At 62.8% G+C, this 55,822-nt stretch carries 61 protein-coding genes and 1 tRNA gene (1 of these 62 cut by a window edge); 32 read left to right on the top strand and 30 right to left on the bottom strand.

What is annotated here, in order from left to right; all coding sequences use genetic code 11:
* From ppk1 to P1T08_01630, 3 genes are all read right to left on the bottom strand, one after another.
* Positions 1–494 carry the beginning of a polyphosphate kinase 1 gene (gene ppk1 / locus P1T08_01640; GenBank protein ID MDF1594788.1) on the bottom strand. The gene continues 1,543 nt to the left of window position 1, outside the view, so only the first 494 of its 2,037 coding nucleotides appear in the window; its start codon is at positions 492–494; the stop codon falls past the left edge of the window.
* Between the two features lie 91 nt (positions 495–585).
* Positions 586–1,785 carry an amidohydrolase family protein gene (locus P1T08_01635; protein MDF1594787.1) on the bottom strand — a complete coding sequence of 400 codons (1,200 nt, stop codon included), beginning with the start codon at positions 1,783–1,785 and terminating at the stop codon, positions 586–588.
* The gene (locus P1T08_01630) at positions 1,782–2,390 is read right to left on the bottom strand and encodes a TetR/AcrR family transcriptional regulator (protein ID MDF1594786.1); all 609 of its coding nucleotides are present in this window, start codon (positions 2,388–2,390) and stop codon (positions 1,782–1,784) included. The genes P1T08_01635 and P1T08_01630 overlap by 4 nt, the downstream gene beginning before the upstream one ends.
* A 95-nt stretch (positions 2,391–2,485) precedes the next feature.
* Here P1T08_01630 and P1T08_01625 point away from each other — a divergent pair, with 95 nt between their 5' ends.
* The 3 genes from P1T08_01625 (at position 2,486) to purE (ending at position 5,539) form a co-directional block, all read left to right on the top strand.
* On the top strand, positions 2,486–3,760 hold the full coding sequence (locus P1T08_01625; protein ID MDF1594785.1) for an adenylosuccinate synthase: 1,275 nt from the start codon (positions 2,486–2,488) through the stop codon (positions 3,758–3,760).
* On the top strand, positions 3,757–5,019 hold the full coding sequence (gene purD / locus P1T08_01620) for a phosphoribosylamine--glycine ligase (GenBank protein ID MDF1594784.1): 1,263 nt from the start codon (positions 3,757–3,759) through the stop codon (positions 5,017–5,019). The genes P1T08_01625 and purD overlap by 4 nt, the downstream gene beginning before the upstream one ends.
* Before the next feature lie 61 nt (positions 5,020–5,080).
* On the top strand, positions 5,081–5,539 hold the full coding sequence (purE, locus tag P1T08_01615) for a 5-(carboxyamino)imidazole ribonucleotide mutase (protein ID MDF1594783.1): 459 nt from the start codon (positions 5,081–5,083) through the stop codon (positions 5,537–5,539).
* Positions 5,540–5,579: 40 nt separating this feature from the next.
* On the opposite strand, the gene P1T08_01610 is transcribed toward purE, so the two are convergent.
* A complete protein-coding gene (locus tag P1T08_01610) occupies positions 5,580–6,746 on the bottom strand; it encodes a crosslink repair DNA glycosylase YcaQ family protein (GenBank protein MDF1594782.1) in 1,167 nt (388 codons plus the stop codon).
* Positions 6,747–6,921: 175 nt separating this feature from the next.
* Between P1T08_01610 and purB the strand changes: the two genes are divergently transcribed.
* Both purB and P1T08_01600 read left to right on the top strand, forming a co-directional pair.
* On the top strand, positions 6,922–8,247 hold the full coding sequence (gene purB, locus P1T08_01605; protein ID MDF1594781.1) for an adenylosuccinate lyase: 1,326 nt from the start codon (positions 6,922–6,924) through the stop codon (positions 8,245–8,247).
* Positions 8,248–8,315: 68 nt separating this feature from the next.
* A complete protein-coding gene (locus P1T08_01600; GenBank protein ID MDF1594780.1) occupies positions 8,316–8,579 on the top strand; it encodes a PLD nuclease N-terminal domain-containing protein in 264 nt (87 codons plus the stop codon).
* Positions 8,580–8,630: 51 nt separating this feature from the next.
* Here the strand turns inward: P1T08_01600 and P1T08_01595 are convergent, their stop codons facing one another.
* Positions 8,631–9,551 carry an ROK family protein gene (locus P1T08_01595; GenBank protein MDF1594779.1) on the bottom strand — a complete coding sequence of 307 codons (921 nt, stop codon included), beginning with the start codon at positions 9,549–9,551 and terminating at the stop codon, positions 8,631–8,633.
* 49 nt (positions 9,552–9,600) lie between these two features.
* On the opposite strand from P1T08_01595, the gene P1T08_01590 reads away from it, so the two are divergent.
* Complete coding sequence (locus P1T08_01590; protein MDF1594778.1) at positions 9,601–10,260, top strand: DUF3159 domain-containing protein; 660 nt, start codon at positions 9,601–9,603, stop codon at positions 10,258–10,260.
* Positions 10,261–10,263: 3 nt separating this feature from the next.
* Here the strand turns inward: P1T08_01590 and P1T08_01585 are convergent, their stop codons facing one another.
* The 3 genes from P1T08_01585 to P1T08_01575 form a co-directional block, all read right to left on the bottom strand.
* Positions 10,264–11,379 carry an LCP family protein gene (locus P1T08_01585; protein MDF1594777.1) on the bottom strand — a complete coding sequence of 372 codons (1,116 nt, stop codon included), beginning with the start codon at positions 11,377–11,379 and terminating at the stop codon, positions 10,264–10,266.
* 65 nt (positions 11,380–11,444) lie between these two features.
* A complete protein-coding gene (gene aztB, locus P1T08_01580) occupies positions 11,445–12,275 on the bottom strand; it encodes a zinc ABC transporter permease AztB (protein ID MDF1594776.1) in 831 nt (276 codons plus the stop codon).
* Positions 12,272–13,177, bottom strand: a complete 906-nt coding sequence (locus P1T08_01575) for a metal ABC transporter substrate-binding protein (protein ID MDF1594775.1) — start codon at positions 13,175–13,177, stop codon at positions 12,272–12,274. The genes aztB and P1T08_01575 overlap by 4 nt, the downstream gene beginning before the upstream one ends.
* A gap of 26 nt (positions 13,178–13,203) precedes the next feature.
* Between P1T08_01575 and P1T08_01570 the strand changes: the two genes are divergently transcribed.
* The 3 genes from P1T08_01570 to P1T08_01560 all read left to right on the top strand — a co-directional run bounded on the left by P1T08_01570 (position 13,204) and on the right by P1T08_01560 (position 15,153).
* Positions 13,204–13,650, top strand: a complete 447-nt coding sequence (locus P1T08_01570; protein ID MDF1594774.1) for a Fur family transcriptional regulator — start codon at positions 13,204–13,206, stop codon at positions 13,648–13,650.
* Positions 13,632–14,450 carry a metal ABC transporter ATP-binding protein gene (locus tag P1T08_01565; GenBank protein MDF1594773.1) on the top strand — a complete coding sequence of 273 codons (819 nt, stop codon included), beginning with the start codon at positions 13,632–13,634 and terminating at the stop codon, positions 14,448–14,450. Before P1T08_01570 ends, P1T08_01565 begins: the two co-directional genes overlap by 19 nt.
* Before the next feature lie 70 nt (positions 14,451–14,520).
* Positions 14,521–15,153 (top strand): hypothetical protein, encoded by a 633-nt coding sequence (locus P1T08_01560; protein ID MDF1594772.1) that lies wholly within the window; start codon positions 14,521–14,523, stop codon positions 15,151–15,153.
* Here P1T08_01560 and P1T08_01555 read toward each other — a convergent pair.
* The gene (locus tag P1T08_01555) at positions 15,120–15,893 is read right to left on the bottom strand and encodes a DUF547 domain-containing protein (GenBank protein ID MDF1594771.1); all 774 of its coding nucleotides are present in this window, start codon (positions 15,891–15,893) and stop codon (positions 15,120–15,122) included. The genes P1T08_01560 and P1T08_01555 overlap by 34 nt on opposite strands.
* Before the next feature lie 184 nt (positions 15,894–16,077).
* On the opposite strand from P1T08_01555, the gene P1T08_01550 reads away from it, so the two are divergent.
* The 8 genes from P1T08_01550 to P1T08_01515 all read left to right on the top strand — a co-directional run bounded on the left by P1T08_01550 (position 16,078) and on the right by P1T08_01515 (position 24,142).
* Positions 16,078–16,962 (top strand): phosphoribosylaminoimidazolesuccinocarboxamide synthase, encoded by an 885-nt coding sequence (locus P1T08_01550; GenBank protein ID MDF1594770.1) that lies wholly within the window; start codon positions 16,078–16,080, stop codon positions 16,960–16,962.
* Complete coding sequence (purS, locus tag P1T08_01545; GenBank protein MDF1594769.1) at positions 16,959–17,219, top strand: phosphoribosylformylglycinamidine synthase subunit PurS; 261 nt, start codon at positions 16,959–16,961, stop codon at positions 17,217–17,219. Before P1T08_01550 ends, purS begins: the two co-directional genes overlap by 4 nt.
* Positions 17,216–17,917, top strand: a complete 702-nt coding sequence (gene purQ / locus P1T08_01540; protein MDF1594768.1) for a phosphoribosylformylglycinamidine synthase I — start codon at positions 17,216–17,218, stop codon at positions 17,915–17,917. The genes purS and purQ overlap by 4 nt, the downstream gene beginning before the upstream one ends.
* On the top strand, positions 17,910–20,135 hold the full coding sequence (gene purL, locus P1T08_01535; GenBank protein ID MDF1594767.1) for a phosphoribosylformylglycinamidine synthase subunit PurL: 2,226 nt from the start codon (positions 17,910–17,912) through the stop codon (positions 20,133–20,135). Before purQ ends, purL begins: the two co-directional genes overlap by 8 nt.
* Positions 20,136–20,173: 38 nt before the next feature.
* The gene (purF, locus tag P1T08_01530; protein ID MDF1594766.1) at positions 20,174–21,592 is read left to right on the top strand and encodes an amidophosphoribosyltransferase; all 1,419 of its coding nucleotides are present in this window, start codon (positions 20,174–20,176) and stop codon (positions 21,590–21,592) included.
* Positions 21,592–22,608: a phosphoribosylformylglycinamidine cyclo-ligase gene (gene purM / locus P1T08_01525; protein MDF1594765.1), complete on the top strand. Its 1,017-nt coding sequence runs from the start codon at positions 21,592–21,594 to the stop codon at positions 22,606–22,608. Before purF ends, purM begins: the two co-directional genes overlap by 1 nt.
* Positions 22,609–22,694: 86 nt before the next feature.
* Positions 22,695–23,639, top strand: coding sequence for a hypothetical protein (locus tag P1T08_01520; GenBank protein MDF1594764.1), 945 nt, complete (start codon positions 22,695–22,697; stop codon positions 23,637–23,639).
* The gene (locus P1T08_01515; GenBank protein MDF1594763.1) at positions 23,636–24,142 is read left to right on the top strand and encodes a PaaI family thioesterase; all 507 of its coding nucleotides are present in this window, start codon (positions 23,636–23,638) and stop codon (positions 24,140–24,142) included. The genes P1T08_01520 and P1T08_01515 overlap by 4 nt, the downstream gene beginning before the upstream one ends.
* A gap of 92 nt (positions 24,143–24,234) precedes the next feature.
* Here the strand turns inward: P1T08_01515 and P1T08_01510 are convergent, their stop codons facing one another.
* Both P1T08_01510 and P1T08_01505 read right to left on the bottom strand, forming a co-directional pair.
* Entirely contained in the window at positions 24,235–24,447 is a 213-nt protein-coding gene (locus P1T08_01510) for a YdeI/OmpD-associated family protein (GenBank protein MDF1594762.1), read from the bottom strand.
* 185 nt (positions 24,448–24,632) lie between these two features.
* Positions 24,633–24,974, bottom strand: a complete 342-nt coding sequence (locus tag P1T08_01505; GenBank protein ID MDF1594761.1) for an SH3 domain-containing protein — start codon at positions 24,972–24,974, stop codon at positions 24,633–24,635.
* A 149-nt stretch (positions 24,975–25,123) separates the two neighbouring features.
* On the opposite strand from P1T08_01505, the gene P1T08_01500 reads away from it, so the two are divergent.
* Positions 25,124–26,410 carry an aminotransferase class III-fold pyridoxal phosphate-dependent enzyme gene (locus tag P1T08_01500; protein ID MDF1594760.1) on the top strand — a complete coding sequence of 429 codons (1,287 nt, stop codon included), beginning with the start codon at positions 25,124–25,126 and terminating at the stop codon, positions 26,408–26,410.
* Between the two features lie 162 nt (positions 26,411–26,572).
* Here the strand turns inward: P1T08_01500 and lnt are convergent, their stop codons facing one another.
* Positions 26,573–28,048, bottom strand: coding sequence for an apolipoprotein N-acyltransferase (gene lnt, locus P1T08_01495; protein MDF1594759.1), 1,476 nt, complete (start codon positions 28,046–28,048; stop codon positions 26,573–26,575).
* 71 nt (positions 28,049–28,119) lie between these two features.
* Between lnt and P1T08_01490 the strand changes: the two genes are divergently transcribed.
* Together P1T08_01490 and P1T08_01485 are read left to right on the top strand one after the other, a co-directional pair.
* On the top strand, positions 28,120–28,920 hold the full coding sequence (locus P1T08_01490; protein ID MDF1594758.1) for an inositol monophosphatase family protein: 801 nt from the start codon (positions 28,120–28,122) through the stop codon (positions 28,918–28,920).
* Positions 28,921–28,948: 28 nt separating this feature from the next.
* Entirely contained in the window at positions 28,949–30,529 is a 1,581-nt protein-coding gene (locus P1T08_01485; GenBank protein ID MDF1594757.1) for an amidohydrolase, read from the top strand.
* On the opposite strand, the gene P1T08_01480 is transcribed toward P1T08_01485, so the two are convergent.
* Both P1T08_01480 and P1T08_01475 read right to left on the bottom strand, forming a co-directional pair.
* Positions 30,515–31,615, bottom strand: coding sequence for a CapA family protein (locus tag P1T08_01480; GenBank protein ID MDF1594756.1), 1,101 nt, complete (start codon positions 31,613–31,615; stop codon positions 30,515–30,517). The two genes, P1T08_01485 and P1T08_01480, sit on opposite strands and share 15 nt — an antisense overlap.
* A gap of 207 nt (positions 31,616–31,822) precedes the next feature.
* A complete protein-coding gene (locus tag P1T08_01475; GenBank protein MDF1594755.1) occupies positions 31,823–32,188 on the bottom strand; it encodes a VOC family protein in 366 nt (121 codons plus the stop codon).
* 104 nt (positions 32,189–32,292) lie between these two features.
* On the opposite strand from P1T08_01475, the gene P1T08_01470 reads away from it, so the two are divergent.
* Complete coding sequence (locus P1T08_01470) at positions 32,293–33,033, top strand: sulfite exporter TauE/SafE family protein (GenBank protein ID MDF1594754.1); 741 nt, start codon at positions 32,293–32,295, stop codon at positions 33,031–33,033.
* A gap of 113 nt (positions 33,034–33,146) precedes the next feature.
* On the opposite strand, the gene P1T08_01465 is transcribed toward P1T08_01470, so the two are convergent.
* Complete coding sequence (locus P1T08_01465; GenBank protein ID MDF1594753.1) at positions 33,147–33,914, bottom strand: SDR family oxidoreductase; 768 nt, start codon at positions 33,912–33,914, stop codon at positions 33,147–33,149.
* 36 nt (positions 33,915–33,950) lie between these two features.
* Between P1T08_01465 and P1T08_01460 the strand changes: the two genes are divergently transcribed.
* The 6 genes from P1T08_01460 to P1T08_01435 all read left to right on the top strand — a co-directional run bounded on the left by P1T08_01460 (position 33,951) and on the right by P1T08_01435 (position 40,878).
* Positions 33,951–35,909, top strand: a complete 1,959-nt coding sequence (locus P1T08_01460; GenBank protein ID MDF1594752.1) for a Zn-dependent oligopeptidase — start codon at positions 33,951–33,953, stop codon at positions 35,907–35,909.
* 691 nt (positions 35,910–36,600) lie between these two features.
* Positions 36,601–36,900 (top strand): metal-sensitive transcriptional regulator, encoded by a 300-nt coding sequence (locus P1T08_01455; protein ID MDF1594751.1) that lies wholly within the window; start codon positions 36,601–36,603, stop codon positions 36,898–36,900.
* Complete coding sequence (locus tag P1T08_01450; protein MDF1594750.1) at positions 36,897–37,106, top strand: cation transporter; 210 nt, start codon at positions 36,897–36,899, stop codon at positions 37,104–37,106. Before P1T08_01455 ends, P1T08_01450 begins: the two co-directional genes overlap by 4 nt.
* A gap of 44 nt (positions 37,107–37,150) precedes the next feature.
* Entirely contained in the window at positions 37,151–39,316 is a 2,166-nt protein-coding gene (locus tag P1T08_01445; GenBank protein ID MDF1594749.1) for a heavy metal translocating P-type ATPase, read from the top strand.
* Positions 39,317–39,361: 45 nt separating this feature from the next.
* A complete protein-coding gene (locus P1T08_01440; protein ID MDF1594748.1) occupies positions 39,362–40,210 on the top strand; it encodes a PAC2 family protein in 849 nt (282 codons plus the stop codon).
* Positions 40,207–40,878 (top strand): hypothetical protein, encoded by a 672-nt coding sequence (locus P1T08_01435; protein MDF1594747.1) that lies wholly within the window; start codon positions 40,207–40,209, stop codon positions 40,876–40,878. The genes P1T08_01440 and P1T08_01435 overlap by 4 nt, the downstream gene beginning before the upstream one ends.
* Before the next feature lie 95 nt (positions 40,879–40,973).
* On the opposite strand, the gene P1T08_01430 is transcribed toward P1T08_01435, so the two are convergent.
* The 4 genes from P1T08_01430 to P1T08_01415 form a co-directional block, all read right to left on the bottom strand.
* Positions 40,974–41,066 carry an aurora kinase A-interacting protein gene (locus P1T08_01430; protein MDF1594746.1) on the bottom strand — a complete coding sequence of 31 codons (93 nt, stop codon included), beginning with the start codon at positions 41,064–41,066 and terminating at the stop codon, positions 40,974–40,976.
* A 78-nt stretch (positions 41,067–41,144) separates the two neighbouring features.
* Positions 41,145–41,993, bottom strand: coding sequence for a homoserine kinase (locus P1T08_01425; GenBank protein ID MDF1594745.1), 849 nt, complete (start codon positions 41,991–41,993; stop codon positions 41,145–41,147).
* Positions 41,986–42,900, bottom strand: a complete 915-nt coding sequence (locus P1T08_01420) for a cation diffusion facilitator family transporter (GenBank protein MDF1594744.1) — start codon at positions 42,898–42,900, stop codon at positions 41,986–41,988. The genes P1T08_01425 and P1T08_01420 overlap by 8 nt, the downstream gene beginning before the upstream one ends.
* 172 nt (positions 42,901–43,072) lie before the next feature.
* Complete coding sequence (locus P1T08_01415; GenBank protein MDF1594743.1) at positions 43,073–43,903, bottom strand: PhzF family phenazine biosynthesis protein; 831 nt, start codon at positions 43,901–43,903, stop codon at positions 43,073–43,075.
* Between the two features lie 57 nt (positions 43,904–43,960).
* On the opposite strand from P1T08_01415, the gene P1T08_01410 reads away from it, so the two are divergent.
* The 3 genes from P1T08_01410 to dcd all read left to right on the top strand — a co-directional run bounded on the left by P1T08_01410 (position 43,961) and on the right by dcd (position 45,002).
* Positions 43,961–44,176 carry a hypothetical protein gene (locus tag P1T08_01410; protein MDF1594742.1) on the top strand — a complete coding sequence of 72 codons (216 nt, stop codon included), beginning with the start codon at positions 43,961–43,963 and terminating at the stop codon, positions 44,174–44,176.
* Positions 44,177–44,257: 81 nt separating this feature from the next.
* Positions 44,258–44,328, top strand: a tRNA-Gly gene (locus P1T08_01405).
* A 107-nt stretch (positions 44,329–44,435) separates the two neighbouring features.
* A complete protein-coding gene (gene dcd, locus P1T08_01400) occupies positions 44,436–45,002 on the top strand; it encodes a dCTP deaminase (GenBank protein MDF1594741.1) in 567 nt (188 codons plus the stop codon).
* Between the two features lie 42 nt (positions 45,003–45,044).
* Here the strand turns inward: dcd and P1T08_01395 are convergent, their stop codons facing one another.
* From P1T08_01395 to panB, 11 genes are all read right to left on the bottom strand, one after another.
* Positions 45,045–45,842, bottom strand: coding sequence for an MBL fold metallo-hydrolase (locus P1T08_01395; GenBank protein MDF1594740.1), 798 nt, complete (start codon positions 45,840–45,842; stop codon positions 45,045–45,047).
* Between the two features lie 52 nt (positions 45,843–45,894).
* Positions 45,895–46,800, bottom strand: a complete 906-nt coding sequence (locus P1T08_01390; GenBank protein MDF1594739.1) for a DMT family transporter — start codon at positions 46,798–46,800, stop codon at positions 45,895–45,897.
* Between the two features lie 216 nt (positions 46,801–47,016).
* Positions 47,017–49,743 carry a replicative DNA helicase gene (gene dnaB, locus P1T08_01385; protein MDF1594738.1) on the bottom strand — a complete coding sequence of 909 codons (2,727 nt, stop codon included), beginning with the start codon at positions 49,741–49,743 and terminating at the stop codon, positions 47,017–47,019.
* Between the two features lie 71 nt (positions 49,744–49,814).
* A complete protein-coding gene (gene rplI / locus P1T08_01380) occupies positions 49,815–50,264 on the bottom strand; it encodes a 50S ribosomal protein L9 (protein ID MDF1594737.1) in 450 nt (149 codons plus the stop codon).
* Positions 50,261–50,521 (bottom strand): 30S ribosomal protein S18, encoded by a 261-nt coding sequence (gene rpsR, locus P1T08_01375; protein MDF1594736.1) that lies wholly within the window; start codon positions 50,519–50,521, stop codon positions 50,261–50,263. The genes rplI and rpsR overlap by 4 nt, the downstream gene beginning before the upstream one ends.
* An 8-nt stretch (positions 50,522–50,529) precedes the next feature.
* Positions 50,530–50,982 (bottom strand): single-stranded DNA-binding protein, encoded by a 453-nt coding sequence (gene ssb, locus P1T08_01370; protein MDF1594735.1) that lies wholly within the window; start codon positions 50,980–50,982, stop codon positions 50,530–50,532.
* Between the two features lie 62 nt (positions 50,983–51,044).
* The gene (gene rpsF, locus P1T08_01365) at positions 51,045–51,341 is read right to left on the bottom strand and encodes a 30S ribosomal protein S6 (protein MDF1594734.1); all 297 of its coding nucleotides are present in this window, start codon (positions 51,339–51,341) and stop codon (positions 51,045–51,047) included.
* Positions 51,342–51,546: 205 nt separating this feature from the next.
* Positions 51,547–52,947 (bottom strand): MBL fold metallo-hydrolase, encoded by a 1,401-nt coding sequence (locus tag P1T08_01360; GenBank protein ID MDF1594733.1) that lies wholly within the window; start codon positions 52,945–52,947, stop codon positions 51,547–51,549.
* A 57-nt stretch (positions 52,948–53,004) separates the two neighbouring features.
* Positions 53,005–53,328, bottom strand: a complete 324-nt coding sequence (locus P1T08_01355) for a hypothetical protein (protein MDF1594732.1) — start codon at positions 53,326–53,328, stop codon at positions 53,005–53,007.
* Positions 53,329–53,471: 143 nt separating this feature from the next.
* On the bottom strand, positions 53,472–53,936 hold the full coding sequence (locus P1T08_01350) for a DUF192 domain-containing protein (protein MDF1594731.1): 465 nt from the start codon (positions 53,934–53,936) through the stop codon (positions 53,472–53,474).
* Positions 53,937–53,995: 59 nt separating this feature from the next.
* Positions 53,996–54,865 carry a 3-methyl-2-oxobutanoate hydroxymethyltransferase gene (gene panB / locus P1T08_01345; protein MDF1594730.1) on the bottom strand — a complete coding sequence of 290 codons (870 nt, stop codon included), beginning with the start codon at positions 54,863–54,865 and terminating at the stop codon, positions 53,996–53,998.
* 105 nt (positions 54,866–54,970) lie between these two features.
* Between panB and P1T08_01340 the strand changes: the two genes are divergently transcribed.
* Together P1T08_01340 and P1T08_01335 are read left to right on the top strand one after the other, a co-directional pair.
* Entirely contained in the window at positions 54,971–55,438 is a 468-nt protein-coding gene (locus P1T08_01340; GenBank protein ID MDF1594729.1) for a pyridoxamine 5'-phosphate oxidase family protein, read from the top strand.
* A gap of 97 nt (positions 55,439–55,535) precedes the next feature.
* Positions 55,536–55,822 (top strand): transposase (locus P1T08_01335; GenBank protein ID MDF1594728.1); only part of this gene is annotated, 287 nt, incomplete at its 3' end.

Raw genomic sequence — 55,822 nt, 5'->3', positions numbered from 1 at the left:
TCCCGCACCGTGACCGCCAGGTTGAGCGACATGTTGGAGAGGTACGGAAACGGATGACCAGGGTCGACAGACAAGGGAGTTACCACCGGGAAAACCCTGGTGTGGAACTGGACGGTCAAGAACGCTTTGTCGGCGTCGCTCAGCTCCTCCCACGAACGGAAATGGACACCCTCCTTTGCGAGTCCGGGGATGATCTCCTCGCGCAACACGGTGTCGACACGCACATACATCTCCTCGACCCGCGCACGAATCGCCCGGAGCTGCGATATCGGATACATGCCACCCTGGGCGGGCCGTCGAACGCCGGCCGCAACCTGCTCGAGGATCCCGGCCACGCGGATCTCGAAGAATTCGTCGAGGTTCGTTGTGAAGATGGCAAGGAACTTGATCCGCTCGAGGAGAGGCGTGTCCGGATCCTCGGCAATATGAAGGACTCTGGAGTTGAAGTCGAGCCAGGAAAGCTCACGATCGATATATCTGGTGCTCGGTTTCATAGGTCGCTGCCTACGCTAGCCGAGCCGGAATCCCCTCCCGTTCTGGCGTCAGGAACCCGCCACAATTGCGCGCTTTTTGACGCCAGAAGGGTCAGATCACCTGGGATCCGGCCATCCAGACCTGCTCGACTCGTCGTCCGAGGGTGTCGAACTCGAACGGATCGCCGCCGACCACTACTAGATCGGCGACCTTGCCGGCTTCGACCGTCCCCAACTGGTCGGCCATCCCCATGAGTTCGGCGGCGGTCCTGGTCGTGGCCGTGAGCGCCGCGAGCGGCGTCATCCCGCCTTCTACCATCAGCGTCAGCTCTTCGAGGTTGTCGCCGTGCGGTGTGACGCCGCTGTCGGTTCCCATTGCGATCTTCACACCGGCCTGCACGGCCCGCCTGAATGAATCTCGGTGCGCTTCGACCACCTCCTCAGCCTTGCGGATCGACGCCTCCGGAATCTGAGCGCCGGCCTCGACAGCCTTGGTAACACCTCGCGGAGCGACAAGAGTCGGAACCAGGAACGTGCCGCGTTCGAGCATCATCCCGATCGCTTCATCATCGAGATAGATCCCATGATCGATCGAGCGGATCCCGGCCCGGATAGCGTTCTTGATGCCGTCCGTCGCCTGGGCGTGGGCCATCACCCAGAGGCCGGCCGCCGACGCCTCGGCGACCAGCATCTCGAGTTCTTCGAGACTGAAATGTGCATGGGTCGGCTCGTCGCGCGGTGACAGCACTCCCCCGGACGTCGCCACCTTGATGACGTCTGCCCCTGCTCGCACGAGTTCGCGCACTTTCTTGCGCATCTCCTCGGCTCCATCGACGATCGTCGACGGCATACCAGGGTAGGACGGCAGAAAATCGGCGCTGGCGCCGGACGGTAGCCATCCGTCGCCGTGGCCACCCGTCTGGCTGAGCATCGACAAGGCGATGTGCATACGCGGTCCGACGATGAGACCGTTCTCGACTGCCTCCTTCATGCCCAGGTCGGCGCCGCCGGCGTCACGAACCGTCGTGATCCCGGCCCGAACGGTCGCCGCCATGTTGTGCATCGCTTCGTAGTAGCGATAGGAGAAAGGTGTCTGGAGAATCTGCCAGACGTTGATGTGTGAGAGGACGAGGTGAACGTGCGTGTCGAACAAGCCGGGCAGGATCGTCTTGCCGGCGCAATCGACGGAGGAATCCGCATCGAGGCCGGGTCCCACATCGACGATCCGATCGCCTTCGACAACAACGTCCGCAAGGCCGAGCGACTCACCGTCGAAAAGGTGCCCTCCACGAAACAGCGTTCGCACGCTCAGGCTCCGATACCGTTCTTGAGGAAGTCGACCATCGCATCACACACTTCGCGCATGCGCTTCTTAGGATCCTCCGAGTCAAGGAGTACTTTCGATGCCGACATCACGAGGTCCTGGACGAAACGCCCGGCGAGATCCCATGGAAGGGCTCGCATCTCGCCACCCATCACCCCTCCTCGGTAGATCCTGGCATATTCCTTCGAGAGGTCGGCATGCGCGGAGAGGATCCGCTGCTGCGTCTCGTCGGACAGGCGGGGTACCTCTCGATGCAGCAGGAGACCCAGCGTCGGGTCCGTCACGACCCACTCCGTCAAACTAACGGCCAGACCGGCCAGCTGATCGAGAAAAGAGGCGGAGGCGTCGACCTGTTCGGCCATTTCACGGAACACCTGCGGGAGAGTTTCGTCCACAAGCGATGCCAGCAAGTCCTCCTTGTCTTTGAAATACTCATAGAGCGTCGTGCGCCCGATGCCCACGGAAGCAGCAATGTCGCCGAGCGCAGTTTCCCGGTAACCGTGCTCACTGAATAGCTCCTGTGCAGCCTCGAGGATCTGACCGCGGGTCAGTTCCTTGTGCTGTTCGATATTGCCCGCACGAATCCTTGGCATCGTTCCTCCGGCGACTCAGTGTACGACCCCTCCACGCGTCTGCCCACCGACACACCGGGGCTACGATGTCGCATGGCGGCTCGCGAGGAGGATCCATGCCCGCCACGGCAGTTCTAGGAGTTCAGTGGGGAGACGAGGGAAAGGGTCGGGCAACCGACTACTTCTCGGAGACGGCGGACTACGTCGTTCGGTACCAGGGTGGCAACAACGCCGGTCATACGATCATCGTCGGAGATCAGCGGCTGGCTCTCTCGCTCATCCCCAGCGGAGTCCTGTACCCCCAGGTGATTCCCGTGATCGCCTCCGGCATGGTCATCGACCCGAAAGTGCTTCTAGCCGAGATCGACATGCTCGCCGACAAGGGGATCGATACGAGCCGCCTCAGGATCTCGTCGAACGCTCATCTGATCATGCCCTATCACCGCAAGCTCGATGCGATGATGGAACGCTACCTCGGGCGAAGCCAGATCGGCACCACCAAGAAAGGCATCGGACCCGCCTACACGGACAAGTACGCCCGCCACGGCATCCGGGTCCAGGATCTGTTCGACCCGAAGATCTTCCGCAAGAAGCTCGAGGTAGCCCTCGAAGAGAAGAACAAGATCTTGACCAGGATCTACAACCAGCTCCCGATGGATCCGGGTCCCATCGCCGACGAGTACCTCGCCTACGCCGAGCGGCTCCTGCCGCTCGTCAGTGACACCTCCCTGCTGCTGTGGGAAGCGATCCGGGACGGCAAGGAAGTCATCTTCGAGGGGGCCCAGGGGACGTTGCTCGACATCGATCACGGAACGTACCCGTTCGTCACATCGTCCAGCCCAACGGCCGGGGGTGTGCTGACGGGCGTTGGCATCGGACCAAAGGACGTCCATCGAGTAGTCGGGATTGCCAAAGCCTATATATCCCGCGTTGGAACGGGCCCGTTCCCCACCGAGCTCGAAGATGAGGTCGGCGATCGAATGGTGGAGATCGGCGGCGAGTTTGGAACGGTCACCGGCCGCCGCCGCCGATGCGGGTGGCTGGACCTCGTCGCCCTCCGCTATGCGGTTCGAATCAACGGCCTTACCGATTTGTTCCTCACCAAACTCGACGTGCTCTCCCACTTCGACACCCTCAAGGTGGGCTTGGCCTACACCTCCGCAGGAGAGCGGCATGACGAGTTCCCGCGCCAGCAGCGGGTCCTCTACGACTGCGTCCCCGTCTATCAGGAGTTTGCGGGCTGGGGCACCGACATCACCGGGGTCCGCCACTACCACGAGTTGCCGCAGGAGGCCCGCAACTACATCGAGTTCATTGAATCGAACATCGGAGTTCCGATCCGGTGGATTTCAGTGGGCCCTGAACGCCAGCAGTTGGTGGAGAAGACGTGAAGGTCCTGCTCGTCGGAGGTGGGGGCCGGGAACACGCACTCGGTTGGAAGATCACGCAAAGCCCGCTCGTTCATGAGCTGATTTCGCTGCCCGGCAATCCGGGGCTGGCCGGCCTCGGCAGCACCGTCGAGGGAATCGACGCCACCGACGTTGGTGCAGTAGCCCACATGGCAGAGGCACAGCAGGTCGACCTCGTGGTAGTCGGCCCGGAAGATCCGCTGGCAGCCGGGTTGGTCGATGCCCTGGCCGGAAGAGGGATTGCGGCCTTCGGCCCGTCGAAGGCGGCCGCCCGCTTGGAGGGTTCGAAACAGTTCGCCAAAGCGATCATGGATCGCGCCGGCGTTGCAACCGCCGCCTGGCAGGCTTTCTCCGAACGCGACTCAGCCCTCACCTACCTGGCCGGGATGCCCGGTCCCTTCGTCGTGAAAGCAGATGGTCTGGCGGCGGGCAAGGGCGTGCTCGTAACGGAAGACCGGAGTGCGGCCGGCGCCTGGGTGGACCGCTGCCTCAACGGGGATTTCGGGGCGGCGGGTCACACGGTTGTCATCGAGGAGTTCCTCGACGGCCCCGAGTTGAGTGTCTTCGCCATCTGCGATGGGACCAACGCTCTGCCATTGGTACCGGCCCGGGATTACAAGCGCCTCGCAGATGGAGATGCCGGTCCCAATACCGGCGGCATGGGCTGCTACTCGCCCGTCGATGGGCTTCCAGACGGGATCGTCGAGCATACGATGACGCAGGTCATCGACCCGGTCCTCCAGACCATGGCCGCCGACGGAAATCCGTACGTGGGTTTCATCTACGCAGGACTCGTTCTGACTGCCGACGGACCCAAGGTGCTCGAGTTCAACTGCCGGCTCGGCGATCCTGAGACGCAGGTCGTGCTGCCCCTGATGGAGGACGATCTGATGGAGTTGCTCCTTGCTTCGCTCGATGGGAGCTTGAGCATCCGAACGGTCACCTGGTTCGAGGGAGCAGCAGTCAACGTTGTTCTGGCCGCCGACGGCTACCCGGAGGCGCCACGAAAGGGCGATCCAATCTCGGGCATCAACGCCGCGGCCGCAGACGAAGGTGTGCTCGTTTTCCACGCGGGCACGGCGATCGACGACGGTCGGATAATCACCGCTGGCGGCCGGGTGCTGAATATCGTCGGAACCGGGCCGAACACCGAGACCGCCCGCCAACGGGCATATGCGGCAGCCGCCAAGGTCACGTGGGCCGGCCGGCAGTTCCGCCGGGACATCGCAAGCGCCAAATGAGTACCGGGCATTTAGGACTGGCACGAGATGAATCCGTCAAGCGGGGAGAGGTGAGACGATCATGAGTCGCGTGGCAATCGTGATGGGGTCGGGCAAGGACCGGCCCATCATGGAAAAGGCAGGCACCACACTCGACCAGTTCGACGTCGGATGGGACATGCGGGTGCTATCTGCTCACAAAACACCGGACGACGCCATCGAATTCGCCTCGAATGCCTCCAACACCTATTCCGTGATCATCGCCGGAGCCGGCAAAGCTGCCCACCTGGCCGGCGTGATGGCCGCCAAGACGACGCTGCCGGTGATAGGGGTCCCGCTCTCTGCCTCCCTCGACGGCATGGACGCACTCCTCGCCACGGTGCAGATGCCAACGGGAATCCCGGTTGCCACGGTGGCGATCGATGGCGCTACCAACGCGGCGTTGCTGGCCATCGCCATCCTGGCGCTCGGCAATCCACGGCTGGACGCCAAGCTGAAGGAGTACCGGGAAGACCTGAGACGAGCGACGTTGCGCGGCTAGAGCTCCGCTTGATTCGCCCGGGTTATTGACTACGTGTGGCTCACACTCGCTTGACAAGCTCCGTCGCCAGGTCGCCCCTTCTCTCCACGACAACATCGTCGAGGTCCAGCCAACCGGCCATGAGGTGAAGTTCTTCGGCAAGGGCCGAGGCAATGCGGTCATGATCTCGACCATCCTCGGCGAACGATCCGCGAACCAGCAATTTCCCGGCCGTCCGATCGGCCTTCAAGTCAACGCGACCTACCAGTTCGTCTCCTAGCAGGAAGGGATAGACGTAGTAGCCGAATATGCGTTGCGGCTCTGGCACATAGATCTCGATCCGGTAATGGAAGCCAAAGAGCCGTTCTGTGCGCTCCCTGAACCAGATGAGCGAATCGAACGGACTGATCAAGGCGGCGGCGTCGATGGCCCGCGGCACCGGCGTACCCGGCACCTTGTAGGCGGGCTTGTCCCACCCTTCGACCGTAACTTCTTCCAAGGCCCCCGATTCTGCCAGCTCTGCGATACGAGGGCGGGCAGCCGGCATGCGAATGCGGTAGTAGTCGGCCAGGTCTGCTGCAGTCGCAATCCCGGTCGAGGCGGCGGCCATCAAGAGCAGTTGCCGTTGCGCCTCCTCCGTACCCGGCGACTCCAGCGCCAGGATCTCCGCCGGAAGAACACGTTCGGGTAAGTCGTAGTAGCGGGTGAAGTTGCGCCGCTCGGCAATCGCCAACTTGCCCGTGGCGAAGAGGAACTCGAGAGCGATCTTTCCCTTGCCGTAGCCCCACCACGGACCGGTCCGCTTCCCGGGGTCTTCGAGATCAGAGACCGTGATCGGACCGTACTCGAGCACCTCCTGGTAAACCTGGTCCAGGTATTCCGGGTGTTCCTCCTTCAAGGCACGCACCCGGTGCCACGGCCGGATTGCCTCCATCCGGTGTCGCAGCAGGGGATAGTGGACACTCGGTAGAAACGATGCTTCGTGCCCCCAGTACTCGAATAGCTCGCGCCGCCCATAGGCGCCCTCATCGATCAGAGGGTGACCGTATGGGCCGAATCGGGAGAACATCGGCATGTAGTGCGCCCTGACGGCCACATTGACCGAGTCGATCTGCAGCACACCCACATCGGCAAAGAAGCGACGAACATGCCGAACGTCAACCCGGTCGAGCGGGCGCCGTCCTCCGAACCCTTGCGCGGCGAGGGCGACCCGCCGGGCCTGTGCCATGCTGAGAGACCTCACAACGCCAACCCGGTGATCTCATCACCTGGATTCGTTTCGGTGTTGACGACGATCATCAAGCCGGCCCCTGTCCCGAGTAGGCCGCACTCTATTCGCGAGTCGCGAGTCGCGACTCGCGAGTCCCGAGTCGCGACTCGCGCTCGTATGGGATCATGTGGCCATGATTCCTCGATACTCGCTACCAGAGATGTCCGTCATCTGGTCGGAAGATCACAAGTTCGAGATCTGGCAGGAGGTCGAGACGCTGGTCGTCGAGGCGTGGGTAGAGCTTGGAGTGGCACCGGCGGCCGCGGCGAGAGCCCTTCGGGCAGCCCCACCGGTGGATTCGGCGGCGGTGACGGAGCGCGAGAAGATAACGAACCACGACGTCGCAGCCTTCGTCGACATCCTTGCCGAGTCGGTATCCACCGGCGGCGAGTGGATTCACTACGGGCTCACATCGTCCGATGTGCTCGATACCGCCAACGGGGCAAGGATGGTCGAGGCAGCCGACCTCCTGGTCAAACGAATTGGGGGGCTCTTTGACGTCACCAAAGCTCTGGCGACAGAGCATCGCCATACGGTCATGCTCGGGCGGACCCACGGGATCTGGGCGGAGCCGACCACGTTCGGCCTGAAACTCGCCACCTGGGCCTTCGAGCTGGCGCGGGACCATGAACGGATGTTGCGCGCCCGATCGGCAATAGCGGTCGGCAAGATAAGCGGGGCGGTCGGTACATATGCGCATACACCTCCGGCAGTCGAGAAGTCCGTGTGTAACCGGCTCGGATTGCGGGTGGAACCGGCCTCTTCACAGATCACTCACCGCGACCGGCACGCCGAGTTCCTCCAGACAATCGCGCTGACCGGCGCCTCGATCGAGCGCTTCGCAACAGAGATCCGGCACCTCCAGCGAAGCGAGGTCGCCGAAGCACGCGAGTCGTTTGGAAGGGGCCAGAAGGGCTCCTCTGCCATGCCGCACAAGCGCAACCCGATCCTATCCGAACGGATGACCGGCATGGCCAGGCTCCTGCGTGGATATGCGCAAGTAGGCCTCGAAAATGTGGCGTTGTGGCACGAACGCGACATCAGCCATTCCTCGGCCGAGCGGGTCATACTCGCCGACGCTTGCCTGGCCCTCGACTACATGCTGGCCAAGTTCACAGATCTCATCGCCAATCTCGTGGTTGATACCGACCGGATGCTGGTCAATCTGGGTGGAACACATGGCCTTGTTTTCAGTCAGGCAGTTCTGCTCGCCCTCATCGAAACAGGGATGACACGAGACGACGCCTACAGAATCGTGCAGCGCAGCGCCATGCGGAGCTGGGACGAAGGAGCCGAACTCGAGGAAACCCTCGCCGCCGATCCCGAGGTGCCACTGACAGATGCTGCTCTGGCCGTCTGCTTCTCAACCGACCGGTTCCTGCGCAATGCAAGCGTCGTTTTCGAGCGTCTCGAGGCATTGGATCTGGCCGGCCAACCGCTCGAAGCCGGCGGCTCATAGCGAGTGGCGATTGGGTGCCCGTGCCACCGACCGACGGACGGACGGGGGCTGCGACTAGCCTCGGCCCTGTGAAGAAATACAGACATGCTCTCACGCTGGCCGCCACCTCTTTGACGTTGGCGGCGTGCAGCGCGGTCCCCAAGGCACTGCGCCCCAACACGTTCACCGGCTTCTTCGGCCTCATTCACCTCCTTGTGATCATCTGGGCCGTCGTCGACATCGTCGGTTCCACGAAGAAGTCCTCTGGAACGAAGGTCCTCTGGATCCTCGTGGTTGCCTTCGCTCCACTCCTCGGGCTCATCTTCTACATCGTGGCGGGCCGCGAGAAGTAGATCGGGAATCAGAGCTCTGCGGTTTGGTTCTGGCGCAGAGCCGCAAGAGGCCTACTGCCCGGAATCCAGAACGTTTCGGTCCCAGAGCCAGGCGGCACCTCGAACGCCGCTGGAATCGCCGTGCTGGTTCCGCAGCAGCTCGGTGTCGACGACGTCGCTGAAGACGTAGCTCCTCCATCGCTCGGCGACACGTTCGTAGAGCATGTCCACGTTGGAAAGGCCGCCGCCGAGCACCACGACGTCGGGGTCCAGCACATTGATGACCACAGCCAGACCGGCGGCGAGGCGCTCGACATACCGGTGCATCGTGGCCACAGCTCCCGAGTCACCGAGGCCGGCAGCCTCCACTATTGCCTCCGGTACCAATTCGGCTCCAGTTGCTCGAGCGTGGTCGGCCGCCAGTCCCGGCCCGGATAAGTACTTCTCGATGCAGCCGGACCTGCCGCAGTAGCAGTCGATCGGCTCGACGGGATCAGCCTCACTGGGAGGAAGCGGATTATGACCCCATTCGCCTGCGATGGCGTTGGGGCCATGCAGCAGGTGCCCGTTGATCACCACCCCTCCTCCGACTCCGGTGCCGAGGATCGCTCCAAAGACGGACGCCCGGCCCGACCCTGCTCCATCGGTAGCCTCAGAGAGAGCGAAGCAGTCTGCATCGTTGGCAAGGCGAACAGGCCGACCCAGCGCATCTTGCAGATCCTGGTCCAGAGCCTTGCCGAGCAGCACCGTCGAGTTGGAGTTCTTAATCAAACCAGAGGCAGGCGAAATGGTGCCGGGATGGCCAACGCCGACTGTTCCCTCAGCGCCGACTTCATGTTCGACTTCGTCAACGAGGTCGGCGATGGCTGCGACGATCGCTCTGTAGTCCGACCGGGGCGACCACCTTCTACGACGTACCAACTCCTCACCGGTGCTGCCCAGCGCGATTGCTTCGATCTTCGTTCCACCGAGGTCGATTCCGATGCGCACCATGACCCCCTCGACTCTACCGGTAGACGTCCGACGCCCGTATGCTCAGTGAATGCCATCCGAGCTCACCAGCGAGTTGCGCACCGTCGTGTTCGGACGGGCTTCCATCCTCGACGGCATCGTTCCTCCCATCATCTTCGGAGTCGTGAACGCGCTGACGGGTGTTCGGATGGCGGCGCTCGCCGCCCTCACAACATCAATTCTCATCGTCCTGGCCCGCCTGCTGCGAGGGCGCTCCGTCAAGTTCGCGCTGGCAGGCTTCGTCGGGGTCCTCATCGCGTCTCTCGCGTCTATCTGGAAGGGCCCAGACGGTTTCTTCCTACCGTCGATCATCTCGGGCGCAGCTACCGCCGTACTGATCGTCATCAGCATCATCGCCCGGCGCCCCTTCGTTGCCTGGACCAGCTGGCTGGCGAGAGACTGGCCGATCGACTGGTACTGGCATCCACAGGTCCGGCCGGCTTATACAACGGTTTCGTGGATGTGGGCCGCCTTCTTCGCAACGCGGTCGGTCGGACAGTGGCTCACGCTCGAGAACACGGGCACGGCCACGACGTTTCGAGTGGTGGCCGGGTGGCCTGCGCTGCTCGTCTTGCTCGTGGCGACATACATCTGGGGACGTCGCCTCCTCACCCGGTTGGCCGGACCTTCGGTGGAGGAGTTCGCCGCCGCCGCTCCACAACCGTGGACCGGGCAGAAGTCGGGGTTCTGAGCCCTAGCCGGCAATGGGCGGATACACATCCGCCAGGGCGTCGGTGAATGAGCTGGTGGGAAGCAGCACTGCCGCCCCGGCCGGCGTTCGGTAGTTGTCGTAGATGATGGAGACGCGGCTGAGCGACTCAGGATCGATGTTCCTGTACCTCCACGCCAGCGAAACGGCGTCTCCGATCGAGAACCGCTTGTCGAGCCGAACGAAGTCGGCCAGTTGATTGGCGATCTCACCGACCGCAGACAGCGACTTGTACCCGCTCAGCTTGCCGAGCAGTTGGATGAGCACCGCTTGCTGATGGTCCTGCCGGGTGAAATCACTAGCCCCGATCGACTGCCATGAGCCATCGATCAACTGCTGGGTTCGGCGGGACCGGACCCAGGCCAGCGCCTGTGTTCCATCGGCCTGCGTGCAGCCGGCGTTGAGGTAGAGCTCCGCTTTGAAGTCGCGGGTCGGGTTTTCAACACAGACTTCGATACCCCCGAGGGCATCGATCACTTGCCGGAACCCGGAGAAGTTCACCTGTACGAAGTGATCCACCGCGATGCCGGTGAAATCCTCCACGGTGAGCGAGAGAAGCTCGGGCCCGGTGGCAACCCCCCGGCATCCCCCCAGGGCGGCATTGATTCGCGAGTAGCTGTCCGTGCACAGGCTCGGCAGATAAAGGTCGCGGGGAAGGCTGGCCAGAATCGGCGGCGACCCGTCCGACGGCAACAACACCAGAATGATGACATCGGCCAGTTGACCACTCAGATCGACGCCCGCCAGCAAGAACGATGTGAACAGCTCATCCGGCAGCGCAGGGCTGCGCATGAAGGGAAACCTGGGGTCATCTTCGACCGGTTCGAGTACGAACCCATTGCTCGATTCCACGCCGGCATCTGGCAATGCGACCGGCTCATCGTCCTCGCTCAGCTGCGATTCGAGGACCGCCAGATCCTGCTGGGCCTGGGCCGTGTCGGCCTCCGTCATGGCACCGAGCCGATCGCGCGCCGCGCCGGGATCGAACTCGTCTCGCTCGATCGACCAGTAGGCCAGACCAACGCGCATACCGGCCACCGCCACAACGAAGACGGTGCCGAGGACAATCGAAAGAAATAGGCGAACGGTTCGGGAGTGCATCCTCGGTCTCAATGGTCGGCGACGCCGAATCCTAGACGCAACCGCCATCTCCCACACATCCCCGATCAGGCGCGGCGGATGGCGGACACCAGCTGGCGCACGACGAGAACGAGGAAGAACAGACCAACGGATGCTCCAGCGATGCTCGCTCCTGCCGCGGTATCGGCGTACCAGGTGAGCAGGAGCCCACCGGTGACCGATGCAACTCCAATCGCAACGGCGGTGACCATCATCGTCGGGACTCTGCGTACGAGCAGCGACGCGGTAGCCGCCGGGGCGACCAGCAACCCGAATACGAGCAGGTTGCCGACCACCCGGAACGACGTCACGATGGCGAGAGTGAGCAACGCCAGCATCACGGAATGGGCCACCCGGGGCCGCATGCCCAGCACTTCGGCCTTGTCTTCGTTGAACGACAACACTAGGAACGGGCGGTAGAAGACGAGGACGGCGAGCGCGGTGGCGCAGGCAGCCAGGGCCTGGATGACGAGTTCCGCCCGCCCAACCGCCAGGATGTTGCCGAACAGGAATCCGGTGAGACTTCCGGCGAACGAGGGGGCCCTGGACATGATGATGACACCGAGGGCCAGCATGCCGACGAAGAGCAGTCCGATGGCGGTGTCCTCACTGAGGCGGGCGCGGCGATGCACATACTCGATGCCGGCGATCATGACCAGGGCGCTCAGCACAGCACCGATGGTGAGATTGAAGTCCCAGATGAATGCCAGTGCGATACCCGGCAAGACCCCGTGTGCCATGGCGTCGCCCATGAAACTCAGCCCGCGCAGTACGACCCAGGTCCCGATCAGCGACGTGGTGACAACGGCCAGAATCCCGGCCAGCAGTGCCTGGACCATAAACTCGTTGGAGAACGGATCGGTGAACCACCCAATCATTCGAATGCCCTCGCGATCGCTTCAACATCCCAGCGCATCATCTCTAGATATGTCCCGGCACCCGATCCCTGCTCGCCGAGTGCACCTGTGTATAGGGGGACGACGAGGACGGGCCGGTCAACCTGGACGCTCAACTGATCTGCCAGAGCCTGGTTTTCACCCAGGTCCGTAAACACGGCCGGTGTATCCGACGCCTCAAGGATCGTCACGATGTCGGCGAAACCCGCCGCGCTCGGCTCGACCATCGTCGTCGCTCCGGGAAGAATCGTGGCGATGATCTCGAAGTCGTATCGATCGGCAAAATACCCGAAGGCCTGGTGGCCGGTGACGAGAACTCGATCCTCCTGAGGTATTGCTGCGAGGCGAGCATCAATCCACACATCGAGATCTAGCAGTTCCTGCCGGTAGGGGGCGGCGATCTGAGCCCAATCGACGGAGGGGTCCAGACCGCGGAGCGCCCCGACCACCACGTCGACGGCCGCGGCCATTCTGGTGGGATCGAGCCACACGTGGGGATCGAGATCGCCGGACGAGCCAAGGGTCAACGGGTTGATTGCCGGTCCGACTTCCAGCACCAGCCCACCGTCCTCTGCCGCGGAAGCCAAAACGTCCTCCAGCCCCTCCTCGAGCCCAAGGCCGTTGGCAATCACAAGGTCGGCCGAGCGAATCGACGCCACCTGGCGAGCGGACGGTTCGAACTCGTGCGGATCCGCCCCGACCGGCATGATCACCTCGACGTTCGCTCCAAGTTCGGTCGCGTTCGTGACGATATCTCCCAGAATCGATGTGGTAACGACGACGGTGAAAGAAGAGCCATCGGAGGCATCAGAGGCACACGCTGAGGAGGCCAAAGCAAGCGCAAGGACGGCGCCGGTCATTCTGAGAATGAGAGTTGTTCTCATAATCATTCTACGCTACCATTTCCTCCATGAGCGCGCAACGACGACCGATTGCGGATCTTGCAGAAGAGCACCTCCGACGCTCCGGGGTACGGACAACGCGGGCTCGCCGGCTGGTCCTCGAGAAGCTCAGCCGAGAAGGCGGACCGCACACCGCCGACGAGATCAACATCCTCCTTGGTTCCGCAGTTCCCGTCTCGTCTCTCTATCGGACGCTCAGCGTGCTGTCCACGAACGGAGCCCTAGAGCGCTTCCACGACGGTGCCGGGAATGCCAGGTACGAGTTGGCAGAATGGCTCACCGGGCACCACCATCACATCACCTGCACCCAGTGCGGTACGACCCGCGATATCGACTTCGCCCAGGAGACAGAAACGACCATCCGCCGGTTCGCCGACGAGGCGGGCGCATCTGCTGGTTTCCGGGTCTCAGGGCACCGCCTTGATCTGGAGGGGCTATGCAGTCAATGCCAGTAGCCGTGCGCGGCTCCGATGTCACGCTGATTTATGGTGATCGGGTGGCGTTTCGCTCATCCGATGTGTCGATTCCGGCCGGAGCAGTGACGGCCGTGATTGGACCAAACGGATCAGGTAAGTCGACACTGCTCAATGCCATCGCCGGACTCGTTACTCTCGCGGACGGCGTCCTGGAAGTGCTCGACACCGATCCGCTCAGTGCCAGGACGCGAACCTCATATGTACTGCAGGCCACGAAGGTCAACGACCGTCTGCCCGTGACCGTGCGCGAGGTCGTCACGATGAGCCGGTACGTCGACCGGGGTGTGTTTGGGTTCATCCGCAGGCCCGATCGGGAAATCGTCGATGAAGCCCTTGAGCGACTGGACGTCGCACGCCTCTCCAGCCGGCACCTTGGTGAGTTGTCTGGTGGGGAACGCCAGCGAGTGTTCGTTGCCCAGGGACTGGCGCAGCTCGCCGACCTGCTGTTGCTCGATGAGCCGCTGAACGCCCTCGACCTCGTGTCGAGAAATCTCATTATTGAGGCGATCTTCGAGGAGCGCCGTCGGGGCCGGACCGTCGTCGCCACAACTCATGATTTGAGCGAGGCGGCCAAAGCCGATCATGTGCTCCTCTTGTCGGGTGGGGTCGTTGCAGAAGGCGCTCCGGGAGAAGTCCTGACCTCGGAGCATCTGGCCAGGGCTTACGGGATTGAGATCATCGAAGACGAGAGCGGAGCACCACTACTGGACGACTCCGCCCACAACCCGGTTGACGGGCGGCACCAGCACTTCGACCGCACCGGCCACGGGGAGCATTAGCGGCGAGCGGTTTGTTGCATGTCGTCCGTAACGAGCACGCCGACTATCCGTTACCCGGTACCCTCTGCTGGTGGCCCTCGAACAAGCCCTTCTGCGCTCCCTCCGCTGGCTGATGCTGGGGCTGGCGATCTCACCTTTCCTGCTCCTCCTTCCACAGCCGGAATCCGGGTCCCTGCTCACCTGGTCCACGCTCCATGTGGCAATGATCGTGCTGCTCGGATTCGCGACGATGATCGACCTGTCCCGCTATGTGGATCAGCCAATGTTCACGTCGATTCGCGGCGATCGCCTCCGCCGTTTCACGACTGCCGGATCGCTCGTGGCTCTGGACACCGGTGTCGTGGCGCTCGTCACGCTCGCAACGTCGGCGGCGCTTCGACTCGATCCATCGCTGCAGTTCCTTCAGCTTCTGTCGACTCTCGACATCGCCTGGTCGGTGGCGGCACTGTACTTCGGGGTTCGGTGGTTGACGGGTGAGTGGCCGGCGCGCCTGAGCGCGGGAGTTCTCTCAGTCATCTGCATCTGGTCGATCTGGAACTACCTCCGCATCGTCGGATTCTCCGACGAGGGGGGATGGCTCATCGACGGCAGCGCTCTCGTGCGGTGGGTGCTCCCTTTCGACGCGATGGCCGCGCTACTCGCTCTCGGTTCACTGGGCGCCGCGGTCCGTCAGCCGATCGCGCAGCGCAGTCCCCAGTCATAGGGTTGGAAATCGATCCGGGGCGACGTCACGGTGAAGACGCTCGCAGTTTCCTCGTTGAGCCACGGCCGGAGAGCCACCGCCACTCGCTTTGGCGAAGCTGGGAGCCAGGTGGGCATCCGGCCGGGGCGAACGAAGTCGGCTCCGTACCAGAGAAACACGCGGGACAGCAGGAGCACACCTTCGGAAGCGGATGCACCTCCCGACGAGAGGAAATGCCGCATCTGATCTTCGAGTTGCCGATCGAGGTGATCACCGTCGTAGGGTTCGCCCCGGAGGGTCGGGCAGGACACCGATCCGCAGACGATCGCCGAGTGAATTCGGGGGTCTCCGAAACGCCGGATCTTGGCATGTTCGATGGCGTCGAGGGAAAGGTGTTCGCCGGCGACGGCAACGAACGGTCCGTCAAAGGCGCCGGGCACCCGCAGTACCGATTCCTCACCTGATGTAACCGCGTCGGCCGCCAGCCGGAGTGCCCCTGCGTTGTAGAGGTTCAGCCAGAAGGCCAGTGCTTCATTGCTCGAGAGCTCATTTGGATCGACGGCGGCGAGGCCATCTATGTAGTGATCGAGTGCAGGCCGCAATCCTCCGAGGGCAGCCATCTTGCCCCGCGCCAGCGCCTCGAGCGGTGGCGACAAGGCTGAGTGATCGAAACGGCCGGTTCCGGCAGGGCGTGGTCGTGCGACGGTCAGCTGGTTGCGAAGCATCGACCAGGCGACTCGGATGGGGTTGGGGCCGTTCACAGCCCTCAACAACCGGCCGACCGGACCGATTGTTCCGTTTCTCGGCAATACAATGAATCACCACGGTCCACAGCATTGCCGAGAAAGTGCATAGAGGTTTCTGCGCAATGCACTGAATCGCCACAATCCACAGCATTGCGGAGAAAATACTGTGATGCCCGTGCGGCCGCTACCATCCCGCCGCGTGCCGGCATTGAAACACCTTGCCTCAGGCAAGGTCCGTGAAATCTACGAGATCGATGGGGAGCGGTTGCTGTTTGTGGCGACCGACCGAATCTCCGCCTACGACGTGATTCTCCCGGATCCGATTCCAGACAAGGGCCGCGTCCTCACCGGGCTCTCGCTGCACTGGTTCGGACTCCTCGAGACCCCCAACCACCTGCTGACGACGGACCTATCAGACATCGGGCCATTGACAGACCTCGAACGCAACGATCTCGCCGGTCGGGCCATGGTGGTCAGGCGGGCGGACGTCATCCCGGTCGAGTGTGTCGTACGCGGCTACCTCTACGGGTCGTCTTGGCGGGAGTACCGAGACGGCGGCGGACCGACGACCGAGCATCTGCCGGCCGGACTGGACATGGCCGACGAACTCTCCGAACCGATCTTCACGCCAGCCACCAAAGCCGCCTCGGGCCACGACGAAAACCTCACGGAAGCCGGCGCACGGCAACTGCTCGGTGACGACCTCTATGAGCGACTCAAGCGAACTTCGATCGACGTGTACCTGACGGCCGCCCGCTACGCGGCCGAACGCGGCGTGATCCTTGCAGATACAAAGTTCGAATTCGGATGGTCTAACGGCGAGTTGTTGCTCATCGATGAGGTCCTCACCCCCGACTCCTCCCGCTATTGGCCCCGGGACCGGTGGAACCCCGGCACCGTGGTGCCCTCCTATGACAAGCAGTTCGTTCGCGATTGGCTCGATTCGGTCGGATGGGACCATACGCCACCGGCACCGCGCCTCCCGGCGGACGTCATCACAGAAACAAGAGCCAAGTACACCGACGCATTCGAGAGAATCACCGGCCGTCCATTCGATACCTACCTGCTGGAGATGGGGAGATGAAAGCGACCGTCCATGTGACAAGGCGCTCCGATATCGCCGACCCCCAGGGGGCGGCGGTGCTGCGCGGCCTTCGTGATCTGGGGTTTTCTGAGGTTGCTTCCGTGCGAATCGACAAAGTGATCACCCTCGTGGTCGAAACGGCCGACGCCGATCGGGCCACGGCCGATATCGAGTCCATGTGTGAACAGCTCCTCGCCAACCCGGTAATGGAGGACTACGAGATCCGACTTCTCGGGGAGGACGGCAACGGGGCATGACGGTCGCCGTGACTGTGTTCCCGGGTAGCAACTGCGAGCAGGACGTCGTATTCGCACTCAACGATCTCGGAGTTGAAGCCGAACTGGTGTGGCACCGGGAGAAGGACCTCTCCGGGTTCAGTGGAGTTGTTCTCCCCGGTGGATTCGCCCACGGTGACTACCTTCGCACAGGAGCCATCGCACGTTTCTCACCGGTGATGGCCGAGGTCCGCCGATTGGCCGGCGACGGAGCACCGGTGCTGGGCATCTGCAACGGGTTCCAGATTCTGACCGAAGCCGGCCTTCTTCCCGGCGTACTCCTCGCCAATCGCGACCTCCGGTTCATCTGCAGGCCGGTGCACATTCGAGTCGAGTCGACTACGTCGATCTTGACCCGCTCCGCCCGGGTCGGAGACGTCCTCGAGATCCCCCTGAACTCATACGAGGGCAACTACACGATGGATCCGGCCAACCCCAGCGGCCGGGTCGTTCTGACCTATTCGGACGCGAACGGGACGGTATCCGAAGCGGCCAATCCCAACGGTTCGGCCGACAACGTCGCCGGCATCGCCGACCGCGCCGGAAACGTGGCAGGACTGATGCCCCACCCGGAACGGGCCATCGAGACGCTGCTCGGCTCAACAGACGGCCGGGTACTGCTCGAGTCATTTGGCGCCTCGGTTTGGGAGTTCGCAGCAGGAAAACCGGCGCATGTCTGACGCACGTCCCCTCCATCGGGATTTGGGAATGACCGACTCCGAATTCTCGAGCGTCGTCGGCCTGCTCGGAAGAGACCCGCGCCTCGCAGAACTGGCCATGTACTCGGTGATGTGGTCGGAGCATTGTTCCTATAAGTCGTCGCGACCCCATCTGAGCCGTTTCCCAACGGAAGCCCCGTGGGTTGTGGTCGGCCCCGGTGAGAATGCCGGCGTGGTCGATCTAGGAGATGGCTGGCTGGCTGCCCTCCGGATCGAAAGCCACAACCACCCCTCATTCGTCGAGCCCTACCAGGGGGCGGCCACCGGTGTCGGAGGCATCCTGCGCGACGTTTTCACGATGGGAGCCAGGCCAATCGCTCTGTGGGACCAGATCCGGTTCGGCCACATCGACGAACCCCGCAACCGGTACCTCTTCTCGGGTGTCGTGGCGGGCATCGCCGGATACGGCAACGCAGTCGGTGTTCCAACGGTAGGCGGGGAAGTTGCCTTCGAGGATTGCTACGACGGCAACCCTCTCGTGAACGTCATGTGCCTCGGAATCCTCCGGAGGGAACAACTCGTACTCGGAACGGCCGGCGAGGCCGGGACGATCGCCGTGTTGCTGGGCGCCTCGACCGGTCGGGACGGCATCGGCGGCGCCTCCGTGTTGGCGTCGGCGAGCTTCGCGGAAGACAGCAGTGGCAAGCGCCCATCGGTTCAGGTCGGAGATCCCTTTCAAGAGAAGAAACTGATCGAGGCATGTCTGGAGCTATACAAAGACAACCTCGTAGTGGGAATCCAGGACCTCGGAGCGGCCGGTCTGTCGTGCTCGACCTCGGAACCAGCCGCCCGGGCAGGCATGGGGATGGAAGTCGACCTGAATCGAGTCCATGTCCGCGAGCACGACATGACGCCGGCCGAGTTGCTCATGTCCGAGTCGCAAGAGCGAATGATGGCTTTCGTGCACCCAGACCAACTCGACGATGTGATGGCGGTTGCCGGAAAGTGGGAGATCGACGCTTCCATCGTCGGAGAGGTGAAGTCTGGTGGCATGTTGCGCGTATTCAAGGACGGAGATCTCGTCGCCGAGGTTCCGGCCGCCTCACTCAGCGAGGATGCCCCCACCTACGATCGCCCGTTTGGTGAACCCGGCTGGCAAGCCGATCTGTGGAGCGACACCATCGAGTTCGTTCAGTCCCCCGACATCAGAGAGAGCCTCCTGACCATCCTCGATGATCCCTCGATCGGCGATCCCTCCTGGGTATATGAGCAGTACGACCACATGCTGTTTCTCAACACCGTCGTGGGACCAGGCGACAACGGAACCCTGCTACGTATCAAGGGAACGTCCAAGGGCCTGGCGGTCTCAACAGACGGAAACGGCCGCCTGTGCTATCTCGATCCGCGCCGCGGTGCTGCCCGACTCGTGTACGAATCGGCCCTCAACGTGGCGATGGTTGGCGCCCGGCCACTAGCCGTGGTCGACAACCTCAACTTCGGAAACCCGGAGAAGCCCGACGTCATGTGGCAATTCGTCGAAACGGTCGAAGGAATCTCACAGGCCTGTGAAGCGCTCGGTATTCCGGTCATCGGCGGCAACGTTTCGTTCTACAACGAGACCAACGGCGTGGACATCTTCCCGACTCCGGTAGTGGGCATGCTCGGCCTGGCCGACCCGATGCCCGCCGAGCCTCCCAGACTCGAAGCCGGCCGGGAGGGCATGGAAGTCTGGTTGATGGGATCGAATGCGGCGGTCAACCTCGCCGGCAGCGCCTTCGAGAGGATCATGCGACGTCATGTGGGTGGCCGTCCCGGCGAGCCCGATTCGCTCGAGGCAAACGCGATCATCAATCTCGCCCGCCATCTCGCCACAGAGGGAACGGCACCCGTGCTCCACGACCTCTCGGACGGTGGATTGGCCGTTGCGATTGCGGAGATCTGCATACGGTCCGGCCTCGGCGCCCGGATCCAATATGCGGATTGGCGAGCCCTGTTTTCCGAGGACCCCCACCGGTTCCTTGCCGTTGCCGACCCCGAAGCAGCCGGTTCCATCCGCGCGGCAGCCGCAGATTCCGGGGTAGTCGCACAAAGAATCGGATCATTGGGTGGGAAGACAATTGAGTTCTTTGGCGATGGGGACGTCGAGACCTCGATCGGCCTCGGCGAGGCGACGGAGGCGTGGCGGAACGCCATCCGCGGTCGAATGGAGCCCCAAACGGCAACGAGTACCGGGTCCTGAGTACCAAGCAACGAATGGGTCCTACACTCGGCGATAGCGTGGAATCGACCTTCGAAAGCACTCCCGGTGAAGAATGCGGTGTATTCGGCGTATACGCGCCCGGACAGGACGCCGCTCACATCATCTCCTTCGGGCTCTTTGCTCTGCAGCATCGCGGGCAGGAGAGCGCAGGCATTGCGGCCTCGGATGGTCAAACTACGACGGTGTTCAAAGACATGGGGCTCGTGTCACAGGTCTTCGATGAGACCAACCTCGCCGGCCTCCCCGGACACCTCGGAATCGGCCACACCCGGTATTCGACGAGCGGTTCTACGGTCTGGGAGAACGCTCAGCCGGCCTATCGCCAGGTCGAACACACGGGTATCGCCCTCGGTCACAACGGCAACCTGACCAACACCGTGGAGTTGGCGGCCAAACTCGGAGACGATTCCAGCACCACCGACTCGATGTTGATGCTGGACGCTATTGCAAGGGCAATCCAGGACGGAAGATCCGATGGGCGCCAGCTCGAACGAGCGCTCATGAGCGTCCTCCACCAACTCGAAGGTGCATTCTCGCTCGTGATCATGGATCAGGGGCATCTCGTCGGCGTTCGCGATCCGCACGGATACCGGCCGCTCTGCTTGGGTTCGCTCCCGGAGGGCGGCTGGGTCCTCGCCTCGGAGACTGCGGCCCTCGATCTGGTCGGCTCCACGTTCGTACGAGATATCGAAGCCGGTGAGATGGTCGTTATCGACGCCGGTGGCGTCCGCAGCTTCCAACCCTTCGACTCGGTCGACCCCCGTCTCTGCATATTCGAGTTCGTCTACTTCGCAAGACCGGACAGCAATCTCTACGGCCAGAGCGTCCACGGCGCTCGCCAACGGATGGGAAGGAAACTGGCAATCGAGTCACCAGTCGAGGCGGACGTTGTCGTCCCCGTGCCCGAGTCCGGCATTCCGGCCGCCCAGGGCTTTTCCGCCGGGAGCGGAATCCCCTATGCCGACGGTCTGGTTAAGAACCGTTATGTCGGCCGGACGTTCATTGAACCGACGCAGATGTTGCGGGACCGCGGCATCAGACTCAAGCTCAACCCGATCCCTGAGAACCTGGCCGGCAAGCGAATCGTGCTGGTCGACGACTCGATCGTTCGCGGGAGCACCACCCGCCAGCTTGTGAAGATGGTTCGGGAAGCGGGGGCGACGGAGGTCCACCTTCGCGTCTCTTCCCCACCATATCGGTGGCCGTGCTTCTACGGCATGGACACGTCCGATCGATCGCGACTGCTGGCCGCCCAGCTATCCGTTGATGAGATCAGGGAGTTCCTCGATGCCGATTCGCTCGCCTACCTCTCACTTGGCGGGTTGGAGGAATCGGCCGGTGGAACTGGTTTGGGTTTCTGCAACGCCTGCCTGAGTGGCAACTATCCCACTCCGGTTGCCGGCCTGAACGACAAGTTCGCACTGGAGCAACGCTGATGGCGACGTATCGGGAGGCGGGGGTCGACCTCGAGCAAGCCGAACGGTTTGTGGCCGGAATCTCCGAGTCCGTCACGGCGACCTGGGGACCAAACGTCGTGGGAGGTTTCGGCGGATTCGCGGCCGGAGTGACGATTCCGGCCGGATACACCAATCCGGTGTTGATGATGAGTACGGATGGGGTCGGGACCAAGCTCGAGGTCGCCCGCCGCACCCGCCGGTACGAAGGTGTAGGCCATGATCTGGTCGCCATGTGCGTCGATGATCTTGCCGCCGTCGGAGCCCGCCCCATTGCGTTCACCGACTACCTGGCGGTAGGGCGTATCGATTCGGACCGGGATCGCCTCATCGTGAGTTCGGTTGCGCACGCTTGTGTCCTGGCCGGCTGCGCACTCGTGGGCGGCGAAACCGCCGAACACCCGGGTATCGTCGATTCCGACCATGTCGATCTGGCCGGGGCGGCTCTTGGGGTCGTCGAGAGCGGAAAAGAGATCACCGGTACATCGGTCGCGGCCGGCGACACAATTATCGGGGTGGAGAGCCCGAACCTTCGCTCGAACGGATACTCACTGGTACGCAAGATCCTGGGGTCCCGGTCACTCGATGATCCGTTCCCGGGGGAAGACGGCTCGATCGGCGAGGTTCTCCTGTCGCCATCCGTCATCTATGCGCCGGCTGTTCTCGAGGCGGCAACCACCGGATTTGTGCGCGCCTTCGTTCATGTAACCGGAGGAGGGATCTCCGGCAATCTCCTCCGCGTCCTTCCGGAAGGTCTGTGCGCCGATATCGACATGAACTCGTGGGAACGGCCAAATGTGTTCGGGGTGGTCCAGGAGTGGGGAGGCATCTCAGAAGACGAGATGTTCCGGGTGTTCAATATGGGAATCGGCTATCTGGCCATCGTCGCTCCAGGTGAGGTCGAGGCCGTCGTCGCCGCCTTCGACGCCCACGGGCACTCGGCCCGTGCGGTCGGACGCGTCGGCCCGGGGCCAACGCAGGTCCGGTTGCGCAACTAGGCCGGCCACTCGAGGATCTCCACCCGGGAAGGTCAACTGCCGAACCGGCGAGCGAGATAGGCTGGTCCTAGCACCGAGAGGACAACGTGAGCTTCCGAATCGGCACTGCGCTGCTATCGCTGGCCCTGGTCGCTGCCGCTTGTAGCGGGGCGTCGAGCACGACGTCCACAACGAGCGGGCGGGCGGCGGCGACATCAACCACCGCCACGTCGGGGCACACGGACACGACGTCTCTGTCAACTACGACGTCGACCGTCGCTCCGACGACAACCACCACTACTGCCCCACTCCTCGACACCTTCCTCGTCGCCGGCAAGACCTGCATGCTCGGCTGGTCGGACGGACCTAGCGGCAACTGGTCCAATGAAGGCGTACCACCCGTGACCGGGGGTGAGGAATACCAGGTGGTGCGCCTCGACGAGCCGATCACGAACGCCTTCGGTACCGACCCCCAGCCTTGGTGCGAACCACTCGACCTGCTGAACGTCCAGTTCGATCCGCCGCTGGCCGGTGACTTCCAAGAACTCGACGCAATCGGGATTCAGACCTCGAGTGATGTCCGCCCGCATCCCATCGAGTTCCTATCCAACAGCAACGAGGCCTATGTGGAAGCGACCGCCAACCTGCTGGCCGGCAAGGTGGCGGCGGTGCCAATCATCAACAACACCCAGGTCATCCGTACTGATCTCGAGGGTGACGGAGTCATGGAGGTGATCGTGGCGGCCTCGACGGTGCCGGACGGCTTCATGGACACGGCCCCCGGCGCCTACTCGATCTTGTATCTCCGCAAGATCATCGAGGGGGACATACAGACGGCGATTCTCGGTGAGAGCATCATCACCTCGTTCGATGACCTCCCACAGAACATAATCATCTACGAAGTGGCGGCGGTGGCCGACCTCAACGGAGACGGCAAGATGGAGATCGTCGTCAACGGCCGGGTCTGGGAAGGAGCATTCCTCGAGGCCTGGGAGTACGTCAATGATGACGTCGGTCCGGTCAAGGTCCTCTCCTGTGGGTGCGGGCTGTGAGCGAATCTCCGGCTGGGGCGGCCCGGTTCGATGTGGCTCAGGCCATACAGGACTTCTATCCGGACGACGTCGCCCACTGCTACGGGTGCGGGAAACTCAACGACGCCGGCCACAAGATCAAGACCCGTCTCGATGGCGATCACACTGTGACCGACTACACCCCGGAGCCATATCACACCGCGGTTCCCGGGATCGCCTATGGGGGGTTGATCGCCTCGATCATCGACTGTCACTCAACTGGATCCGCCGCCATTTTCGCGATGCGGACAGCAGGCCGGCAGGTGGGTGACGAGGCATCGCCGCGGTTCGTCACGGCGCACCTCGGTGTTGACTACCTGGCTCCTACCCCCCTGGGTCCAATGCACCTCGTCGGAGCTGAAGTGGAATCCAAAGGTCGCAAGGTCGTCGTGGACACCGAGTTGTCGGTCGGTGGGACGGTCACGGCCAAGGGTCACGCCGTGCTCATCGAGCTGCCGGAAGGACTGCCGGGGTTCACGTCCTGACCACCCCCGGTTCGCAACTCCCGGTCCTCGAACAGCCACCCGTCGTTGGTTTATGCATGAGACGCAGGAGTTGTGGTCGGGGAACTTCTGCCTCAGCTCTTCCGGCTGGGCGGATGCTCCATCCCCATGTACGAACCGCCCGCATCGAGTTCGTCAAGCATCTGGTCAATTCGCTTGTGGCGAGTCTCAGGCCGCTTGGCGCGTCCTATCCAGGCGAGATAATCGTTGCGCTGGTAGAAGGGCCGCGCTCGATAGGAATCGAGTAATCCCCGCTGATCGAGTTCCACCAGGAGATCATCGGGCATAGGTTGTTCCGGCCGTCTCGCCACACTCCGATCGTACACCCGACCCGGTGTACACATGGCCCATCTCAAACGACTTCGCAGGATTCAGATTGCCCGCGGTGCTGCCGCTAAGGCGAACGTAAGCGGTATGTCTGCAATAGACCAGAACACTCCAGCGGCTTCCCGACCGGCGGGGGTCCCGGGATTTACCCGCCTCTCAAGCACCTATCAGGAACCCACCCGGCCCGGCCGTCATCACCCTCACACCAGGTCCACCCGGCTATTGACTCGGTTGCTCGGACCGAGTCGCCCACCCTCACCGTCAACTCTTGCGCGTCGTAGGACCGGGCCACAATCGCACTGGAGTCTCCCTCGAACATCAAGGCTTCCTCAGGCACCCAGCCCTCCTCACCTCCGCTGCCGATACACCACACGAATCCCGGCCAGGCGACATCGCGCCGGCCGACGGACACGTGTTCGCCGGGTGCCACCACGATCGGGTCGTCGTAGGTGGAGGTCCAGGCCTCGGTGACGATCAATCGTTGCATCCCACCAGTATCACCGCTCGCCACAGATCGGGCGGAAGGCTGCTGTGCCAGAATGGGAGGACGGCGGACCGTTCCCGCCCGTTGTGCGAGTCCCGTTGACCGGACCTTGTACTGCCGCATCCGGTTACTCGACCGAAAGGAGCCACCAAATGGGCGACCTCCTCCGCCGGCATGAGAGCTCAGTCGCTCCCATGCTGGCTTTCGACACCGACATCCACGCCGACCATGCCGAGGGACCGTGGGTGTATGACGCCGACGGCAACCGGTGGGCCGACTTCGCCTGTGGGACGGCGGTAGCCAATCTCGGTCACAACCATCCCGAGGTGATCGCCGCGGCCAAGGCACAACTCGACAAACTCGCCCATGCTGGATGCGTGTTCCGATACGACTCCATAGTCGAGCTGGCGGAACGCCTCCGGCGAATCACGCCAGGGGGAATCGAGAAATTCGGCTTTGCCAACTCGGGTGCCGAAGCGGTCGAAGCGGGGGTCAAGCTGGCTCGCTACTCCACGAAACGGCAAGGTGTCATCGCCTTCCGGGGTGCCTTCCACGGCCGCACGATGGGATCGGTTGCCTATACGACCTCCAATGCGAAGTACCGCGAGAATTACCATCCGATTCTCGGCTCGGTCTTCGTAACTGCTTTTCCGCACCCGTACCGGTGGGGAATGACGGAGGATGAAGCGACCGACCTTGCCCTCGATGAACTCGCCAAGAAGTTCAAGCACGAGGTCATGCCGCACAACATTGCCGCCTTCCTGATTGAACCGGTCCAGGGAGAAGGTGGTTACTACCCCGCCCCGCAACGGTTCCTCCAAGCTGTGAGGGACCTGGCGGACGAGCACGGAATCATGCTGGTCTTCGATGAAGTCCAGACCGGTTTCGGTCGCACCGCCAACTGGTTCGCCGCCGACCACTACGGGATCCGACCAGACGTACTCGTGATGGGAAAAGGAATCGCTAACGGACTGCCGTTGAGCTCATACGGCGCCGCCTCCGAGATCATCGACAAATGGCCGGTCGGTGCTCACGGCACGACCTTCGGTGGCAACCCCGTCGCCTGCGCGGCGGCCGCCAAGGTGATCGACGTGATGGAGCCGCTCCTGCCGCATGCCCGTGACCTCTCCAAACGAGCCTTCGAACGCTTCGACGACCTCAGAGCTCGCCACGACACGATCGGCGACGTGCGTGGGCTGGGGTTGATGATCGGCGTTGAGTTGGTGAGCGACCGGGCAACACGCACGCCTGATCCCGGGGCGATGGACTTCATCGCCTCCTACGGCGTCGCCCACGAGTTGATCGTGATCCCCTGCGGGCCGGACGGCAACATCATCCGGTTCATTCCGCCTCTGACTGCCACCCTGGATGAACTCGACGCGGCCATCGACGTGATCGATGGCGCTCTCGCCGCGTACGAAGGCGGTCCCGGTAACTGATCCATCGAAAGGGATCGACCGGTAACTAGTCAGTTGTGAAGCCGGTCAAAGGTCCGCGAGGAAGTGGACGGCAGATAGTTGCAGACGGTAGAACTTACTTGCCGCCGGCTTGTCCCTGGCGAGAACCTCAGGGTTCTCAGAGCCGGCTGGCGGAGGGCCACACTATGTGGCCCTCCGCTCATTCCGATTCGGCTCTAGCCTCGACCATACGAGGGAGACCACCAGGGCCGCCACCGCCAGGATCGAGACCCAGTCTCCCCACAAATTGACCAACGTTCTTCCGGACGATCGGAATCGCACGGTTTCACTGATGACCGCCTCCTCATAGAGGGGGGTGACTGCAGTGATCTCCCCCCCACCGGTGATAATGGCCGACTTCCCGGTGATGGCCGCCTGGACGAGATCGATACCGTTCTCGGCCGCGTGCATTCTCGTCATGTCGATCAGTTGATCGGCCGCCGGTCCTAGCCCGTAGCTGCGTTCGTTGGTTGTCACCACCATCAACCGGGCGCCGTCCCGGACGTGCTCCCGGGTATGCCGGGCGAACGAACCCTCGAAGGAGATCACTGATCCGATGGAACCGGGGCCGAGGTCGAATACAACGGGACCCGTCCCCCGCAACATGTCGCGTGGGACCCGATCGGTGGCGGGTATCAATCCAAAGACACTACGCCAAGGAACATACTCACCGAATGGGACGGGCTGCCGTTTGTTGTACTCACCGAGGTAGGCCCCGGTCGCGTCGAACAACATGTTGGCGTTGACGAAGTGATCGTCTCCAATCGGACGATCGCCACCAACCAGGAAGTACGCTCCAATGCGGGTGGCTTCGTCTGCGATCGAAGCCCCAACGGTCGGCTCCAGCAAGGGGTCGGTTGCGTATCCCGTTGCGCTCTCCCCCCACACGACGAGATCGGCCGACCCGGCAGGCAAGGTCTGCGTGAGTCGCAGATGGTTCTCGTAAATCGCCAGACGATCGCCTGCACAATGCTCGACGCACGGCGTGCTCCCCTGCACCACGGTCACCCGCAGCGACGGCCCATCGGCAACCGCCGGCCACAACGCCCCGGCGCTCAGGAGCACGACCCAAAGACTGAGGGGTGGAAGCATCCAGACGCGGCGAGCCCGCCCCTCGAAGATACCGACGGCGACGGCCGCCGTCATCACGATGACGACCGACCATCCGGAGGCGCCGATCAACGCCGCGGCCCCGCGCGCCGGTGCGTAGGGGGCCAGCGCGTAGCCGAGACCGCCCCATTGAAGGCCGCCGACCGGCATCCATCCGCGCAGAATCTCCATCAGCGCCCATCCACCCGCGATAGCCGCGGTCCATGACCACAAAGGGAGTCGACGCTGCCGGTAGACGAACCAACCCATTCCGGTCAGAAACAGGGACTCGGTGACGACGAGGGCGAGGAGTGCAATCGGCTCAGTTCTGCTGATCCACCACATGAGGAAGCCAAAGAAAGCGATGCCGTAGCCGGCGGCCGACAATGCTGCCACCAGCGCGGAAGGAGCCCTGCGCAGGGCCCACAGCAACAGGACCGCCGCCGGCAGGGCGAGGAACCCGAGGCCGAAAGGAGGAAAGGCAAGCACGGCCACGAGGGCCGCCAGAAGCGCAACTACGAACGACACCATGGCGCTCGATTGTATGGCACCGTCCGCCTCAGGCCACTATTCATGGGTTCCTTTGGCCTAGCCTCTGCGGTATGACATCTACTTCAGATCTCGACGTTGCAGTGCAGGCGGCGTTGTCCGGCGCGGAGGTGGTTCGCGATGGTTTCGGTGCCTCCATTCCCCCGGAGATGAAGGGCGCGGTCGATCCGGTGACGGAGACCGATCGCCAGTCCGAACACGCCATTCTGACGGTCATCCATGCCCACCGCCCGGACGACGGAGTGCTGGCGGAGGAGAGCGGTGGAAAGACGGGTGGGGCTGGACGCAGGTGGATCATCGACCCGCTCGATGGAACGGTCAACTTCGTTGCAGGGGTTCCACACGTCGGAGTCTCGGTCGGTCTGTGGGACGGGGCGGAGCCATTGGTGGGCGTGGTCGTCGACGTTATGCGTGACGACGTCTTCGCGGCCGACCGGGGACAAGGCGCTCTCCTGAATGGGAAGCCGATCAGGGTCACGGGTCGCACCGATCTCGGCTCGAGTGTGCTGGTTACCGGGTTCCCCTACGACCGGCAGGAACGCGCCGACCTATACACGGCGCCGGTGACAGATGCATTACGCGTTGCGCGAGGTGTGCGGCGGTTCGGGACTGCATCCCTCGACTTTGCCTGGGTGGCGGCAGGACGTCTGGACGGATATTGGGAGTTCGGCCTCAAGCCCTGGGATGTGGCAGCCGGAATCCTCCTCGTATCCGAAGCGGGCGGCCGGGTCACCAATGAAACTGGTGACGCCTCCCGGGTAGACGATCGCTTTGTCCTGGCCACCAATGGTGGCATCCACCGCGCTCTCCAGACAATGCTCGAACCGTCCATCAAGCGGGTACTTTCGTCTTGATGGCAACAACCAACCAACGGGCGGCTCGATGCGACGACGCCTGATCATCGCCGAATCAATCGTTACTCCGGATGGAGCGGGCGGCAACGCCGTGTTGGTACGGGACGGCCGGATTGAGGCAATCGGGTGGGCGGAGGACCTACGAGCATCGGGCCTCGTCGAGGAGCGCTACTCCGGAGGAGTGATCACCCCGGGCCTAGTCGATGCCCATTTCCACCCCTTGGGTTATACGACGGCCCTGATGAGGTTGAACCTCGACGACGCCGGCAGCATTGCGGATCTCATCGCCATGGTCGGTGAGGCGGCGTCACAACTCGAGCCGGGCCGCGCACTGGTCGGCACCCGGTTCGATGATCAGGCGATTGGGCGCTTCCCAACTCGAACCGACCTCGATGCAGTGGTCGGGGACCGGCCGGTGCTGCTCTACCGCTATTGCGGTCATGTGGCCGTTGCCAACACTGCCGCACTCGAATTGGCCGGAGTTACCGCGACCAGCCCCACCCCAATCGGGGGGATCATCGATCGGGACGCCGACGGAATCCCGACCGGAGTCCTGCGCGAGACGGCTATTGCCCTGGCAGCCGGTCCGGTTGGTGGGCGCACCGGCAATCTCACCCCCGACGAGTTCCTGACGGCCATGTACGGGCTTGCTTCGCTGGGGCTGACGTCGCTCGGGGCGATCATCGACCTGAGCGGGGACTTGTGGTGCGGGGTCGGCAACGAACTCGATCTCGTGACCGAAGTCGGCCCGGATCTGCCGCTGCGAATGTCGGTGCTTGCCATCACGGACGATCCGCAAGCCCTGGAATCGGCAGCCGGACGGCTCTCCAATGCCGGGCCCTGGGTTCGGTTTCTGGGCGTGAAGCAGTTCGCAGACGGAAGCTTCGGGGGGCATACGGCGGCGATGTACGAACCATTCGCCGATCACGACACCACCGGGACCATCCGGATAGACGCCGGCACCGAGCAAATGGCGCGGGCGGCCCTCGAGTTGGATGGCCGGGTCGCCGTGCATGCCATCGGCGACCGGGCCAACGCGGCCGTGCTCGACATGTACGAACGCTTGCTGGAGAGCGGAGCCGATCCGGAAGACTTGCGCATCGAGCATGTCTCCGTCATCACGGAGCGGGACGTCGAACGCATGGCCGAACTCGGAGCAACGGCAGTTGTTCAGCCGTCCTTCCTCATGTCGGAAGCAGGATGGCTGGAGAGCCGGGTCGGGAAAGAGCGGCTCGACCGCACCTATGCATTCCGGTCGCTCCTGAAGGAGGGTGTGCCCCTGGCCGGGAGTTCCGACTGCCCTGTGGAGCCTCCGTCTCCATGGTGGGGAATGGCAGCTGCCCGGGACCGAGCAGGGCTGACTCCTGCCGAACGCCTCACCGCCACTGAGTCCCTGGCTCTGTTCACCACCGGTGCGGCGAGGGCCACCGGCTCACCACGGCTCGAAGTGGGTGAACCTTGTGATCTGACCATCGTCGATCGCAATCCGGTGGAGGTTGACCCCGACCGGCTACGGGAAACAAAGGTTCTGGCGACCTGGATCGAAGGGGAACCGATTGCGTGGCCGGCCAGCCCGGTCGTTTGGGAAGCGAAGTCAGCGACAGACTGAGTCGCCGCCGGCGACCGTTGCCCTCCCTGCCGAATCGAACACCACATTGATCGAACGGCCATTCAGCGTGCCGAGGATTGTCGCTCGATCGGCGTCCGAGGCGATCTTCGGCCGCCCTTCGACGATCCGCACGGGTGTGGCGTGCAACTCGGTACCGTCATCCGTGGTCGTGAACCAAAATAGGGCCGTCTGCGTAGTGTCTTCCGAATAGGCCGACGGAAAGGCGAGATTGCCGGTCGAGTAGACCACCCAGGTTTCGGCGATGCGTTCAACGCCCTGTAGAACGTGAGGATGGCTTCCGATGATGAGATCGGCACCGGCACCCGCCCACTGCACGGCCAGTTCCCGCTGGTACGCCTCGGGGCATTCTGAGCGCTCTATGCCCCAGTGCACCATCACAACGACGAGGTCTGCCAGTTGCGCCGCCCTGGAAACAGTCGCGACGGATTCGTCGACGAACGGTTGATAGGCAGATGCCAAGCCCGGCCGGTTCTCGGTCGCCGTCCAGGAATCGGAGGGCAGCACCCGGGAGAACGAGACGACGGCTACCGACTCAGATCCGACCCTCGCCAGCGCGGGGGCATACGCCTCAGCTCGATTCAGGCCGGCTCCCGCATGGGCGACCCCGGCCGCGTCGAGCAAGTCGAGCGTCCGCGCGAGACCGTTGATCCCGGCGTCCATCGCATGGTTGTTGGCCAGTGCCACACCATCCACGCCGGCCGCCGCCAGTAGCTCGGCTGTCACCGGTGGTGAAATGAATACGTACTCCTTGTCGAGAGTGGTCCCAACGCCTTCTTCGGCGACGGCCGTCTCGAGATTGATCCAGAAGAGATCAGCCTCCGTTATCAACCCGGCGACGCCTGCAAACGGGTCGGCGTTCGCCAGTCCATGCGTGAAGGACGTATCCCCACCGAATGCGAGGGTGACAGTGGCGAGCGGAGGTGCCCCGATCGTGGTGGACGGCCGCACATCGGCGACAACGGTCGTGGTCGTCGGCGCGGTTGGTGGAACGAGCACTTCAACCGTCGCGACACCGGAACCACATCCTGCCAGCAGCAGGACAAAGGCAATCAACGATCGGGACATGACAACAGTCTGACCAGCCGCCCCTTCTGAACCAAGCGTTTGGCCAAAGAAAATCAACAGGTAGGGCAGAACCAGGGAGTCAGAGGCGTAAGTGCCGGCACCGTCGGGACTCGCACGGCAGGCCACCGCCGGCCGGTCGCCCAACGCCAAAGGCCGGACCGCTCACCTCCGCCGGCCAGGTGGCCCTGGAGGCGCACCGTTCCAGCCCTATGCAGAGCGCCCGTCGTATATGCAGAACTCGTTGCCCTGCGGATCGGCCATGACAATCCAGGCGGGAAATTCGCCCTCCTGATGTTCGCCGAGGCGCCGGCCTCCAAGCTCCTCGATCCTGGCTGCGAAATCAGCTCGATCGGGGACCTGGATATCGAGATGAAGGCGGTTCTTGACCTCCTTGGCTTCCGGGACGAGCTGAAAGGCGAGGTGAGGGCCTTCGCCGCTGAGGCGCCCGAGATACACGAAGTTGCCCGCTCGCTCGAGAACCTCGATGCCGAGGACTGCCGTCCAGAAATCGACCGCCTGATCGAGGTCGGTTGTGTCGTGCATGATCGCCGTGACGCGTACTTCTTCGCTCATGGCTCGATCATATGCCCTCATTTCCTACCGGTGCGACTCAAAGCACCGGTTCTCAACCCTCTAGACGGGCCCTGCTCACACCGGGCGCTCTAACATCCCCCGTCATGGATCCCCTCACGGCAGCGCTGTTGATTGCGGCCGGATTCGCGGCAGGCTTCGTCAATACCGTGGCCGGCGGTGGGTCGGTCATCACGATCCCCGTGCTCCTCGAAGCGCTCGGTGACGCAGGCATCGCCAACGGAACAAACCGGATCGCCATCCTGATGGCGCAAGTCGCAGCCGTTGCGGGTTTTCGTCGAGCGGGCAAACTCGACTGGAGAAAGGTCGTTCCACTCGTCCCGGCGACGGTGATCGGTGCCATCACGGGTGCGTGGATCGCAACGCGGCTCGACTCAGAGGCGATGACGAAGGTGTTCGCATTCGTCCTCGTGCTCGTAGCTGCGTCTGTGTTGATCAAGCCGTCACAGTGGCTCGGTGGACAGGAGAAGTCGATCCGCGAGCCCCTCAGAAGCTTGATCTTCTTCGGGGTTGGCTTTTACGGCGGGTTTGTGCAGGCGGGTGTCGGATTCCTGTTGCTGGCGGCCCTGGTCGTCGGAGGCGGATTGGATCTGGTGCGCGGTAATGCTGCCAAGGTCTTCTTGATCCTGGTCTACACGCCGGTAGCGCTGCTGCTGTTCGCCTCGGCCGCCCAGGTCAACTGGTCTTACGGGCTGGTCATGGGCATCGGCAACGTGAGCGGAGCCATCCTTGCCACCCGCCTAGCCGTCGCCAAGGGGGCAGGATGGATCCGATGGGTGATCATCGTGATGGCGGTGGTCGCCGCCACCCGAATGCTCTTCTTCTGAGTTTTCTCCGCAATGCAATGGACCGTGGCAATACACAGCATTGCCGAGAAACGGGAGATGGTTTTCTCCGCAATGCAATGGACCGTGGCAATACACAGCATTGCGGAGAAAACTCAGATGAGGCGGCCTTCCATGCCGCCGGAGACCGTCACGAGTTGACCCGTCACGTGTCCGGACAGACGATCAGACGCAAGCACGACCACCTGAGCTGCCACGTCCTCGGGAGTGGCGAGTTTCTTGAGGGCCATCGTCGAGGTGGCCCGCTCGAAGTGCCGCGGATCGATCCCGGCTGAGACCCGCCGGGGGGTGGCCGTCCAACCTGGAGCGACCGCGTTCACACGCACGCCCGGGCCGAGGTCAACCACCTCGTTCTTCAGCGAGGCCAGCAACCCGGAGCCGATCGCTCCCTTGGCAGCCGCGTAGTCCGAGTGCCCGGCTTCACCGAACGTGCCGGCAGTCGACCCGACTAGCACGAGGTTCCCGGCTCCCGTCTGCCGAACGTGACGAAGGAACCCGCGAGCGGTCAAGAACACCGACGTCAGGTTGGCGTCGAGCACCCTGTGCCAGCGCTCGAGCGACATCTCCCACAACGGCGTCGGGTCGGCCGGATAAGCTCCGGCGTTGGCAACGCACACATCCAGACCCCCTAGACCCGCGGCTGCAGCGGGAATCAACTCGGCCGACTGTTCCTCAACGGTCAGATCGGCAAACAACGCAATGCCGCCAACCTCGGCGCTGAGGACCTCGGCTTGTTCTCGCGAGGAGTGGTAGTGCACCGCCACGGCGGCTCCTTCGGAAGCGAAGGCCCTGACGACGGCGGCCCCGATACCTCCCGCGCCTCCGGTGACGAGTACGCGCTTGCCGCCCAAACCTGTATCCATGGCCTCACGGTAGCGAAGCCGCACTATCGTTTCGGCATGCCATTCGACTACACCTCCGCTACCGGGGCCTCCATTCATGCGACCGTCGACCGAGCCGTGTCCGGCGGCAACCAGCTGATCCAGGAGATCGTTGACCTCACCGGCGATCGCACGTTCGCCAACACCATGCAGCCGCTCGATTCCCTCGCCGTTCTCGTGGGTCATGCGTACGGTCGGGGACCGTTCCTCGGGAACGTCTCAACCGAGGAGGACATCCGTAATACCGCCCGGGAAGCCGAAGAGCGTCTGTCGAAGTGGCAGGTCGAACTCGAATTCCGACAGGACCTCTACGAGGCCGTCAGGGAGTTCTCCGAAACGGAAGAAGCCCGTCGACTCACGCCCCAGCAGCGTCGCTTTCTCGACTTCACGATGCGGGACTTTCGCCGGGCCGGGCACGAGCTGGGTGACGAGGCGCGAGCAGAGCTCAAGGATCATCAGGACCGGCTGGTCGAGCTCTCTGTGGCGTTCTCCAAGAACCTGGCCGAGTACGAGGATTACCTGATCGTCACGTCCGCGGATCTCGATGGGCTACCCGACGGCTACGCAGCCCAGCTCAAGCCTGGAGATGAGGAGGGAAGCCTCAAGATCTCGATGGACTATCCGGACGTCGTCCCATTCATGGAGAGCGCCAGGCGTCGAGACCTGCGTGAGCAACTGACGTTCAAGTTCAACACTCAGGCGGTCGAATCCAACCGGCCGATCCTCGAGGAAGCCGTTCGAATCAGGGAACGAATCGCCGCGATCTTCGACCAACCCTCATGGGCGCACCACAGCATGGAAGTCAAGATGGCGAAGCGCCCCGAGGCGGTGTTCGAGTTCTATGAGGGCCTCATCCCACCCCTGTCCGCAAAGGGCGGACAGGAACGAGCGACGATGACCGCCCTCCTGCAGAAAGACGGCTACGACGACACTTTGCGTGGATGGGACTATCGCTATTACGACACCCGGCTTCGCAAAGAGCGATACGGTGTTGATCCGAACGAGGTAGCGCAGTACTTCCCGATCGAGCAAGTCATCGAAGGCATGTTTGCGATCACCGGCGAGGTCTTCGGGCTCGACTACCAGCGGATCGAGTCGCCCGGTGCATGGCATAACGATGTCACCTTGTATCAGGTCCGGGATACGGCCTCCGGAGAGCTGATTGCCCACTTCTTCGCCGACTTGTTTCCGCGCCAGGGCAAGTACAGCCACGCGGCTGCCTTCCCGCTGGTGCCGGGCCATCTATCTGCCGGTGGGGGGTTCGAGACACCCGTCTCCGCTATCGTCGCCAATTTCACGAAACCGACCACCGGCAAGCCCTCGTTGCTACAGCACAACGAGGTTGTCACCCTGTTCCACGAATTCGGCCACATCCTCCACATGTCACTCACCAGGGCGGAATTCGTGCGATTCTCAGCTGCCAACACCGAGTGGGACTTCGTCGAGGCACCTTCACAAATCATGGAGAACTGGTGCTGGAACGCGGAGGTGCTGGGCCGGTTCGCCCGGCACTATCAGACGGGAGAACCGATTCCCACTCACCTGGTCGAGCAACTCGTCGCCGCCCGGGATCTCAACGTTGCGCTCACCACCCTCCGGCAGATCTCCTTCGGGTGGCTCGACATGGGTATGCACGGACCGCGAGACGATCGCGACCTCGATGCGATACTGACCGAATCGCAGGAGATCACGCTGTTTCCACCCCATGAAGACACGTTCTTCCCCTCGAGTTTCGGCCACCTCATGGGCGGCTACGACGCCGGCTACTACGGATACCTGTGGTCTGAGGTCTTCGGCGACGACATGTTCAGCAAGTTCTCTGAAGCAGGCGTCACCAACCCGGAGGTCGGCCGTTCATACCGGAAGGCCGTCCTAGAGCCGAATGGATCCAAGGATGCCGCAGAGCTCCTCCGTGACTTCCTCGGGCGAGAACCATCCAACGCCGCGTTTCTGGCGAAGCTGGGCATCAGCCGGTAGCCGGGCGAAATCCGGGCTTTCCCGGGAACCACGGCCCGCCCCCGAGCGTATAAGGGGCATGAGAACCCTCGTGTCGACACACACAAGAAGCCCCGGGGGGTTCTTACCGGATCTTCACCCGGCGTTAACGCTCCTGTGAGATTTGTCGCATACGATTTATTCATCCGGCAATGACATCGGGTACGTAGAACAGGGGAAATCGAATATACACTGGCGAGATAGTGGAAATAGATCTAACCTCGCCAGCGTTGTACGGGGAACATAGGCCTGAGGAGGCCCAACATGGCAGACAACACACTCAAAGGACGGCGTCTTCGAGGGGGAGTTCGTCCCTCAAAGACCTTCACAACCGGTCGTGTCTGCGCCGATTCGAACTGCGACACAAGGCTTTCGCAGTACAACCGGCGCGAGCACTGCTACGCCCATGCGCCCGTGAAATTCCCACGAGTCCGGGGCAGGATCGTTCCTGAAGGCACGTAGCAGCGAACAGGACGTCGTTTCGGAATCACTTGTTCCGACCTCATCCTGCGATTGCACAGATAACAAAGCTTGGCGCCCTCGGCACTCCCCACTTCCGCAGGCGCCATCTCGCCGAGGCCCCGGATACCCACCCTCCCCGGGGCCTTGGCCCATTCCTCACCAAACCCGACGGGGTCTTACCCCACCCCAGGTGGGGTGCTATAGTGCGGTCATGCAAGAAGTCCACAAGAAGGCCGCCCTCAATCGGCTCAAGACCGTACGGGGTCACCTCGATGGCGTGATCGGCATGGTGGACGACGATCGGTACTGCCCCGAGATAATGAAGCAGGTATCTGCCCTCCAGGGTTCGCTCGAGAAGGTCAACCGGATTCTTCTCCAGAACCATCTGGAGACGTGCGTCGCTCACGCGGTTGATGAGGGGAGAACGCTGGAAGTCGTCGACGAGCTGATGGAAGTCATGAAGTACACCGCGGCCGTTACCGGACCCGCTCCCAACCTGGAGGCACTATGACCACTCAAACCCTTTCCGTTCCCGACATTTCTTGCGGCCATTGCAAGATGTCCATAGAGGGCGCCCTCAATGACCTTGCCGGTGTAACGGTTGCTGAGGTTCACATCGAGCCCCGAACCGTCGACGTCACCTGGGATGACACAGCGCTGGAACTCGACGCCATCATCGGCGCCATCGAGGGTCAGGGCTACGAAGTCACCCGCTAGGGCGTGAACGTCGGCGGCGCCCGCCTATCCGAAGGTTGCCCACTATGTCAAAACCCCCAACCGCTACCGACACCCTGACGTTCGACGTTGAGGGAATGACGTGCGCATCGTGCGCGGTGCGTGTTGAACGCGTGCTCAATCGCCAGGAAGGCGTAGAGGCGGTGGTCAACTACGCAGGCGGTGAAGCCAGGGTCGACATCGCCGAAGCCGTCGATATCGAGGCGTTGCGGGCCGCGGTTTCCAAGATCGGCTACAAGATCAATCTCGTCAACGAAGATGATGAGCGGATCACTCAGGTTGAACGGTACTCGGAAGAGGAGCGCTTCCAGTGGCGCAACTTCCTGCTTGCCGCCCTTTTCACAGTCCCCGTCCTGGTCCTTGGCATGTTCGGCCCCGACGAACGCTGGAGCCACCTGCTCCAATGGGCGCTAGTGACCCCGGTGGAGTTCGTGTTCGGCTGGCAGTTCCACAAAGTCGCCGGGAAGCAGCTCCGCTCATTCGGAGCCAGCATGGACACACTGGTTTCGATCGGGACCCTCTCTGCCTACTTCTTCTCGATCTGGGCGATCTTCGCGGGCGAGGCGATCTTTTTCGAGACGGCCGGCGCCATCATCACCTTCATTCTCCTCGGTCGGTACTTCGAGGCCCGGGCCAAAGGAAGGGCTTCAGCCGCCGTTACCAAGCTCCTCGAGTTGGGGGCAAAAGAAGCCCGTTTGCTTCGGGACGGCGTCGAGGTCATGGTGCCTATCGAAGAGGTCCAGGCAGGCGATCTGATGGTGATCAAGCCGGGGGAAAAGATCCCGACGGACGGCGAGATCACCGAAGGAGCATCTTCGCTCGACGAGAGCATGCTCACCGGCGAGTCGATGCCGATCGACAAGACGATTGGCGACGAAGTCTTCGGTGCAACACTCAACCAGCAGGGCCGTATCACCGCACGCGCCACCAGGGTGGGGCAGGAGACAGCCCTGCAGCAGATCGTCAAGCTCGTCGCCGATGCACAGGCATCGAAAGCGCCCATCCAACAGCTCGCCGACCGGGTATCCGGGGTGTTCGTCCCCGTTGTCATCCTCATCGCCGTGGCAACCTTGGCGTTGTGGATGGGAATCGGCGGAGAGATCTCGCCGGCGGTTCGGGCGGCGGTGGCGGTGTTGATAATCGCCTGCCCGTGTGCTCTGGGACTCGCCACACCGACCGCGATCATGGTCGGCAGCGGGCGCGGTGCCGAACTCGGCGTCGTGTTCAAGGGGGCGGAGATCTTTGAACGAGCCAGGTCGATAGACACCGTGGTGTTCGACAAGACCGGAACCCTCACCCGCGGGCTCATGAGCCTCGCCAAAGTCGTCACCGACGAGGACACCAACCGGTTCCTCTATCTGGCCGGTTCGGTCGAGGGAGCTTCGGAGCACCCCATCGCTAGAGCCGTCGCGCTCGGCGCCGAGGAACGAGACATCGAACTCGGAACGGTTTCCGACTTCGAGAACTTCCCGGGGGGCGGCGTGGTTGGAACCGTAGACGGAATCCGCGTGACGGTCGGTACGGCCAAGTTCCTGGCCGACCAGGGCCACCAACTCCCCCAGCGTTACACCAACTCCCTCGAGCAGTCGGCGGACGAGGGGCACACGTCGTTCCTGGCAGGATGGGACGGCGAGGCAAGGGGTGCCCTGGCCGTTGCGGACGTCCTTCGTCCGACTGCGGCCCCCGCCGTACAACACCTTCGAGAGATGCACGTTGAAGTAGCCATGCTCACCGGCGACAACCAGAGAACGGCGGACTCGATTGCCCGCTCGGTAGGAATCGATCGGGTACTCGCTGAGGTTCTTCCGGGTGACAAGGCGGCTGAAGTCGCCAGACTGCAGGCCGACGGTCGGCGGGTTGCTTTCGTGGGTGATGGAATCAATGATGCACCTGCCCTCATCAGAGCCGACCTGGGCATGGCGGTGGGAACGGGGACCGACATAGCCATCGAAGCAGGCGACGTCATACTGATGTCCGGGGATCCGACGCTGGCCAACACCGCAATGGGGCTGGCCAGGGCGACGTTCCGAACCATCAAGCAGAACCTCTTCTGGGCTTTCTTCTATAACACCGCCATGATCCCGCTCGCCGCACTGGGGTTCCTCAACCCGATGTTCGCGGCGGCTGCCATGGCGTCATCCAGCGTGTCGGTGGTTTCAAACAGCCTTCGCCTGCGCCGTTTTGGTCGGTGACCGGTCACCTGCCCGGGCACCCAACGCCAACTAGCCTGATCCACAATGAAGGCGTTCACCTGGCACAGCCAACCGGAGTTGCGCGATCCGACGGTGTTCGTCGGGTTTTCCGGATGGAGCGACGCGGCCGACGCAGCCAGTGGAGCCGTCGCCTACCTGCTCGAGCAGGCAACGGACGTCGAACTACTCGCCTCCATCGGTGCTGAGGAGTTCTTCGACTTCAGCCAGACAAGGCCCGAGATTCACATCACCGACGGGATTACCCAGGGGATTGAGTGGCCGGCCATCCGGCTGTCGCGTGCTCGCTTGCCGGGGGCGGACCACGATCTGGTCGTGGTTGAAGGCCCCGAACCAGAGTTTCGGTGGCCGACCCTCACCGATCACCTCGTCGACGCCTTCCACGAGATGGAGGCCTCTGCCGTCGTCCTCTTTGGTGCGTTTATCGGCAGGGTCGCACACACGTTGCCGGTTCCCATCATGGCGGTTGCCAGCGATGAGACCCTTCTCAAGGACAACCAACTCCTAGCTACCGACTATCAGGGGCCGACGGGCCTCGTCGGCGCGCTCAATGCGGCTTGCAGCAGTGCGGGATTCTCGACGGTGGGACTCTGGGCAGCCATTCCGCACTACCTGGCAGGCAACCCCAATCCCAGGGCAATGATGGCCCTCCTCGAAAAGGCCTCTGAAATCACCGGGATCGCGATCAACCTGGAGGCAATCGAAATCGAAGCGATTGCTTTCCACCGTCACATTGAAGCAGCGGTGGCGGCGTCGACGGAGCTCCAGGAGTACGTCGGAGGGCTGGAGGATGACGCAGATGACCTGATAATGGAGCCGGAAGCCGGTGAGCGTCTCGTCAACGAGATCGAACGCTTCCTTCGCGAGCCGGAATGACACCGGTAGGCACTTCGTCCCATCGCTCCGGCCAGGATCTGATCCCGGATCGCCGCCCGGCGTGGGATATCTCACCGGACTGGATTTTCGCCATCATTCTGATCCTCGGACTGACCGTGATGCTGGTGGCGATCGGTCTGACTCCGGCCGCCGGCGGCGACCCAGCGGGTGGGCCGCGGGTGGCTGTCGGAATGACGCCAACCGACGGGGCCATCAGCCTTCGGATCCGCCCTTGCGGCGCAGAAAAGGTCGAGACGGTCTCGCTCAAGACGGTCGAGCCGGAGCTCACCCTTTGGGAAGCAATAGCGATCAATCCACAAGAACGGTATGTCTTTGTAGTCGGTCAGGCGCCCACGACCTTCGTGGAAACGGTAACGATGCTCGAAGAACTGCCGCGCGGCGCGCTGCTCGAGGCGACGATCGTGACCGACGAACCACACAACGTGCAGTTCCTTTTCGGGGATCTCCTCCCAGGCCTGTGGGATTACGGAGGGACCTACTACCCGGATGATACGATCGATGACGTCATCGCGGCCGGAAGTGTCTGCAATCGCGGCCCGACGCCTGCCACGAGCGGACGGCGCACGCTTATGGTCGTTGGGTTCCTCATTGCGGCCGCAGCCGGCGCCGGGTTGCTCGCACGCCGCCTCGTTTCGCCGGGCCTCTGAGGGGACGCGCTACCCACGAGCGACAACGCGCCGGCGGGCGCGTTGTCGGGAGTAGGTGGGTCCTTTCAGAACCGCATGATTGCGGTGCAGTGCGGCTACCTCTTGCGCTTGTGGCGGTTTGCCTTGAGGCGCTTGCGATACTTGTGCTTCGACATCTTCTTGCGCCGCTTCTTGACCAGCGAACCCATGCAGTAATCCTCTCCAGAAATCAGTGGATGGAGCTACAGGATGACTGTTTCAAGCCGATTTCGCAAACCAGATATTGATCAACGGAGCCCCTGAAAGGCGATGGCGGGAAGGAGAACTGTGCCCTCACTACCGAGTGCCTCTCGAAGAGCCGTAGCCACCGCCTCTACCCCATCCCCATCGACGACCGCCAGGATCGACGGTCCGGCTCCGCTCCAACATGTATGGACGGCGCCCGCCGATCGCGCGGTGAACATCAGATCTTCGGCCTCGGGAAACAGCGGGCCGCGCGGCGCTTCGTGAAGCTCATCACCGGCCGCCGCCGCGAAAAGCCTTGGATCCGCGGTACGGAAGGCTTCGACCAGTGCCACGACCCTGGCGACCGATCGGGCCGCCACGTCGTGTTCAACGATCTCCGGAAGTGCTTGACGCGCCCACTTGGTCGGGAGACGTCGCGACGGAACGGCAATGACTAGGCGCAGCGATGGATGCAGCACGAGTGGCTGGGCCAGCGAACCCACCGCAGCCACCAATCCACCGAATACCGAGGCGGCCACATTGTCGGCGTGTCCTTCCAGATCGGAAGCCAGCCGCAACACAACGGCCGTATCCGCCTGCTGATCAACTGCCCGCAAACCAGCGGCCGCGCCTGCGACAAATGCGGCAGCCGATGAGCCGAGTCCCCGGCCGAGCGGTATCTCGTTGTACACCTCGAGCTTCAGGGGGTTCTCTGCGCCGACGGCGGTGCGGGCGGCCAGCAACACAGCATCATCGTCCCCCGGCGCAGGAGCATGCGGCCCGTGATGGGACACCATCCATTCAGGGGCACGTACGGCCACCACCCGGCAGGTGATTTCCAGGGCGAGTGCCAGGGTATCGAATCCCGGTCCGAGGTTGGCAGATGATCCTGGTGCCGTAGCCTCAGCCACGGTGGGCGGTCTCCAACTCGACGAAGATGTTGCCGGCGTGCGGCAGCGACGACCGGATGGCTGCTTCGACGGTGTCGATCGCCGCCTCGACACCCGCAGAGTCGAGACCATCCACGAAGTCGACCTCGATGTTGACCAACACCTGCTCGGGGCCCATGTGCATGGTGAGCAGTCGGCCGACGCCACTCACCTGCGGGAGTGACAGCACCGCCGCCATCACACCCGATCGGTCGGACCGACTCGCCGCCTCGCCGATCAGCAGTGCCTTCGTTTCCGTCGCCAGGAGAACGGCAACGGTGGCGAGAAGGGCACCGATCATCAGTGAGGCGATCGCGTCCCACACAGCGTCCCCGGTTGCCGCGGAAAGAAACATGCCGGCGAGGGCAATGACGAGACCGAGGATGGCTGCGCTGTCTTCGAGGAGCACAACGAGGATGGAAGCGTTCTTGGTGCCACGGAAGGTCCGCCAGTTCGAGCGGCTGCCTCGTTCGCGTTTGAACTCCCGGTAGGCAAAGAGGAATACGGAGCCCTCAATCACGAACGCCAAGCCCAGGACTAGAACATTGACGGAGATGGATTCGAGTTCGTGGGGATGTTGGAGCGCGTCGATCCCGTGCTGTATGGAGAGCACGGCGCCACCGACGAAGAGCATGACCGCAACCATGAAGCTCCAGAAGTACGTCTCCTTGCCGCGTCCAAAGGGGTACTGGGCGTCGGGAGCCCGCCGCGATTGAGCGAGGCCGCGCAACAACAGGGTCTGGTTGCCCGTGTCGGCCACCGAGTGCCAAGCCTCGGAGAGCATGGCGGCCGAGCCGGTGAGGGCCGCAGCAATGAATTTGGCAACTGCAATGAGTGCGTTCCCGGTGAGGGCGGCAAAGACCGCCTTTCGTGAACCTTCAGTTGCCATGAGGGGATTCTAAGACCTCGTGCGCCGGGTTCGGTGGGCGCTGGACGGGCTTCGCCTGAGCCGGCTGAAACCGGGCCCAACCGAGCCGTCTCCCGGAAGCGGGCATGGGAGGGATCGGTGCGGCGGTGGGCAGGCAGAGGAAACCTGGCTCGGAGCCTCGGGACGCCCGGATCTAATCAGTGTGCGGCCGGTGAGGCTGCCGGTCCAACTCGTCCAACAGCCGGACCTCCTCCATAGACACCCCTCCCCCGATGCGTACCCGGTCCGGACTCCAGTTCAGTCCGATTGTCGAAGGGTGTCCGATCTCGTCACCTTGATCGATGAGGATGGTTCCGCTCGAACGTCCTTCGTTCGCCAACTTCGAGGCGAGCGCAACTGCCGCGCTCCCGGTAGCCGGATCCTCGAATACCCCCGCCTCAGGCGCGAAGAACCTCGACTTGGCTCGATCTCCATTCGCCCATGCATACAGGTACAGCTCGCCAACTCCCGTCGCCGCCATGGCGTCCTCGGTGAAGCTCACATCCGCCACAGCCTCTGGTGATTCGAGTTCGAGCACGAGGTACGAAATAGGCATGTCGACCCAAGCCGCGCTGATTGGTGCCACAAGCCCGAGCGTCGCCGCCACCTGATCGGCGCCGGGGGCCGCACGGACCGGTCGGTCCGGCGGTGCCTCGATCCAGGCATCCGGACCGTCGAAGCCGACCCGAACGAGGCCGATCCCGCAGAGGAGCCGATCCGTCTGTTGCACATCGAGTTCCCTGAGGATCCAGGTCATTCCGACCAGAGGATGGCCTGCAAACGGCATCTCTCGACCCGGCGTGAAGATCCGTACCGCCGGCGGATCACCGGGTATGAGGAAGATGGTCTCGGAGAAACCCAGTTCTGTGGCGATCGCCTGCATGTCGAGAGTCCCAAGTCCTTCAGACCTGATCACCACTCCGAGGTGGTTGCCTCCTGTCGCTCCGCGCGTGAATACACGAACGACATGGCATGTTCGTGACATGGTGGCTCCTCGCTGATTTCCTCGCCTCAACGATACCGGGCTACGGTGGCGCTCCTCATGGGTGACGTCATAGGAATCGATCAGATCTTCCCCGAACTGATATTCGGGGTCGGCCTCGCCTTACTGGTAGGGAACGGCCTTGCGATGTGGAAACACCGCCGGGGTGAACAGCCCGTCGGCGTTGAAGGCGAGTTCCGGCCCGGACGTGCGTGGTTCCTGATGGCAGTCGGGGTCGTGATGGGGGTCTGGGGAGGCTTGAGCATCTTGGGGTGAGAGCCGGGTCGGAACCCCCCGCATCCGCGCGGAAGGTCGACCGGGCCGTCAGAGATCCAGATTGGTACAATCCCAGTGCCCGCGGGTGTAGTTCAGTGGTAGAACACGAGCTTCCCAAGCTTGGAACGGGGGTTCGATTCCCCTCACCCGCTCGACCACAGGCAACGGGACAAACGGCAGTCGGCTTCCGGCAGCCGCCGGTCACACCTGCCAAGTGCCCGATACCTCTTGTGTGCATCATCTTCATCGGGGGAACGACATGATCTTTTCGGACCGGACCATCAAAGAAGCCATTGAGAGCCGTCGTATCGAGATCGACCCGTTCGAGCCCTCCTTCGTGCAGCCATCGAGCATCGACCTCCGCGTCGATCGTTTCTTCCGGGTCTTTGAGAACCACAAATACCCTCACATCGATCCAAAGGCTCCTCAACTCGACTTGACCACACTGGTTGAGGTCGACGACGAAGAAGCGTTCATGTTGCATCCCGGCGAGTTCGTCCTCGGCTCAACTCTCGAGCGGGTGCGGCTTGGCGACGACATTGTCGCCCGCCTCGAAGGCAAGTCGAGCCTCGGCCGCCTCGGACTCCTCATCCATTCGACGGCGGGATTCGTCGACCCCGGATTCGACGGATACCTGACCCTCGAACTATCAAACGTGGCGACTCTCCCGATCGCCATCTATCCACGAATGAAGATCGGACAGATCAGCTTCTATCAGCTATCCACAGAAGCAGACCATCCGTATGGGACCGACCGGGCCGGGTCCAAGTACCAAGGTCAGCGCGGCCCGACGCCCAGTCGGGTCCACGAGGACTTCAACCCTTAGCCGGATCGCAGGCACCACATTCGCAGAAGGAGGCTTCTGGGGCTAGTCCTCCAGTTGGAGAAAGGCCCTCTGTATCGCCGTCCTGGTCGGCTCTTCGGGGTAGGGGCTCGTGTGGACGTCCACCTCATCAACCCGTTCGCCGGCAACATAAGCTGCTCTGGCCAGGCCGGCGAGCGCGGAGATCTCGGCCCTCTGCGTTTCGATGAATGCCCTGTCGACGATGTCTCCGTGACCGGGGACGACCACACCCCTCGTCATCTCCAGCAGAGCATCCAGAGTCTCCGGCCAGTTCAGCGGAAACGAGTCGGAAAAGGAGGGTGGAGCGCCCTCCTCAATCAGATCGCCGGCAAACAACGTCCCCGAGTCGGCCACCTGAACAACAACGTCACTGTCGGTGTGCCCGAGCCCCAGATACTTGAATTCAACGATGCGCCCTCCCAGGTCGATGGCATGCCGGACGCCAAACGTATGATCGGGAGCAGTGATGACCACCTCTTCGACGTCCGCCCGGTGCTCTTCGGTGAGCCGCTCGAGAACCCCGGCCCTAGCTGCTTCTCCATCGTTCATGAGCGCACTTCGACATCGCTCGTGGCCCCATAACTGGGCAGCCGGGAACAACGCGTTTCCCCAGCAATGATCCCAGTGGTAGTGGGTGTTCAGTACCCAGCGTGGCGGAAGCCTGGTCAACGTCCGCAGTTCATCCAGGAGCTGTTGAGCCTGGCGGTGAGAGGCACGCGTGTCGATGACGAGGACGCCCTCTCCGCCGATCACGACGCCGACGTTCAGGTCGAGCGACTCATACCGACGGCGGTAAACGCCTTCCGCGATCTCCTGCCACATCCTCGTGCCCTTCTCGCCCGACTGTCCGACGCTGGAAGTTCCATCGGCGACTTCATCGAATACCTTGAGCTGCGACGCCCCGGTCCGCCCGATATCCGCCGGCGACCGCCGCCACGATCCCGGACAAGATCACGAGCACAACTCCCAAAGCAGCGGGAAGACCGGGCGTTTCACCAAGGAATAGAGCAGCCCAGACCACGGCCGAGGCCGGCTCGACGTACATGATCACACCGACGCTCGTGACGCGCAGCCGGGAGACGGACGTCCAGTAGAGAACGCCGGAAAGACCCGTCAGCACCATGCCGAGAACCAGGAGTTGCCACCAGCTTTCCACAGCCGGTGGATTGTCGGTCGCCTCCCACGGAACCTCGAAGAGCGCCGCCAGGGCCCACGGGGTCATTACCAGGGCAGCAACCGTGTGCTCGTAGGCAGCCAAGCGGAGCCCACCAAGTCGCTGCGCGACCGGTTTTCCGATCAGGATGAGAGCAGCCAGCGTCGCCGCCGCGATCAGCCCGGCCACCGTTCCAGACAAGGTCGCTCCCCCACCCGGTCGGGCAACGAGCACGACGCCCAGCAGCGCCATTGCTACGGCGACCCAGGTTCTCTTGTCGGTATGTTCACCCAGAATCCGGGGAGCCAGGGCGGCCAGCAGAACAGGTGCCAGGTAAACGAGCACGAGCGCAATCGCAACCGTGGTCGTCTTGAGGGACCAGAAGAAGGCGGCCCAGTGAGCGGCGAGTACCACACCGAGCGTCAGAACTCGAGCCCTATCGGCAGCCGGGAGATGATGTTGTCTCCGGGCAACTACCCAGATCAGGAGCGGCAGCGCTCCCAACCACAGCCGCGCAGCAACCAACTGCTCCGCCGGCAAATCGACAGTGCGAACAATGAGCGGGATCGTTCCCCAAGCCGCTGCAACCGCGGCGAGAACAACGGCGGCAGTCCATTTCCCGGGCATTCCGGCAGCCTACAGAGAGAAATCGGTCAAACTCCTCAAGGTCCGGCTAGATCGCGCCGATGATGTGAGTAGAACGTTTTCACCGGAACGGACTGCCGAGCACTTACGGAGACCCCCTTCCTCCGACTCTTCCCGAACGGCGACCGGCGAAAGCGACCCGAGACCCCCTCTTAGTAGGGGGTCTCATCTGTCTGGGGCGACCCGTGTCACCCCGCCCTAGGGTCCGACATCCCGCCCGACATCGGCAAACAAGGTGTAGCGAGGCAGGAAGGTCATATCGACTTTGCCTGTTGCGCCGGCCCGATGTTTGGCAACGTTCACCTCGGCAAGGCCTTTGGATTCAGGATCGTCCGGGTAGTAGTACTCGTGTCGGTAGATGAACAGCACGATGTCGGCGTCTTGCTCGATCGCGCCCGATTCTCTCAAGTCGCCCAGGCGGGGCCGTTTGTCCTCCCGGGCTTCCAACCCACGGTTGAGCTGGGACACCGCGATGATGGGCAGGTCGAGCTCACGGGCCAGGTTCTTGAGATTCCGGCTGATCTCGGCGATCTCCTGCTGACGGTTCTCACGATTCCGCCCTTGCATGAGTTGGATGTAGTCCACGACGATCAGCGCCAGACCCTTCTGCCGCTTCAGTCGGCGCGCTTTCGCTCTGATGTCGGTCACGGTCACAGACGCGCTGTCATCTACATAGACCGGGGCCGGGTACATCTTCGATGCGGCATTGACCACCCGCTGCCAGCCCCTGGCGTCGAGCTGGCCGGTGCGCAACGCCATCGAGTCCACCCGGCCGACGGAGCACAACATCCGCTGGATGATCTCTTCCTTGCTCATCTCCATCGAGAACACCGCGACGGTCCCGCCGTCCATTGCAATATTGGAGGCAATGTTGAGCGCCAACGTGCTGTTGTGGACAACAACATCGCCTGCGAGGAAATTCGAGTAACGAGGTACCTCGAGGTCGAAGGTGCGCTGCCAACCAGCGGGCTCGATAGAGACGACGTCGTCCCAAACGACATCCGAGTTGGCCAGGCTGCGCAGGGCGTCGCTGCTGAGTGCTTCGGCCAGCTCAGACACGATACGACGTGAAGGGCGCCGTTGACCCACATGCCAGTTGTGGTTCCGAGGCCTGCCGCAACGAGCAGAGATGTCTGCCCAGCTGGCTGTGCCCTTCTCGGAAAGGATTAGATCCCATGCTTCCATCGGCAGGAGGCGTGAGCGAGCGCGATCGGTGAGACGAGATTCAGCGGCGGCCACCACCTGTGCAACCTGACGCTCCTTCGACAGAATCCCGATCTGGTCTGCAAACAAACGCACCGAGTAGGGATCCTGGATCGCCACCTCAAACGAAGGCCGCCGATCACCAGCGTACTGCACCTGCCGCTGCCGCAACTTGGCCACAATGCCGAACCGAAGCAAGAGATGTTGCACGTCGCGCGCAAGTTGCTCCGAAACCGTGCCGTATTCGATGCGGTAACAATCCCCCGATACCCAGGCCGAGCCATCTGTCGCATAGAGTCGGGAAAGGAAGCGCGCGAGTTGGTCTTTTGGAAGCCTGAACACGGCGTTGGGTACGAATTTCGTTGCGGCAACGCAGCCCCATAAGCCATGCCGTTCAAGGATCCCAACCAATGGATTCGGAGGCCGAGCACCTTCGTTCCTGTACCCAAGCTTCTCCGCAGCTGCCAGAACGCTAGCCCGAGTGGCCTCCGATGGTCCCGGCTTCCCGGACAGGGCCAGTGAGACCGTTGCGTCCGATACTCCGGAAGCAGCGGCGACATCCTTCTGAGAGGGACGGTCCGACCGTCCGACAATTCGGTAGGTCAGCGAGTGATCCCCATGGCCGGTCACCTGCATGCCCATATCACGAGCAAGGCGCTCCAGTTCGGCGAGAAGCGTGGGATCGGCCGTAGTGAATTTCGGACTCGTCCCCGTCGTAGTCCCATCACCGATAAGCAATCCGAGGAGTGCGACCTCGGCTTCGGGAAGGCGGTCGACACCAAAGACATCGACACGGCCGGCTACTGCGATGGGCTGGCCGATCTCCACCTGGTCGAGTCGCCTCCACCCCGTCCAGGTCAAGACCGGATGATTAGCGGTGGCGGTGATCGTTCGACCTAGCCGCGTGGTTAGGCAAAACGTCTCCCTCGGGCCGTTGTCTGCCCAGGCGGAGGGACTGGCGGTCACAAGTTGCCGTTCCGTTTCATCGTAGGCAAACACATGTTGGAGGCCCTGTGACTCGGTATCGCCGACGAGATCTTCGATCGCCGTCATCGCGCCGGTCTTCGGGTCCACAACTCTCGTTGACCCAACCAGACACTTGCCCATGCTCGGCCTGGCCGCCACGATCAACAGATTGGCGGGGTGCAATCCGGCCAGCTTGACATCGAGATCCCGATAGCCGGTCGCCAGACCGGTAATCGCGTTCCCCGAAGCCTCGAGTTCTTCAATGACCTCGAGGGTCGATTGCAGCAGCGGGGCAATCGGCTGCAATCCGTCACCAACTCGCCGTTCGGCTACACCAAGCACCGTTTGCTCGGCGTTGTCGAGGATGTCGATGATCTCCTCATCCGTCTGCAAGGCAAAATCGGTGATCCGCGCTCCCGCCTGCAGCAAGCTGCGACGGAGTGCGTGCTCCTCGACGATGGTGGCGTAGTAGTCGACGTTCGAGGCGGTCGGCACCCGCTCCATCAGTTCGGTGAGGTAGACAACGCCACCAATCCGATCAATCTCCTCACTGCGGCGGAGGGAATCGGACACCGTGACGATATCGATCGGCTGGTTGCTGTTGTAGAGCCGGGCAACTGCCTCGAAAATCGCTTGGTGGGCCGGGACGTAGAAGTCCTCGGGGGCGAGCTTGTCCATCACCGAGTTGGCGGCGTCGGACGAGAGCATCACTGCCCCGAGGACCGACTCCTCAGCTTCGAGATTATGCGGAGGCACACGACCTGAACTTCCCCGCGATTCGGGGCGAGCCGTCGAGCGGCCCGTTGGAGGTCGGGCCTCAGCCGTCATCAGGCCGGGATGATGTCCAACGAGAGCGGGAACTCAACGTCGGAATGCAGCTTGATGATTGCCTCGTGGAGTCCGATCGTCTTGATCGGCTCGGCGAGCCGCACCGTTCTGCGATCGAGTTCGATTCCCGTGAACTTCTGCACTCCCTCAACGACGTCGGCGACACCGATCGAGCCGAACAACTTGCCCTCGTCACCTGCCTGGGCGGCGATGACCACCCGGGTACCGGCGAGCTGCGTAGCAATGAGCTGGGCAGCGTCCCGGCCGCGTCGTTCGGTCTCCTCGCGAGCCTTGTTGGCCGCTTCAGCATTCTTGAGGGCACCGTCGCTGGCCTTCACGGCCAGGTGCTTCGGAAGAAGGAAGTTGCGGGCATACCCGTCCGATACCTGGACGACCTGGCCGGCTGCGCCGACCCCGTCCACGTCTTTGATCAGTATGAGCTTGGTCATCGGCTCGTGTACGGCATCAGCGCCATCTCACGGGCGTTCTTGATGGCCAGGGCCACCTCACGCTGGTGCTGGGTGCAGTTCCCGGTCACACGGCGGGAGCGAATCTTCGCCCGATCCGACATGTACTTACGGAGGATCGCCACATCTTTGTAGTCGACGTACTCGATCTTCTCTTTGCAGAAGTAGCAGACCTTCTTCTTGAATCGCCGCCCGTTCTCGGGCCGGCGCTTTCTACGTTTGTTATCGGGGCGTGCCATGTTGTCTCCTAGAACGGCGCTTCGTCGGGGCCGTATGTCTCGCGGGCGACGGGCGCAGCCGGCATCGACGTCGCGGCTTTGTCGCCCCAATCGCCTCCACCCTGCTTCTGTGTCTTCGTTACGGTTGCGGTGGCCCACCGGAGGCTGGGGCCGAGTTCGTCGATGGAAATCTCAACAACCGACCTCTTGTCGCCGTCCGTTGTTTCCCAACTGCGTTGCTCGAGGCGGCCGGTAACGATCACCCGCATGCCCTTCTGCAATGACTCGGCTGCATTCTCAGCGGCCTCACGCCAGAGCGTTCCGCCCAGGAAACTGGTCTCTTCTTGCCATTCGCCGGCTTGATCACGCCAGCGCCGGTTGACGGCACAACGAATCTTCGCCATCGCCACGCCGGATCCGGTGAACCGAAGTTCAGGATCCTCGACCAGATTGCCGATAACGGTCACGGTATTTGTCGCCATGTTCTTCTCTCCTCGGGATGGACACCCTCACTATGCGGGCAGGGTGTGACAGATCCCGTTTCTCAGCGGTTATCTCGTCGCACGACCTTGTGACGTACGACGGCGTCGGACAGAGTCAGTGCCCGATCGAGATCTTCGAGTGCCTCGGGCGATGCTTCAAGATCGAATTGCACGACCGAGTAGAAGCCCTCTCGAATGTGGTTGATCTCATAGGCAAAACGGCGCTTGCCCCAGAAATCGCTGTCCGTGACCTCGGCGCCACGTGCTTTGAGCAGCGCTTCGATCTCGGCGACCTTCAACCGAACATCGGCCTCCGCGATTTCGGGCCGGTGAATGGTCATCACCTCGTAGTTCCTCATCTGTTCTCCTCCTCTGGACATCCACCTGCGTGGAAGGCCCCGCCGATCTGACGGAGCAGGATGGACGCGTAGCTTCTCAAAGCCGCGCGGGAAGTGCCGCGAGTGTAACCAGGACGGCCCGTTCGCGGAAGCTGACTCTTCAGGTGTTTTTGCTGTTCTCGCCACAATGACGGGAATCGCGGGTGACGGGCCGGGAGCCGACCGGCTAGATGAGGACGGTTTCCCCGTGGCCGGGAGTGAGAATCCTGCGACTCAACCGTTCGGCGATGGCGTCTTGAAGACCATCCATGGCTTCGGGATCGCCGTGCACTGCTATGACTTGCTCGGGTGGCGTAGGTGCCGACGCCAGCCAGTCGACCAATTCCGAACGGTCGGCGTGCACCGAGAAGGACGGTACCGACGCCACCTCGGCTCTGACCGGCCAGAACTCACCGTGCATCTTGACCCGATCTTCGCCATCGACCAGTCGCCGGCCCCTGGTTCCAGCAGCCTGATAGCCGACCAGGATGACCGCCGACTTTGGATCGGGTAGCACTCGCTTGAGGTGGTGGAGCACGCGTCCACCCGTTGCCATACCGGACGCAGAGATCACGATGAACGGTGGTCGAGCCCGGTTGATCGCCTTCGAGTCTTCCACCGACTCAGTGATCGTGAGGTCGCCCGGGTCGAAGATCTCAGGTCGCCCAACTATCGAATCGAGAATCTCATGTTGGCCTTCGGCGACTGCGCGGACGTAGAAGCCAAGCGCCGAGCGAGCCATCGGCGAATCCAAGAACACGGGAATCCTGGGAATAGTCCCAGCCTGCATCAGGCTTCGAAGTGCGACCAGAACCACCTCGGTTCGGTCGACCGCGAACGCCGGAATCACCACCGAGCCCGCCTGCGCGACGGTCCGGGAGATCACCGCGCCCAGTTCGTCGGTACCGTCCGCCTCGGGATGCTCTGTATCGCCGTACGTCGACTCCATGATCACGGTCCCGGCCGCCGGTGGAGGGTCGGGAGGATCCAGGATCGGATGCCGGCCACGCCCCAGATCTCCCGATACATGCAGCGGGGCTGTGCCGTCGTCAAACTCGAGCAGGACCGAGGCGGAGCCGAGGATGTGTCCGGCTCGATACAAGCGCAGCTTGACACCATCCGCGATGCGCACCGCTTCATCCCAGGGTGCCACCCGGAACAGCGAGGCTGCCACGATCGCGTCGTGCTCCGTATACAGCGGCAGAGCGGGTGTGTGTTTCGTGTAGCCCTTGCGATTCGCTCGCTCTGCGTCGTGTTCTTGTATTCGACCTGAATCCGCCATCACTACCGAAGACAGCCGCCCGGTCGCCTCACTTGCCCAGACGCTGCCCGAGAAGCCCTCTCGCACCAGAGCGGGGAGATACCCGACATGATCGAGGTGGGCATGCGATACAACAACCGTGTCGATCGTCGCCGGGTCTATCGGGAACTCCGCCCAGTTCATCTCGCGCAATCGCTTGTGGCCCTGGAAGAGACCACAGTCGACCAGGACGCGTGCCTTCGGGGTCTCGACGAGGAATTTCGATCCGGTTACCGTGCGCGCCGCGCCGAGGAAGCGGACGAGGGGCCGGGGCGGTCGATCGGTCACAGGGACAAGCTTAGAAGACCGGCGTTGGCCAACAAGCCGGGCAGAGGCCGATCCTGCTCAGCCTGACAGGCGCTGCTCTTCGCGGGCCCGGCGCACACGCTCGCCCAACCCAAACCGCGAGGCAGAGCGCAGATCGATCACCACTCCCACGGAGTCGGCAAACGACGCCGGGTCATCACTGACGAAGATCCACTTCTCGTTCTGCATCAGGAATCCAAACTCCCTAATCGAGCGTCGTTCGAAGCTCGCTTCGTCGAGGCGCAAGGAGCCGATCCATTTCCCCGGGGATCCGACGATCGTGCACTTGCCGTCGGAAACCTGGAACAGAATACGCGTGTCGGCAAAATTCGGACGTTGAAGGGTTCCGCTATGTCGCGTCATACCCATCACGTTACCCGCCAGATTCGATGCGTGGCGGGTAACGGGCAGTCAAGTGCCGGGGGCGATTCGACCATCACTAACGCGCTTGGGAGCGATTTCGAGGTGGTCGGGGCGGGTCCTGCGTGCCGGTCGCGCATTCCAGCTCACAAATCCAGCCGGGCATCGTCCGGCAGATCGACGAGAGCGCCGGCGGGTGCTTCGAGCGCAAACCGGTATGGAAGACCAACGTCGTAGTGCGGACAGGGGTCGGCCGCGCAGGGAACCATGCTCAAACCACCGACGAACGCACCGTCGTTGTCGAAGAAAGCGATGTCGAGGGCGATCAAGGTGTTCTTCATCCAGAATGCCCCGGAGCGCTCCTCTTCGAACACAAACAGCATGCCGTCGAGTTCGCCGAGATCCTCAACAAACATCAACCCCTGCTGCCGGAGTGCCGGCGAATCGGCGAGCGCGACGATCCAGGTCCGACCGTCGAGACTGATCTCAGTCGTATCGAACCCGACGACGTCACCCGTAGCTGATTCTGCGTCGATCGTCGTGCCGGTCGAGGTGGTCGAGGTGATCGAGGTGGTCGTTGACCCGAAGGTGACCTCAGGTTGCGCGGTCACCGGGGCGATGGCCACAACTGTCGAGGTGGTTGCGACGGACGAGGAGCACCCCGACAGCGTTACCAGGACAGCGGCCAGGAAAGGTCGCTTGATGGCCCCTCCAATAAAGCTTGCTCGGCCTCTTCGGCCATGTGGTAGGTCTCGGCATCGGACGGGAAGGCACCCGACTGCACGTCTTGGAAGAACTGCCGGAGGCCTTCCACCGCCTGCCCTTTCAGATCCGCATACTGCCGCACGAACTTGGGCAGTTTGCCGTCGTGCATTCCGAGCACGTCGTGAAACACCAGAACCTGTCCGTCGGTGCCGGAACCTGCGCCGATGCCGATCGTCGGAACAGAGACTTCCTTCGTGATGATCTGCGCGAGGACATCCGGAACGCCTTCCAGGACGATTCCGAAGACACCTGTTTCGGCAAGGGCAATCGCGTCGGAGAGCATCTGGCGAGCCTCTTCAACTGCCTTCCCCTGAACCCGGTACCCGCCCATCGCATGGACGGACTGCGGCGTGAGTCCGAGGTGGCCCATCACCGGGATCTCGGCCCTCAGGATCGCCTCAACAACCGGGATGCGTTTCCGTCCGCCTTCGAGCTTGACCGCTTCCGCCCCGCCCTCCCGGACCAGACGTCCGGCATTGCGCACGGCATCTTCTACCGACACGTGGTAACTCATCCACGGCATATCCCCGATCAGGAGCGAATCGGGTTCCGACCGGGCGACTGCCGCGGTGTGATGGATCATGATGTCCAGGTCGACGTCGAGGGTCGACTCGAATCCGAGAACGACGTTGGCGAGCGAATCGCCGACCAGGATCATGTCGGCGCCGGCCTCCGATGCGATCCGTGCGGTCGGCACGTCGTAGGCGGTCACCATCGTGAGTTTCTGGCCGCCTTTGCGAGCCCGGATGTCGGGGACGGTGATCTTGCCACCCATAGTGCTCCTCCGATCGTCGCTTCGATCGTGAAATGTCTGAGACAAGGGTAGTGGAGAGCCCGCGGTTGAAGCCTCGGGACGCAGCCTTGCCGCTAGTTTGCCGGTATGGCACGCACCGATATCAGTATGACCCTCGAGGAGATCGACGCCTTTCTGGCCACGGGTCGGAACCTCCAGGTGGCGACGAAGGGTCTCGACGGGTGGCCGCATGTCACCACCCTCTGGTACACCATGCGCAACGGCTTGATCACGTTTCGTTCGTTCCGGCGTTCTCAGCGGATCGTCAACCTCGGCCGTGATCCGCGGCTCACCGTGCTCGTCGAAACCGGCGACACCTACGAGAACCTCCGCGGCGTCATGGTGAAGGGAACTGCCGAACTCTCAGACGACAGGCAAGAAGTGCTGAAGGTATACGGAGCCGTCGCCGCCAAGTACCAGTTCGATGGTACGGCTCTCGATCCTGAGGCTGCGGAGGCTCTGTTCGGTGCCCGTGCAGCCAAGAACACCGTGGTCACCGTACATCCCGATCGTATCGCGTCGTGGGATCACCGTAGGTTGGGCGGTGCCTACTAGGTGGCTGCCGAAAAAGTTGGTGGTTGTGGGTCGGGGGTGCTCGCGTTCGAGGTCGTTTTCGGTCACACTGGAGCCATGATCTTCTTTGGAGCTTGCGATGCTTGGTACTGCTGATCGTCAGGGGAGTTTCTTGGGGGTGGATTCGCTTCTGGTGCCGCTTTTCGAGGGCGACGACTCGTCGTTTTATGCCCGGATGGCGGCCCACGGTGACAGCCTCGTGAGGGACGAGGATTTCGCTGACTGCTACTCGACGGGTACGGGACGCCCTTCGATTCCGCCTTCGCTGCTGATGAAGGTGGTGCTGTTGCAGGTGCGCGACGATGTGAGCGATCGGGAGGCGGCGCGGCGAGCGGCCAAGGATCTCGACTGGAAGCGGGCCCTCGG

The sequence above is a fragment of the Acidimicrobiia bacterium genome, assembly GCA_029210695.1.
Lineage (GTDB): Bacteria > Actinomycetota > Acidimicrobiia > Spongiisociales > JAHEDJ01 > JAHEDJ01.
Note: the sequence above shows the minus strand (reverse complement) of the source record. Positions and strands in the feature narration are given on the sequence as shown.

Excerpts from the sequence above, each read along its gene's own strand:
- P1T08_01630 (MDF1594786.1), bottom strand. The coding sequence starts at position 2,390 with ATGCCAAGGATTCGTGCGGGCAATATCGAACAGCACAAGGAACTGACC.
- P1T08_01625 (MDF1594785.1), top strand. The coding sequence starts at position 2,486 with ATGCCCGCCACGGCAGTTCTAGGAGTTCAGTGGGGAGACGAGGGAAAG.
- purE (MDF1594783.1), top strand. The coding sequence starts at position 5,081 with ATGAGTCGCGTGGCAATCGTGATGGGGTCGGGCAAGGACCGGCCCATC.
- P1T08_01610 (MDF1594782.1), bottom strand. The coding sequence starts at position 6,746 with ATGGCACAGGCCCGGCGGGTCGCCCTCGCCGCGCAAGGGTTCGGAGGA.
- purB (MDF1594781.1), top strand. The coding sequence starts at position 6,922 with ATGATTCCTCGATACTCGCTACCAGAGATGTCCGTCATCTGGTCGGAA.
- P1T08_01595 (MDF1594779.1), bottom strand. The coding sequence starts at position 9,551 with ATGGTGCGCATCGGAATCGACCTCGGTGGAACGAAGATCGAAGCAATC.
- P1T08_01590 (MDF1594778.1), top strand. The coding sequence starts at position 9,601 with ATGCCATCCGAGCTCACCAGCGAGTTGCGCACCGTCGTGTTCGGACGG.
- P1T08_01585 (MDF1594777.1), bottom strand. The coding sequence starts at position 11,379 with ATGCACTCCCGAACCGTTCGCCTATTTCTTTCGATTGTCCTCGGCACC.
- aztB (MDF1594776.1), bottom strand. The coding sequence starts at position 12,275 with ATGATTGGGTGGTTCACCGATCCGTTCTCCAACGAGTTTATGGTCCAG.
- P1T08_01575 (MDF1594775.1), bottom strand. The coding sequence starts at position 13,177 with ATGAGAACAACTCTCATTCTCAGAATGACCGGCGCCGTCCTTGCGCTT.
- P1T08_01570 (MDF1594774.1), top strand. The coding sequence starts at position 13,204 with ATGAGCGCGCAACGACGACCGATTGCGGATCTTGCAGAAGAGCACCTC.
- P1T08_01565 (MDF1594773.1), top strand. The coding sequence starts at position 13,632 with ATGCAGTCAATGCCAGTAGCCGTGCGCGGCTCCGATGTCACGCTGATT.
- purS (MDF1594769.1), top strand. The coding sequence starts at position 16,959 with ATGAAAGCGACCGTCCATGTGACAAGGCGCTCCGATATCGCCGACCCC.
- purQ (MDF1594768.1), top strand. The coding sequence starts at position 17,216 with ATGACGGTCGCCGTGACTGTGTTCCCGGGTAGCAACTGCGAGCAGGAC.
- purL (MDF1594767.1), top strand. The coding sequence starts at position 17,910 with ATGTCTGACGCACGTCCCCTCCATCGGGATTTGGGAATGACCGACTCC.
- purM (MDF1594765.1), top strand. The coding sequence starts at position 21,592 with ATGGCGACGTATCGGGAGGCGGGGGTCGACCTCGAGCAAGCCGAACGG.
- P1T08_01510 (MDF1594762.1), bottom strand. The coding sequence starts at position 24,447 with ATGCCCGATGATCTCCTGGTGGAACTCGATCAGCGGGGATTACTCGAT.
- P1T08_01505 (MDF1594761.1), bottom strand. The coding sequence starts at position 24,974 with ATGCAACGATTGATCGTCACCGAGGCCTGGACCTCCACCTACGACGAC.
- P1T08_01500 (MDF1594760.1), top strand. The coding sequence starts at position 25,124 with ATGGGCGACCTCCTCCGCCGGCATGAGAGCTCAGTCGCTCCCATGCTG.
- lnt (MDF1594759.1), bottom strand. The coding sequence starts at position 28,048 with ATGGTGTCGTTCGTAGTTGCGCTTCTGGCGGCCCTCGTGGCCGTGCTT.
- P1T08_01490 (MDF1594758.1), top strand. The coding sequence starts at position 28,120 with ATGACATCTACTTCAGATCTCGACGTTGCAGTGCAGGCGGCGTTGTCC.
- P1T08_01485 (MDF1594757.1), top strand. The coding sequence starts at position 28,949 with ATGCGACGACGCCTGATCATCGCCGAATCAATCGTTACTCCGGATGGA.
- P1T08_01480 (MDF1594756.1), bottom strand. The coding sequence starts at position 31,615 with ATGTCCCGATCGTTGATTGCCTTTGTCCTGCTGCTGGCAGGATGTGGT.
- P1T08_01475 (MDF1594755.1), bottom strand. The coding sequence starts at position 32,188 with ATGAGCGAAGAAGTACGCGTCACGGCGATCATGCACGACACAACCGAC.
- P1T08_01470 (MDF1594754.1), top strand. The coding sequence starts at position 32,293 with ATGGATCCCCTCACGGCAGCGCTGTTGATTGCGGCCGGATTCGCGGCA.
- P1T08_01465 (MDF1594753.1), bottom strand. The coding sequence starts at position 33,914 with ATGGATACAGGTTTGGGCGGCAAGCGCGTACTCGTCACCGGAGGCGCG.
- P1T08_01460 (MDF1594752.1), top strand. The coding sequence starts at position 33,951 with ATGCCATTCGACTACACCTCCGCTACCGGGGCCTCCATTCATGCGACC.
- P1T08_01455 (MDF1594751.1), top strand. The coding sequence starts at position 36,601 with ATGCAAGAAGTCCACAAGAAGGCCGCCCTCAATCGGCTCAAGACCGTA.
- P1T08_01450 (MDF1594750.1), top strand. The coding sequence starts at position 36,897 with ATGACCACTCAAACCCTTTCCGTTCCCGACATTTCTTGCGGCCATTGC.
- P1T08_01445 (MDF1594749.1), top strand. The coding sequence starts at position 37,151 with ATGTCAAAACCCCCAACCGCTACCGACACCCTGACGTTCGACGTTGAG.
- P1T08_01440 (MDF1594748.1), top strand. The coding sequence starts at position 39,362 with ATGAAGGCGTTCACCTGGCACAGCCAACCGGAGTTGCGCGATCCGACG.
- P1T08_01435 (MDF1594747.1), top strand. The coding sequence starts at position 40,207 with ATGACACCGGTAGGCACTTCGTCCCATCGCTCCGGCCAGGATCTGATC.
- P1T08_01430 (MDF1594746.1), bottom strand. The coding sequence starts at position 41,066 with ATGGGTTCGCTGGTCAAGAAGCGGCGCAAGAAGATGTCGAAGCACAAG.
- P1T08_01420 (MDF1594744.1), bottom strand. The coding sequence starts at position 42,900 with ATGGCAACTGAAGGTTCACGAAAGGCGGTCTTTGCCGCCCTCACCGGG.
- P1T08_01415 (MDF1594743.1), bottom strand. The coding sequence starts at position 43,903 with ATGTCACGAACATGCCATGTCGTTCGTGTATTCACGCGCGGAGCGACA.
- P1T08_01410 (MDF1594742.1), top strand. The coding sequence starts at position 43,961 with ATGGGTGACGTCATAGGAATCGATCAGATCTTCCCCGAACTGATATTC.
- dcd (MDF1594741.1), top strand. The coding sequence starts at position 44,436 with ATGATCTTTTCGGACCGGACCATCAAAGAAGCCATTGAGAGCCGTCGT.
- P1T08_01395 (MDF1594740.1), bottom strand. The coding sequence starts at position 45,842 with ATGTGGCAGGAGATCGCGGAAGGCGTTTACCGCCGTCGGTATGAGTCG.
- P1T08_01390 (MDF1594739.1), bottom strand. The coding sequence starts at position 46,800 with ATGCCCGGGAAATGGACTGCCGCCGTTGTTCTCGCCGCGGTTGCAGCG.
- rplI (MDF1594737.1), bottom strand. The coding sequence starts at position 50,264 with ATGACCAAGCTCATACTGATCAAAGACGTGGACGGGGTCGGCGCAGCC.
- rpsR (MDF1594736.1), bottom strand. The coding sequence starts at position 50,521 with ATGGCACGCCCCGATAACAAACGTAGAAAGCGCCGGCCCGAGAACGGG.
- ssb (MDF1594735.1), bottom strand. The coding sequence starts at position 50,982 with ATGGCGACAAATACCGTGACCGTTATCGGCAATCTGGTCGAGGATCCT.
- rpsF (MDF1594734.1), bottom strand. The coding sequence starts at position 51,341 with ATGAGGAACTACGAGGTGATGACCATTCACCGGCCCGAAATCGCGGAG.
- P1T08_01355 (MDF1594732.1), bottom strand. The coding sequence starts at position 53,328 with ATGACGCGACATAGCGGAACCCTTCAACGTCCGAATTTTGCCGACACG.
- panB (MDF1594730.1), bottom strand. The coding sequence starts at position 54,865 with ATGGGTGGCAAGATCACCGTCCCCGACATCCGGGCTCGCAAAGGCGGC.
- P1T08_01340 (MDF1594729.1), top strand. The coding sequence starts at position 54,971 with ATGGCACGCACCGATATCAGTATGACCCTCGAGGAGATCGACGCCTTT.